Origin of the sequence: Salinicola sp. 4072, from assembly GCF_036663415.1 — a bacterium.
Lineage (GTDB): Bacteria > Pseudomonadota > Gammaproteobacteria > Pseudomonadales > Halomonadaceae > Salinicola > Salinicola salarius_A.
Genome location: NZ_JAXOVV010000013.1, coordinates 57,672 through 107,524, shown reverse-complemented (window position 1 = coordinate 107,524; position 49,853 = coordinate 57,672). Strand labels below are relative to the sequence as shown.

General features: G+C 59.7%; 42 protein-coding genes, 1 tRNA gene and 2 pseudogenes (1 of these 45 only partly in view). 21 read left to right on the top strand and 24 right to left on the bottom strand.

Annotated elements, in window-relative coordinates; translation table 11 throughout:
• Positions 1 to 351 precede the first annotated feature (351 nt).
• The 7 genes from R3F72_RS10755 to R3F72_RS10725 form a co-directional block, all read right to left on the bottom strand.
• Positions 352 to 2,052 carry an electron transfer flavoprotein-ubiquinone oxidoreductase gene (locus R3F72_RS10755; protein ID WP_332779617.1) on the bottom strand — a complete coding sequence of 567 codons (1,701 nt, stop codon included), beginning with the start codon at positions 2,050 to 2,052 and terminating at the stop codon, positions 352 to 354.
• A gap of 55 nt (positions 2,053 to 2,107) precedes the next feature.
• The gene (locus R3F72_RS10750) at positions 2,108 to 3,232 is read right to left on the bottom strand and encodes an acyl-CoA dehydrogenase family protein (RefSeq protein ID WP_332779616.1); all 1,125 of its coding nucleotides are present in this window, start codon (positions 3,230 to 3,232) and stop codon (positions 2,108 to 2,110) included.
• 9 nt (positions 3,233 to 3,241) lie between these two features.
• Positions 3,242 to 4,438 (bottom strand): acyl-CoA dehydrogenase family protein, encoded by a 1,197-nt coding sequence (locus R3F72_RS10745; RefSeq protein WP_087720890.1) that lies wholly within the window; start codon positions 4,436 to 4,438, stop codon positions 3,242 to 3,244.
• A gap of 26 nt (positions 4,439 to 4,464) precedes the next feature.
• A complete protein-coding gene (locus R3F72_RS10740; protein ID WP_332779615.1) occupies positions 4,465 to 6,069 on the bottom strand; it encodes an enoyl-CoA hydratase/isomerase family protein in 1,605 nt (534 codons plus the stop codon).
• Positions 6,070 to 6,244: 175 nt separating this feature from the next.
• A complete protein-coding gene (locus R3F72_RS10735; protein ID WP_087720894.1) occupies positions 6,245 to 7,390 on the bottom strand; it encodes a TAXI family TRAP transporter solute-binding subunit in 1,146 nt (381 codons plus the stop codon).
• Between the two features lie 66 nt (positions 7,391 to 7,456).
• Positions 7,457 to 9,472: a TRAP transporter permease gene (locus tag R3F72_RS10730; protein WP_332779614.1), complete on the bottom strand. Its 2,016-nt coding sequence runs from the start codon at positions 9,470 to 9,472 to the stop codon at positions 7,457 to 7,459.
• 91 nt (positions 9,473 to 9,563) lie between these two features.
• Complete coding sequence (locus R3F72_RS10725) at positions 9,564 to 10,727, bottom strand: TAXI family TRAP transporter solute-binding subunit (protein WP_087721069.1); 1,164 nt, start codon at positions 10,725 to 10,727, stop codon at positions 9,564 to 9,566.
• Between the two features lie 352 nt (positions 10,728 to 11,079).
• On the opposite strand from R3F72_RS10725, the gene R3F72_RS10720 reads away from it, so the two are divergent.
• Positions 11,080 to 12,158 (top strand): IS3 family transposase gene (locus tag R3F72_RS10720; RefSeq protein WP_332779613.1). Its coding sequence is split into 2 segments (ribosomal slippage): positions 11,080 to 11,335 and positions 11,335 to 12,158, totalling 1,080 coding nucleotides; the frame shifts between segments, so codons are not numbered across the junction.
• A gap of 46 nt (positions 12,159 to 12,204) precedes the next feature.
• Here the strand turns inward: R3F72_RS10720 and R3F72_RS10715 are convergent.
• Positions 12,205 to 13,068, bottom strand: a complete 864-nt coding sequence (locus tag R3F72_RS10715) for a hypothetical protein (protein ID WP_332779612.1) — start codon at positions 13,066 to 13,068, stop codon at positions 12,205 to 12,207.
• Between R3F72_RS10715 and R3F72_RS10710 the strand changes: the two are divergent.
• The 3 genes and pseudogenes from R3F72_RS10710 to R3F72_RS10700 form a co-directional block, all read left to right on the top strand.
• Positions 13,047 to 13,307 (top strand): annotated as a pseudogene (locus R3F72_RS10710) (transposase); the annotation flags it as partial. The gene R3F72_RS10715 and the pseudogene R3F72_RS10710 overlap by 22 nt on opposite strands.
• 241 nt (positions 13,308 to 13,548) lie before the next feature.
• Positions 13,549 to 14,928: an IS110 family transposase gene (locus R3F72_RS10705; RefSeq protein WP_332779611.1), complete on the top strand. Its 1,380-nt coding sequence runs from the start codon at positions 13,549 to 13,551 to the stop codon at positions 14,926 to 14,928.
• Positions 14,929 to 15,831, top strand: a pseudogene (locus R3F72_RS10700) (IS3 family transposase); the annotation flags it as partial. It abuts the gene before it with no gap.
• 186 nt (positions 15,832 to 16,017) lie between these two features.
• Here the strand turns inward: R3F72_RS10700 and R3F72_RS10695 are convergent.
• Positions 16,018 to 16,094 (bottom strand) — tRNA-Pro (locus R3F72_RS10695).
• Positions 16,095 to 16,308: 214 nt separating this feature from the next.
• Positions 16,309 to 17,763: an SLC13 family permease gene (locus R3F72_RS10690; RefSeq protein ID WP_087719675.1), complete on the bottom strand. Its 1,455-nt coding sequence runs from the start codon at positions 17,761 to 17,763 to the stop codon at positions 16,309 to 16,311.
• 190 nt (positions 17,764 to 17,953) lie between these two features.
• Between R3F72_RS10690 and cysQ the strand changes: the two genes are divergently transcribed.
• From cysQ to R3F72_RS10630, 12 genes are all read left to right on the top strand, one after another.
• Positions 17,954 to 18,760, top strand: a complete 807-nt coding sequence (cysQ, locus tag R3F72_RS10685) for a 3'(2'),5'-bisphosphate nucleotidase CysQ (RefSeq protein ID WP_087719676.1) — start codon at positions 17,954 to 17,956, stop codon at positions 18,758 to 18,760.
• 61 nt (positions 18,761 to 18,821) lie between these two features.
• Positions 18,822 to 19,415 (top strand): DUF2489 domain-containing protein, encoded by a 594-nt coding sequence (locus tag R3F72_RS10680; protein WP_256961285.1) that lies wholly within the window; start codon positions 18,822 to 18,824, stop codon positions 19,413 to 19,415.
• Positions 19,416 to 19,819: 404 nt separating this feature from the next.
• Positions 19,820 to 20,701: an OmpA family protein gene (locus tag R3F72_RS10675; RefSeq protein ID WP_087719678.1), complete on the top strand. Its 882-nt coding sequence runs from the start codon at positions 19,820 to 19,822 to the stop codon at positions 20,699 to 20,701.
• A 308-nt stretch (positions 20,702 to 21,009) separates the two neighbouring features.
• Entirely contained in the window at positions 21,010 to 22,920 is a 1,911-nt protein-coding gene (gene thrS, locus R3F72_RS10670) for a threonine--tRNA ligase (protein WP_332779610.1), read from the top strand.
• Positions 22,921 to 22,954: 34 nt separating this feature from the next.
• Positions 22,955 to 23,494 (top strand): translation initiation factor IF-3, encoded by a 540-nt coding sequence (gene infC, locus R3F72_RS10665; RefSeq protein WP_083387150.1) that lies wholly within the window; start codon positions 22,955 to 22,957, stop codon positions 23,492 to 23,494.
• A 92-nt stretch (positions 23,495 to 23,586) separates the two neighbouring features.
• Positions 23,587 to 23,781, top strand: a complete 195-nt coding sequence (gene rpmI / locus R3F72_RS10660) for a 50S ribosomal protein L35 (protein ID WP_071230088.1) — start codon at positions 23,587 to 23,589, stop codon at positions 23,779 to 23,781.
• A 36-nt stretch (positions 23,782 to 23,817) separates the two neighbouring features.
• Positions 23,818 to 24,168, top strand: a complete 351-nt coding sequence (rplT, locus tag R3F72_RS10655) for a 50S ribosomal protein L20 (RefSeq protein WP_071230087.1) — start codon at positions 23,818 to 23,820, stop codon at positions 24,166 to 24,168.
• Positions 24,169 to 24,314: 146 nt separating this feature from the next.
• The gene (gene pheS / locus R3F72_RS10650; protein WP_087719680.1) at positions 24,315 to 25,334 is read left to right on the top strand and encodes a phenylalanine--tRNA ligase subunit alpha; all 1,020 of its coding nucleotides are present in this window, start codon (positions 24,315 to 24,317) and stop codon (positions 25,332 to 25,334) included.
• Positions 25,335 to 25,362: 28 nt separating this feature from the next.
• Positions 25,363 to 27,744, top strand: coding sequence for a phenylalanine--tRNA ligase subunit beta (pheT, locus tag R3F72_RS10645; protein WP_332779609.1), 2,382 nt, complete (start codon positions 25,363 to 25,365; stop codon positions 27,742 to 27,744).
• Positions 27,745 to 27,772: 28 nt separating this feature from the next.
• Positions 27,773 to 28,081, top strand: a complete 309-nt coding sequence (gene ihfA / locus R3F72_RS10640; RefSeq protein WP_071230084.1) for an integration host factor subunit alpha — start codon at positions 27,773 to 27,775, stop codon at positions 28,079 to 28,081.
• A gap of 130 nt (positions 28,082 to 28,211) precedes the next feature.
• A complete protein-coding gene (locus tag R3F72_RS10635; RefSeq protein WP_332779608.1) occupies positions 28,212 to 28,673 on the top strand; it encodes a flavodoxin in 462 nt (153 codons plus the stop codon).
• 32 nt (positions 28,674 to 28,705) lie between these two features.
• Positions 28,706 to 29,059 carry a hypothetical protein gene (locus R3F72_RS10630; RefSeq protein WP_332779607.1) on the top strand — a complete coding sequence of 118 codons (354 nt, stop codon included), beginning with the start codon at positions 28,706 to 28,708 and terminating at the stop codon, positions 29,057 to 29,059.
• A 204-nt stretch (positions 29,060 to 29,263) separates the two neighbouring features.
• Here R3F72_RS10630 and ppnN read toward each other — a convergent pair whose 3' ends face one another.
• Both ppnN and R3F72_RS10620 read right to left on the bottom strand, forming a co-directional pair.
• The gene (gene ppnN, locus R3F72_RS10625; protein WP_332779606.1) at positions 29,264 to 30,628 is read right to left on the bottom strand and encodes a nucleotide 5'-monophosphate nucleosidase PpnN; all 1,365 of its coding nucleotides are present in this window, start codon (positions 30,626 to 30,628) and stop codon (positions 29,264 to 29,266) included.
• Between the two features lie 34 nt (positions 30,629 to 30,662).
• Entirely contained in the window at positions 30,663 to 30,992 is a 330-nt protein-coding gene (locus R3F72_RS10620) for a YfcL family protein (protein ID WP_332779605.1), read from the bottom strand.
• 238 nt (positions 30,993 to 31,230) lie between these two features.
• On the opposite strand from R3F72_RS10620, the gene R3F72_RS10615 reads away from it, so the two are divergent.
• Positions 31,231 to 32,169 (top strand): LysR family transcriptional regulator, encoded by a 939-nt coding sequence (locus tag R3F72_RS10615; RefSeq protein WP_332779604.1) that lies wholly within the window; start codon positions 31,231 to 31,233, stop codon positions 32,167 to 32,169.
• Between the two features lie 104 nt (positions 32,170 to 32,273).
• On the opposite strand, the gene gcvP is transcribed toward R3F72_RS10615, so the two are convergent.
• Together gcvP and gcvH are read right to left on the bottom strand one after the other, a co-directional pair.
• The gene (gene gcvP / locus R3F72_RS10610) at positions 32,274 to 35,174 is read right to left on the bottom strand and encodes an aminomethyl-transferring glycine dehydrogenase (protein ID WP_332779603.1); all 2,901 of its coding nucleotides are present in this window, start codon (positions 35,172 to 35,174) and stop codon (positions 32,274 to 32,276) included.
• Positions 35,175 to 35,266: 92 nt separating this feature from the next.
• Positions 35,267 to 35,671 (bottom strand): glycine cleavage system protein GcvH, encoded by a 405-nt coding sequence (gcvH, locus tag R3F72_RS10605; RefSeq protein ID WP_087719689.1) that lies wholly within the window; start codon positions 35,669 to 35,671, stop codon positions 35,267 to 35,269.
• 515 nt (positions 35,672 to 36,186) lie between these two features.
• Here gcvH and R3F72_RS10600 point away from each other — a divergent pair.
• Both R3F72_RS10600 and gcvT read left to right on the top strand, forming a co-directional pair.
• The gene (locus R3F72_RS10600; protein ID WP_087719750.1) at positions 36,187 to 37,575 is read left to right on the top strand and encodes an alanine/glycine:cation symporter family protein; all 1,389 of its coding nucleotides are present in this window, start codon (positions 36,187 to 36,189) and stop codon (positions 37,573 to 37,575) included.
• A 37-nt stretch (positions 37,576 to 37,612) separates the two neighbouring features.
• Positions 37,613 to 38,725 (top strand): glycine cleavage system aminomethyltransferase GcvT, encoded by a 1,113-nt coding sequence (gene gcvT / locus R3F72_RS10595; protein ID WP_332779602.1) that lies wholly within the window; start codon positions 37,613 to 37,615, stop codon positions 38,723 to 38,725.
• A gap of 261 nt (positions 38,726 to 38,986) precedes the next feature.
• On the opposite strand, the gene R3F72_RS10590 is transcribed toward gcvT, so the two are convergent.
• The 5 genes from R3F72_RS10590 to R3F72_RS10570 form a co-directional block, all read right to left on the bottom strand.
• Positions 38,987 to 39,604, bottom strand: coding sequence for an alpha-ketoglutarate-dependent dioxygenase AlkB family protein (locus R3F72_RS10590; protein WP_332779601.1), 618 nt, complete (start codon positions 39,602 to 39,604; stop codon positions 38,987 to 38,989).
• A 7-nt stretch (positions 39,605 to 39,611) separates the two neighbouring features.
• Positions 39,612 to 40,169, bottom strand: coding sequence for a phosphatase PAP2 family protein (locus R3F72_RS10585; RefSeq protein WP_332779600.1), 558 nt, complete (start codon positions 40,167 to 40,169; stop codon positions 39,612 to 39,614).
• Positions 40,138 to 41,295, bottom strand: coding sequence for a glycosyltransferase family 4 protein (locus tag R3F72_RS10580; protein ID WP_303854370.1), 1,158 nt, complete (start codon positions 41,293 to 41,295; stop codon positions 40,138 to 40,140). Before R3F72_RS10580 ends, R3F72_RS10585 begins: the two co-directional genes overlap by 32 nt.
• Before the next feature lie 147 nt (positions 41,296 to 41,442).
• Positions 41,443 to 42,336 (bottom strand): murein hydrolase activator EnvC family protein, encoded by an 894-nt coding sequence (locus R3F72_RS10575; RefSeq protein ID WP_332779599.1) that lies wholly within the window; start codon positions 42,334 to 42,336, stop codon positions 41,443 to 41,445.
• Positions 42,276 to 43,151 carry an acyltransferase gene (locus tag R3F72_RS10570; RefSeq protein WP_332779598.1) on the bottom strand — a complete coding sequence of 292 codons (876 nt, stop codon included), beginning with the start codon at positions 43,149 to 43,151 and terminating at the stop codon, positions 42,276 to 42,278. Before R3F72_RS10570 ends, R3F72_RS10575 begins: the two co-directional genes overlap by 61 nt.
• A gap of 412 nt (positions 43,152 to 43,563) precedes the next feature.
• Here R3F72_RS10570 and R3F72_RS10565 point away from each other — a divergent pair, with 412 nt between their 5' ends.
• Positions 43,564 to 44,880, top strand: a complete 1,317-nt coding sequence (locus tag R3F72_RS10565) for an MFS transporter (RefSeq protein ID WP_303854367.1) — start codon at positions 43,564 to 43,566, stop codon at positions 44,878 to 44,880.
• Between the two features lie 146 nt (positions 44,881 to 45,026).
• On the opposite strand, the gene R3F72_RS10560 is transcribed toward R3F72_RS10565, so the two are convergent.
• From R3F72_RS10560 to R3F72_RS10540, 5 genes are all read right to left on the bottom strand, one after another.
• Complete coding sequence (locus R3F72_RS10560) at positions 45,027 to 45,296, bottom strand: GrxA family glutaredoxin (RefSeq protein ID WP_303854366.1); 270 nt, start codon at positions 45,294 to 45,296, stop codon at positions 45,027 to 45,029.
• A 208-nt stretch (positions 45,297 to 45,504) separates the two neighbouring features.
• The gene (locus tag R3F72_RS10555; protein WP_256961286.1) at positions 45,505 to 46,326 is read right to left on the bottom strand and encodes an inositol monophosphatase family protein; all 822 of its coding nucleotides are present in this window, start codon (positions 46,324 to 46,326) and stop codon (positions 45,505 to 45,507) included.
• A 33-nt stretch (positions 46,327 to 46,359) separates the two neighbouring features.
• Positions 46,360 to 46,914 (bottom strand): response regulator transcription factor, encoded by a 555-nt coding sequence (locus tag R3F72_RS10550; protein WP_087719697.1) that lies wholly within the window; start codon positions 46,912 to 46,914, stop codon positions 46,360 to 46,362.
• 39 nt (positions 46,915 to 46,953) lie between these two features.
• On the bottom strand, positions 46,954 to 48,225 hold the full coding sequence (locus R3F72_RS10545) for an ATP-binding protein (RefSeq protein ID WP_087719698.1): 1,272 nt from the start codon (positions 48,223 to 48,225) through the stop codon (positions 46,954 to 46,956).
• A 234-nt stretch (positions 48,226 to 48,459) separates the two neighbouring features.
• Complete coding sequence (locus R3F72_RS10540; RefSeq protein ID WP_332779597.1) at positions 48,460 to 48,690, bottom strand: hypothetical protein; 231 nt, start codon at positions 48,688 to 48,690, stop codon at positions 48,460 to 48,462.
• Positions 48,691 to 48,984: 294 nt separating this feature from the next.
• On the opposite strand from R3F72_RS10540, the gene R3F72_RS10535 reads away from it, so the two are divergent.
• Positions 48,985 to 49,853, top strand: partial view of a peptide chain release factor 3 gene (locus tag R3F72_RS10535; RefSeq protein WP_332779596.1) — the 5' portion only. The gene runs 721 nt beyond the window's last position; 869 of the gene's 1,590 nt are visible here — the first part of the coding sequence; it begins with the start codon at positions 48,985 to 48,987; its stop codon lies off the right edge, out of view.

Genomic DNA, 49,853 nt, shown 5'->3' with positions numbered 1-49,853 from the left:
AAGAGCCTGGAGGGTAGAATCGGTCATGGCGTATCCACTCGTGTTGGTTGAGATCTTGGTCGTGATCAATCAACAGGATACGCCACCCTTCCTACCTCCTCCCATCCACCAGACTTGAGCTTAACTCCGACGCAGTTGCAGCCGGCCTGAACTGTTTACGCCTGCCTGACGCGGTAAAATTGAATTGAGGTTACGTTCAGCTCGAGGCAACGACGCCTTCAATGTCACGTAAACCTCCTTTTCAATCGAACGAATGATTTCTGATAGCCTTGGGGTTAGATAAGACCCCGTCCCGCCAGGGCGGGTCTGTTTTAGCCAACACTTAATGAATTTGAACAAGAACAACGGCTTTTACATGTTGGGATAGTTAGGCCCACCACCTCCCTCTGGCGCCACCCAAGTAATATTCTGCGCTGGGTCCTTGATGTCGCAGGTCTTACAGTGGATGCAGTTCTGAAAGTTGATCTGGAAGTAAGGCTTTCCGGCATCGTCCTCAACCACCTCGTAAACGCCTACGGGGCAGTAGCGTTGCGCTGGCTCTGAGTATTTCGGCAGATTGTCACGAGTCGGCAGATCGGGGTCAGAGAGTTTTAGATGGCATGGCTGATCCTCCTCATGGTTGGTGTTAGACAGGAACACCGATGAGGGCTTGTCGAAGGAGAGCTTACCGTCAGGCTTGGGGTAGTTGATCACTTGGCTGGAGTCAGCACGCTGGAGTCGAGCATGATCCGGCGTGGTATCGTGGACCGTCGGCAGCTTACCTCCGAGCAATTGGTCGAGAAAATTGAAGGCGCCACCGCCCACAGTGCCGTACTTGTGGATTGCTGGGCCGAAGCTGGCAGTGGCCTTGAGCTCTTGATAGGCCCAGCTGTGCTGCCACTTTGCAGTAAAGTCGGTGAGTTCCTCGCCGCCTTCGTCACCACGGGCAAGGGCCTCGAACACTACTTCGGCGGCCAGCATGCCGGACTTCATTGCCGTATGCAGGCCTTTAATCTTGGCAAAATTCAATGTCCCGGCATCGCAGCCAATCAGCAGCCCACCGGGAAAAGTCATCTTCGGTAAACAGTTGAGTCCGCCCTTGGTGATGGCTCGTGCGCCGTAGGCCACCCGCGAACCGCCCTCAAGGTAAGGTTTAAGTAGCGGGTGATGCTTCATTCGCTGGAACTCATCGAATGGAGACAGGTAGGGATTGGCATAGCCTAAATCGACAATCAGGCCCACTACTACTTGCTGATTTTCAGCGTGGTAGAGGAAGAAGCCGCCGTGCATGTCCTTCTCAAGTGGCCAGCCCGAGCCGTGCAGCACCAGCCCTGGTTCATGCGCCTCGGCTGGGACATCCCATAATTCTTTAAGGCCAATGGCGTAGTGCTGTGGATCGCTGTCCGCGTCGAGGTCGAAATGCTCGATGAGTCGCTTACCTATATGTCCACGGGCCCCTTCGGCAAAGAGCGTATACTTAGCGCGTAGCTCCATACCTGGCATGTAACCGCTTTTCTCGCTGCCGTCAGCGGCCACCCCCATGTCACCGGTAACTATGCCGCGCACGATGCCGTCGTCGTCGACCAACGCCTCTTGGGCGGCGAAACCTGGAAATATCTCCACGCCCAGTGCCTCGGCCTGTTCGCCCAGCCACCGACATAAGTTGCCAGCGCTGATTACGTAATTCGTGGTCGGTCCCCCTGCGTTGTGCATAGTCTTGGGGACCAGAGCGTTGGGCAGCTTTTGGGCCGTCTCGGCGTCCTTGAGTAGGTAGACCTCGTCGCGGGTCGCTGGTGTGGTCAAGGGCGCGCCACGCTCTTGCCAGTCGGGAAACAATTCATCTAGCGCGCGTGGCTCGAACACCGCACCGGAGATAATATGTGCACCGACTTCAGAGCCCTTCTCGACTACGCAGACACTGAATTCACGTTCGGCTTCGTTGGCCTGCTGCATCAGCCGACAGGCGGCGGCCAACCCGCTGGGTCCGGCACCGACGATGACCACGTCGAAGTCCATTGATTCGCGTTCCACTTTTAACTCCCAAGCTATTCTCGTAGACGGTAAACGGGCCATGTAGGACAGAGCGCCTAGGCCCGATAGCGTGTCGATATACTGCGACAGCGCATCCTTATGCCGCTGTGTCGAGTCGAGCTATAACGGTGTCGAGGTGATAGTCGCGATCGCCCAGCGCGTGATCGATCAAAATCAACCGCTTGGCATAGTGGGCAACGGAGCACTCTTCGGTCATGCCCATGCCGCCGTGTAATTGAATTGCTTGCTCTGCGACGAACTGGGCGGCCTCGCCGATATAAGCCTTGGCGGCAGCGACTCGGTAGTCACGCTGCTCGTCTGGCAGCGTCAGGCTGGTGGCAGCGAGAATTGCCATCGAACGGGCCTGTTCCAGGTGCAGGTACATGTCGACCATGCGATGTTGCAGAGCCTGTTGGCGACTCAATGGGGTGCCGAACTGTTGGCGTTCCTTGAGATAGTCTAGGGTCTGCTCACAAGCCCTCTCCATGGCACCTACCGCCTCGGCGCACAGCGCCGCTCGGCCCATCGCGAGTGCTTCGTCTAGGGCTGTGCGCAGGTTCTCGCCGCTTGCAAGTAGGGCCGAGGCGGGGAGTGTAAGGTCGATATCGATATCGCTGGCATACTGGTCATCAAGGGTGGCGTAGTCACGGCGACGCAGCCCTTCGGACTCAGAAGGGACTAGAAACAGGCTGAGCACATCATCATCGAGACGCGCGGTGACTAGTAGAGCCGCTGCGTTGGGCGCGTTGAGTACCACCTGCTTACGGCCCTGCAATTTCCATCTATTGTCGCTACGTGTGGCGCAGGTCGTAGGGGTGTTAATCTCGTAGCGGCTGCTGGCCTCATGCCAGGCCAACGCCAACTGGTGTTGGCCTTCCAAGAGGGGGATCAGCCAACGATCGCGCTGGGCGTCATCGCCGAGCCGAGCCAATAGCATGCCTGGGATTACCAAGCCGTCTAGGTAGGCCTCGGGAACTAGCCCACGGCCTAGCGACTGCATGATCAGCATCATATCGATGCCATCGCCGCCCAGCCCGCCGACCGCTTCACTGAAAGGCATCGCCAGTAGCCCCAACTCGGCGAAGGTACGCCACAATGGAGATGGAGAGGTGCTGCGTTCATTGATCAGCGCGCGGCGCTGCTCGGGATTACAGCGATCAGCGACCAAGCGTGACACTGTCTCATCGAGCATGCGCTGCTCGTCGCTCAGGGAGAAGTCCATACGCGCTCCTTACATGCCGAGGATCGTCTTGGCGACGATATTCTTCTGGATTTCGTTGGCGCCGCCGTAGATCGATAGCTTGCGGCGATTAAAGTACTGTGTGCTTGCCGCGGCGGCGAAGGCCTGCTCCTCATCAAGACTGTCGTCGTTACCGGCGAGGAAGTCAGCAAAGAACGGCAACGCCTGCGGGCCCAGCGCGCGGCGTGTCAAATCACTTAAGCGCTGGCGCAGCTCCGAGCCGCGTATCTTGAGCAAGGAGCTTTCGGCCCCCGGGGCTCCACCATCGCGAGCAGCGGCAAGTACTCGTAGGTTGGTGACTTCGAGGGCCATCAGCTCGAGCTCGGCGCGAGCGATCTGTTCGCGAAAGCTCCATGATTCGATTAGCGCTCGGCCGCGATGGGGCTGGCGCCGGGCTACATCCTTAAGGTGACGTAGCGCCTGTTTGGCATGACCCAGACCGGCGATGCCAGTACGCTCATGGGTAAGCAGAAACTTGGCACAGGTCCAGCCCTCGCCTTCATCGCCGACGCGATTTTTGACCGGCACGCGGACATCATCGAGAAACACCTCGTTGACCTCGTGAGCACCATCAAGAGTAATAATTGGACGCACCGTGATCCCTGGCGTGTTCATATCGATCAGCAGGAAGCTGATGCCGGCCTGTTTTTTGGCCTGGGAGTCGGTGCGCACCAGGCAGAACATCTGGTTGGCATGCTGGCCAAGCGTGGTCCATGTCTTCTGACCGTTGACGATATAGTAGTCACCGTCGCGCTCGGCGCGGGTCTTGAGGCTGGCGAGATCAGATCCGGCGCCGGGCTCGGAGTAGCCTTGGCACCACCAGTCGGTGTTATTGAGGATACGGGGGAGGTAGAAGCGCTTCTGGTCCTCGCTGCCAAAGCGGATGATCACTGGGGCAACCATGTTGACACCAAACGGCACTATAGTGGGCGCATGAGCAGCAGCACACTCTTCCTCGAAAATGTATTTTTCGACCGGACTCCAGCCAGTGCCTCCATGCTCAACAGGCCAGCCCGGTGCGAGCCAGCCGCGCTCATTAAGACGATTCTGCCAGCGTACATGCTCCTCGGCGCTCAAGCGCTGGCCCAGGCGCACCTTATTTTGAATATCGCTCGGCAATGCCTCTGCGAGAAAGGTGCGCACTTCATCGCGAAAGGCATTTTCTGCTGTGGTGAACTGTAGGTTCATAACGGTCTCATCAGTAAGAATGCGGCTCAGCGGGAGGTCTTGCTGCGAAAGGAGGGGCCACCTAGATGCGGGGGGTAGCCGAAGGCGTGGATTGCTAGCACATCGATATCGCCGTCGCGATGTACCTGGTCGGCCTGTACGGTCTTCGCCGCAGCTTGCTGCCAGGCGAGATCCAGCAGCTGCTGTGAATCTCGAGAGGCTTCGGCGTTGTGTGTCGTGGACACCTCGCTCGATAGCCAGGGCGACAGGTCCCATCCCTGGCTTTGCCAGGCGGCGGCCTGAAGCTCTGGAACCTCAGTCAAAGCATCTCTCAATGCTTCATTGAGCGTAGCGATAACGCTTTTATTGCGGGTCACCACCACTTGATGTTTTAGCTGTTTAAGCGTGTTGGCTAGCGCTTGAACCAATACAGCGTTGCCTGCGTGATCGACCAATTCACAGATTGGTTGGCTAACATCGCGTGGCGGGAGTACCAAGGTTGCGTCAGCATGGTCGGGCTGGGTAGGCGGGGCGTGTGGTGTGCCCATTTCCACCATCAGCGTGCCTAAGGGGAGCGAGTCACGGATCTGTTGACGTTGGCTATTATTAACATCGGGTCCGACCAGACAGGCCTGAATATTATCCCGTGAGTTAGGGGTATCATTAAGATTGATTAATGACACTTGGGCCTTGGACGCGTGTGAAGCAAGTGTCTCGAATAATGGGTGACAGCCCAGTAAGCCCAGCGTAGTCAATGTGGTGTCAGAATCGATACCCGGCACCTTATGTGTACCGCGTGCGGCGAAGAAAGCGTGAATCATGCCAGCACGCTGGGGAGAGTCCATGCATTGCATGAACAACTCACGCTCGCGTTTGAGGCCTTCGGCGAACGGTAATCGGGTTGATGCCTCGACGGCTTCCACACAGCGAAATGGTGAATATAAGTAGGGTACATCACGTTCCAACTGCACGCGGTAGCGCTGAATTGCGTCGATGTCGGCTTCTGGAGCAGGAAGTGCGCCCGTGTTTCGCGGCGTGTAGCGGCCTGCGAGCCACTGTTCGGCGGCGGTTAAGCCCGCCGCCATCGGATCGTTGGAATCCACCACCTCATCCAATATGCCATGGTGCAAGGCCTCAGCAGTAGAGACGAAACGCCCGCTCGTAATTATGTCGAGGGCGACAGCGACCCCGGCCAGACGAGGTAAACGTTGGGTGCCACCAGCGCCAGGCAGTAGACCCAACTTGACTTCAGGTAGGCCAATGCGGGTGCCCTCGAGGGCGATGCGTAGATGACAACCTAGCGCAACTTCCAAACCACCACCGAGGGCGGTGCCATGCAGCACTGCGATCAGTGGCTTGGGACTAGCTTCCAGTGAAGCAACAACGTCAGATAGCAGCGGAGCCTGAGGTGGCTTGCCGAACTCTCGGATATCTGCGCCAGCAATGAAGGTACGCCCTGCTGCCAACAACACGATTACCTCCGCATCGTCATCGGCGAGCGCTTGTTGTAGGGCGTCGACAATCCCTTGGCGTACTGCCTGACCGAGGGCGTTGACTGGTGGGCTAGCAATACGGATCACACCTACGTATGAGTGCCGAGCATAGCTCACCGGCGTGTTATCGCCGGTAGAGGCGGTATTGTTGTTGAGCATCGTGAAATGGCTCCCTGTCTGGCATGGACACTAAACATAATGCGTCGGGAGGTAGAGGTGGTCAAGTATTTCGGAATTAAGTTTCGCAAAGCAAAACGAGTTGGCGTTAACGTCATATAAATAAAGACCACCCGAGGGTGGTCGAGAAGAGAGAAACCAATCAGTAGCAGGGGGATTAAAATACCGGAGGCATACCGGCTCTTCGCAGCGCTTGGGAGCGCGCTGCCATCCAGTTCTCGCGAAACGCATCATTGTCCTCGGGAGCCGAGGCGAGGTAGTCATTCCAGGCGGTGGCCAACACTTGTTGACGTTTTACTAAGCGCTGCTGATGCGCCTGCATCGCGTCGGTCCAAAGGCCCGCCTCACGGTAGTAATCTACGACCGCTTCGTGAAATGGAATAACCCAAGTCATGTTCTGGTTTTCTACGGCATAGCCAGCCGCTCCCGGTGCGGCGTCCTTGTAACGATCGTAGTCCTCTACCAGAGTCTTGATTAAACCGTAGGCAGTGTCGTATTCGAGATCAGCATTGCCGACCATAATCGGGTAGGGATAGCTGGCGCTCGAGTAGCCAATCTCAGGGATGCCAGCGCCGGTAGTCACCTTGTGTGGCTGGAAGTAAGGTGCCACCGCCTCCATACGATGCCAGCCAGCCGTATCGTCGAGCGATAGTTCTGGCCACTGTATGCCACGCGGGCTGGCCGCCAGGCGCTGAGCAGCTGGGGTAACGGTGGTAGTCACGGCAGCATCGGCGCGCCCGCTGATAATGCCATCGAAGGCACTATTGTAGCCGGGAAAGACGACTTGCTCGACGTCGTCCCAGGTTAATCCACCAAAAGCCAGATAAGCTTCGACAGCCTTGTTGAGCGCATCGTCACCGCGAATGTAGGCAACCCGTTTACCCTTGAGGTCAGTAGGCGTTTGCACATTCATGTCACCAGCCACGGCCATACCCAGCCCAAACGAAGCCATTGACGTGCTAATTACGCGGATTGGCTGGGGCCCCCAGTCGCGATTGGCGAACATCATTACGCCCTCAGAGCCATAGTAGCTGGCGATACCGCAGGCGCACAGGTCGACTCGGCCGGATTTCAGTGGTGACATGCGCAGAATATCGTTAGCGCCAGGAATGACCCGGAACTGGGTGCCGCTGCGTTGCTGAATAATCTGCCCAATAGCCATGATCTGGGCATGGCCGCTGGTGCCGGTACCGTAAGCGGTCCAATTAAGCGTCTGGGGCATATCGGCACTGGCGAGAGGGCTGATTAAGAGACCGGTGAGCAAAACACCGGTAATAAGAGAACGACAGGGCTGACTTAGCATAAAGGCACCTGCGAGTTGTTATAGGGGGCGCGGAGCGAAAAGCCCCACGCCGGTCTGGAACCATTATTAGTGTGGCGTCAACGTGCCGAGGTCAGCATCACGTTGGCGTCGCTGGCTCCAACGAGCGAGAAGTACTGCCGGTAGGCCCGCGGCTACACCGACAGTCAGGAGTTGTAGGTTGCTTAGCGGGATCGGGCCTCCCCCCGGCAGCGCAACGCAGAGGCCGGCGATGAGCACTAGAGTGCGGATTATGGATTCAATCACTGGTTTATGACCGAGGCGGCCGACACCGATCAAGTAGCCTTGCATGGCCGAGGCGAACAACACGATGCCGAGCACCGCCTGGCAAAACACCATCGCAATCTGCATCATGCTGCCCTGCATGATCAGTGCCGGATTGAGGACGAACATGAACGGGATGAAATAGATTACGCTCCCTAGGCGCATCGCCTGTAAGCCGGTTTCCATTGGCCTCGCGCCAGCCACGGTGGCAGCGGCGAAGGCGCCTAACGCTACCGGTGGTGTAATAAAGCTCAGCATGCCCCAGTAAAGGATAAACATGTGCACAGCCATAGGATCGAGGCCGCCGCCTTGGATCAGCGCTGGTGCTAGAGCCACAGCGAGGAAGATATAGGCGGCGGTCACGGTCATACCGATGCCGAGCACGAAACTGGTCAGCGCGCCCATGATCAGCAGCAGTGGCACGCTACCTCCGGCGAGGTGGATAAAATCGTTGGCGATAGTTCCTGACAGGCCAGTCATTGACAGCGCGCCGACCAACATGCCAACACCGGCTAGGATTGCTATCAGTTCAGCGAATAGCTTGGCCGCCGAGCTAAGGGTATCGGTGACCTGTTTCCAGCCCCAGCGATGCGATTTGGAAAACTGATTCATTACTAGCAGTAGCGCGGTGGCATAGAACGGTGCTACCGCCTCGCGCTGCATTACCAACAGCATCCATACCAACAGCACAAAGACGAAGATGAAGTACCAGCCCTGCTTAAGGGTTTTACTGACCGAGGGTAGCTCGATCTTGGGAAGACCCTTGATGTTATAGCGGGCGGCATAGGCATCGATCTGGATGAAGAGGCCGAGAAAATACAGTACCGAAGGGATTACAGCAGCCAGGGCGACTGCAGCGTAGGGGACATCGAGAAACATTGCCATGACGAAGGCAGTTGCGCCCATTACAGGCGGCATCAGCACACCGCCGGTCGAAGCACAGGCCTCGACTCCTCCGGCGAACGAACGGCCCATGCCAATGCGCCGCATGGCGGGAATCGACAACACGCCTGTGGTCAGGACGTTGGTAATCACGCTGCCACTCATCGAACCCATTAGGCCGCTGGCGAAGATTGACACCTTGGCTGGCCCCCCGCGTACATGGCCAAGCAGGGCGAAGGCGAGGTTGATAAAGAAGGCTCCACCCCCGGTCTTTTGTAACACCACACCGAAAATCAGGAAGCCAATTACCAGCCCCGCGAAAGCTTGCAGCGGCACGCCCATAATGCTTTCGGTGCTCATGGTGTGGTAGATAGCGGTCTGCTCAGGAGTCGAGGGAAATGCCTGGATTGGTCCCGGCATGACATCAGCAACCATGGGGTAACAGGAGAATACTGCGACGATGAGGGCAATGGGCCACCCCCCGGCGCGCCTGGCGGCCTCGAGAATCAGCAGCCAATAAGCGTAGCTGAACCACACAGCCAGCTCGGGCGCGGCGAAAGCCCAGCCGCGTTCAAGGATCGGCTCGGCCTGGACGACGAAGTAACCGCCGACAATGGCGGTCAGCAGGAACAACACATAATCGTACCAAGGTACTGGCTTGTCTTGGCCGGATGGCCGCATCGGCCACAATAGATAAACCAGCGGCAGCAGCAGGGCCACCACCGCATAATAAAATTGAGTCTCCAGCCCCGTGACTACGGTGAGCAGTCCGAGGTTGAAGAGGTAGTCTAGCGTCATCAGCGTGAGTATTACGGTGATAGTACCGGGTAGCCAGCGCAGTGCATGAGGTAGGGAGCGTACCTGGGATACCTGCTCTTTAGCGGCGTCGGCGTGCTCATTGGCGGCGGAGTGAGTCATGGGGTGATCCGTAGCGTTAAAGGCGGCGAAACGACCGACGCCCACCGGGGCGGCCCCAATGGGCATCTCCCGACGGGCCGCCGGTAAGCGGTCACTCAAAAATGGGGGCAAATCCGGCATCGCTCAGCGCCGTAGCGCGTGCCTTCATCCATGCCTCGCGAAAGGCGTCTTCTTCTTGGGGAACATCACCGGCTGTGAAGCTATCCCACGTCTCGAGCAGTAAATTCTGTCGCTTGACTAGTTCGTCCTGATGCGCCTGCATCTCGTCGGTCCATACGCCGATCTCTTTGTAGTAATCGACCACCGCATCATGGAAAGGGATGACCCAAGTGAGGTCTTGGTTTTCCAACGCATAACCGGCAGCGCCAGGTGCATTGTCTTTGTAGGCGTCGTAGTTTTCCTGAAGCGCCTTGACCAAGCCATAGGCGCTATTGTCCTCTAGGTCGGCGTTGGCGACGATAATCGGGTAGGGGTAGCTTGCGCTATCGATCGGATTATCGGCAGAGACATCACCGGCACCCGATGTAACCTGATGCGGACGGAAATACGGGGCGACGGCTTGCATGCGTTGCCAAGCCGCTTCGTCGTTGGGGTCGAGCGTCGGCCAACTGATCCCGCGTGGGCTGCTGGCAAGCTGTTGGGCTGGAGGTGTAACGGTGGTGGTGAAGGAGGCATCCGCCTCTCCGGAGATAATGCCGTCAAACGACCGCGCGTAGCCGGGATAGTCCACGCGTTCAACGTCGTCCCAGGTCAGCCCGCCGAAGGCTAAATACGCCTCTGTACCCTTGTTGAGCGCGTCGTCGCCCCGGATATAGGCGATGCGTTTGCCCTTGAGGTCGGCAGGTGTCTCGACATCGAGATCACCGGCTACCGCCAGTGCCAGGCCGAACGAAGCAGTAGATGTACTCAGCACGCGAAGTGGTTGGGGGCCCCAGTCAGGGTGGGCGAACATCAATACACCTTCGGCGCCATAGTAGCTGGCAATGCCACATGCACACAGATCGACACGGCCGGTCTTCAAGGGAGTCATGCGTGAGACGTCGTTGTCGCCGGGTAATACACGTACCGCAGTACCGTACTGGTTCTGCAGCATGCCACCGATGGCTACGGCCTGGGCGTAGCCGCTTGAATTAGTGCCATAGGCGGTCCAGGCCATGGTTTTAGGTAGCTCGACTTCCTTAGCCATAGTCATTGCTGGCAAAGCGAGGCCGATTGGTAGGGAGACAAGAAGTAGTCGGCGAGCTAGTTGACGCATTGGGGGAGGCTCCTTGGCTTGTAAGCTACTATTGTTTTGCTATGCGATACTGAATTCCGAATATGGATAGGATAGTAGGAAGCCTGATCTTGCGCTGTCAATGCGAAAGCCGCAGAAGCTGATAGTGGAGCAGAGGGGACTTTTTTATAAAAATCGGGCGCGGGCCGCTGATGGCGCGTGGAGTCTTACTTTAAAGGAGAAGCAACGGAGCATTGGCCGTATGACTAATGTCTAGTAAATAGGCTAGGCGTATGCCTACCTCACTAGCGGTGGCTGACCTTTCCCCCGGAAACCGGTCCACCGTCAATGTGAGATTTCCGCTACGTTTACCCTGATAGCAGGAGATCTCGCGATGAAGCGAAACCGACATACCGAAGAGCAGATCATCAGCATCCTCAAGGCCAACGAGCGCGGGGTCTCGATCGCCGAGCTGGCTCGTCAGAATGGCGTGACCGAGCAGACCCTTTATCGCTGGAAGGCCAAGTACAGTGGCATGGAGGTCTCCGAGGCCAAGCGCCTGCGCGAGCTGGAGGCCGAGAATGCCCGACTGAAGAAAGTGTTGGCAGAAAGCGCCCTCGACGATGCCGCGCTCAAGGAGATCGTCTCGGGAAAGTGGTGACGCCCGAAGCGAAGCGGCGTGCGGTGAAGCACTTGGTGGCAGGCGGTTGGCTCAGCCAGCGAGGTGCCTGCCGATTGCTGGGCCTGGCAAGGTCGGTAGCCCGGTACCAGGTGATGCCGCGTGACGATGCGCCGCTTCGGGCCCGTCTACAAGCCTTGGCGACCTGCTATCCCCGCTATGGCTACTTGCTGCTGCATGCCTTGTTGCGTCAGGAGGGCCTGGTGATCAATCGCAAGCGGACCTACCGGCTGTACTGCGAGCAGGGTCTTCAGGCCCGAACTCGGCGGCGTAAGCGGTTGCTCCGGCCGAGAACACCGATGCCACTGCCGGACAGGCCCAACCAGCGCTGGTCGATGGACTTCGTGTCGGACCAGTTGGCCTCGGGACGCCGCTTTCGTGTGCTGAACATCGTGGACGATTTCAGCCGCGAGTGTGTCGGCCAGTTGGTGGATACGTCTATCTCAGGACGTCGGCTGGCCCGGTTCCTGGACGAGATCGCGCAGCAGCGCTCACTGCCAGCCTCGATTGTTTGCGATAACGGGCCGGAACTGACCAGCAAGGCCATGTTCTTCTGGGCGCGTGAGCGGACGGTGACGCTGGCCTTCATCCAGCCGGGCAAGCCGACGCAGAATGCGTTCATCGAGAGCTTCAACGGCAAGTTCCGGGACGGCTGCCTCAATCAGCATTGGTTCTTGAGCCTGGCGGATGCACGACACGAAATCACGCAATGGAGAACCCACTACAACCATGTCAGACCGCACAGCTCGCTGGGCTATTTGCCACCCGTGGTCTATGCCCAGCAATGTGCCTGAAGGAGCGGTTTCTCACATTGATGACGGACCTAAACCAGGGGGAAGGTCAATTCATCTGCTTCATTCCCATAAGTTCGTAGACCCTTTTCAGGTTGTCTGTGGTGGGCTTGTCTTCACGAAGCCAACGAACCGATACACCGAGATAGCAGGCCCACAGAACGCCTTTCTTGAATTGCCGCCATTGGCGGGTCTTTGCCATCACCTCGATATACTGGTTCACGAGCAGGTACTGGTACTCACCGGCCGTGTACTTGGCAGCGTCGAACGCTCGCTGGTAGTGAGTGGCAGCAGAGGCATAGTCTTCGGCACGATAACAGGCGACACCCCGCAGCCAGTGCAGCAGCCAGGTGAGTCGATCGGCCACCTCCGCCTGGCTCATGTCCGCCTCAAGCGCATCAATGGCCGCCGGGCTGAGCTCAGGGTCCTTGCGCATCAATAGGCCACGCTCGATCAGCGGCACAATCCCTACGGGGGGAGGCTGACGCCAGCGAGACACGGTATCCAGAGGCACTTGTGCCACGTAGATTCCATACCTGCCCTCGTTCCACTTCACAATTAATGGATCGGGTTCGCCTGCAGGGCTTGTATGGTGTCGTAAAATTTCCGTGGCGCTTTGGCGTTTATGCTCAAAGAAAGCCCAAAAATGTGGTGCCATTTTCAGTCCCAATAGCACTTGAGCATCTTTATCCTGGTCGGGGCCGATCTGGCCTAGCTGATCCTCATACTCCCGATAGAAGTCGTCGAGCTCCTCGTTCATCCAGGTAGCGTACCCACGTATCTGCTCGCAAAGTTCGTCCAGGAAGGCTTGCCCATACGCTTCCTGTAGTGGTTCACTAAAACCGGACACCCATTTAGGTGGTATCGTCGCCACCAAAGTAGAGGTGATCCATGGCCAGAAAACGTCGTTCATTCTCCACCGAGTTCAAGCGGGAAGCCGCCGGGCTCATACTTGACCAGGGTTACTCCGTGGCTCAAGCCGCTCGCGCCGTCGATGTCGGCGAAACGCCTCTGAGACGCTGGATAGATCAGCTCCGGGCAGAGCGCGGTGGTGTCACGCCAAAGTCAAAAGCGCTGACGCCCGAGCAGCAGCGAATCCAGGAACTCGAGAGCCGCATCAACCGGCTGGAGCGGGAGAAAGCGATACTAAAAAACCATTAAGGGCCGTTACCCGCTTGTAGTACCAGAAACCCTGGCGCTTCCTATACTCAATCCGTGTCAGAGGCGCAGCCGTTGGCTTTTTGGTGGCCCTGTCCCCGTTAAAAAACGTGGCTCGGGAATCGTTCTGTACTTGAAAGTGGTGATGCCCCACGGGGTGATCCCGTTTAGGAAGGTTTGCGCTGATTACGATTCCTCCTCTGACCTTCTGCCCGGGCTCATGAGGAGACCTACCATGACACGCAAGGCATCCCGACCTTCCCGCAGCAAGAAGGACGCGTTACAGGTCGTCCACCCTCACGCGGCCGCCATCGACATTGGCTCGCGTTTCCATGTGGTTGCCATCCCTCCTGATCATGATGAGCTGCCAGTACGTACATTCAACACCTTTACCGGCGACCTCTGCCTCCTGGCCGATTGGCTCGGCGAAAAGCAGATAACCACCGTCGCCATGGAGTCCACCGGTGTTTACTGGATACCGGTGTATGAGCTTCTCGAAGAGCGCGGGTTCGATGTCATCCTGGTCAACGCTCGCGATACCAAAAACGTCCCTGGTCGAAAGACCGACATCAACGATGCCCAGTGGCTACAACGCCTGCATGCCTACGGATTGCTACGCGGCAGTTTCCGTCCCGCTCAGGAACTGGCGAGCCTGCGTGCCACCCTTCGCCAGCGTGAGCGCCTGCTAGCCTACGCGGCTGCCCATATCCAGCATATGCAAAAAGCGCTGATGGAAATGAATCTTCAGCTCCATCATGTCGTGACGGATATTACCGGTGTGACGGGCATGCGCATTCTGCGGGCCATTGTCGCGGGTCAGCACGATCCGCTGATACTGGCTGAGTATCGCGATCCACGATGCAAGGCCAGCGAGGAAACGATTCGCCAGGCCCTGAGCGGGCATTACCGTGAGGAACACCTACTGGCCTTGTGCCAGTCACTCGCCCTGTACGACAGCTATCACGAGCATGTTGCCGTATGCGATCAGCTCATCGAAGCCACGCTGAAGCGACTCTCCCTGACGGCACCCGTCCCTGACAAGCCACTCCCTGCTGCGCGCCACCGGGATGCCAACCCCAATGCCCCCGCCTTCGATGTTCGTGCATCGCTGTTTACTATCATCGGCGCTGACCTGACCCAAATCCATGGCCTCGGCCCCTATCTGGTTCTCAAACTGGTGGGCGAGTGCGGCACGGATATGCAGCGCTGGCCTACCGCCAAGCATTTCACCTCCTGGCTGGCCCTGTCACCGGGTAGCAAGATCTCAGGCGGTAAGGTGCTATCGTCCCGCACGAGACGCACAAAGAACCGAGCAGCGGCACTATTGAGGCTAGCCGCCACCACGGTCGGCCGCACCCAGACTGCCCTGGGAGCCTTTTATCGACGGCTGGCCAGTCGTATCGGCAAGGCCAAGGCCGTCACCGCGACGGCTCGAAAGATCGCCGTGCTGTTCTACAACGCCTTGCGTCATGGCATGACCTACCAGGACCCCGGCGCCACCTACTATGAAGAGCGGTATCGGCAACGAATTCTGACGAATGTGAGGCGTCGGGCACAGTCGCTGGGTTATCAACTGACGCCATTGCTGACGGAGGGAGGGGCTCGGGTTTCTTAGGAAGGCTACCGCTCTCTTGATGTCGGACGATCTCGATCGTACGCGCTGATAGACCAGTTGAGTGAGCAGGAGCCTGTGAATATGGTCTGTAGCGCCTTTGGCATTGCACGTTCGAGCTATTACGAACATCGCCTTCGCCGATCTCGCGTCGATATCGAGCGGTTGACGTTGCGCGCAACCGTTAGAGAGCTGTTCAACCAGAGCCGGCGTTCCGCGGGTAGCCGAACGATCATGATGCAGATGCGGGAATCCGGGGCCGACGTGGGACGATTCAAGGTCCGACGTCTGATGCAGGAGATGGATCTGATATGCCAACAGCCGCGACCACCGGCCTACCGACGGGCGACGGTCGAGCGACCCGATATTCCCAACCGCCTGAACCGTCAGTTTACTGTCACCGCGCCCAATCAGGTGTGGTGTGGCGATATCACCTACGTGTGGGTACAGAACCGTTGGCACTATCTGGCCGTCGTGCTGGATCTGTATGCACGACGCGTCGTCGGATGGGCATTATCTAATCGCCCCGACGCGGCCCTGGTCATCAATGCGCTGGACAGGGCCTTCGAGCAGCGAGGCAGGCCGCCGGGGCTGCTGTTCCATTCAGATCAGGGCGGTCAATATGCGAGCCGAGTCTTCCGTCAGCGACTGTGGCGCTACCGGATACAACAGAGCATGAGCCGTCGTGGAAACTGCTGGGATAACGCACCGATGGAGCGGCTGTTCCGCAGCTACAAGAGCGAGTGGATGCCCGCGATCGGCTATCTGTCAGCACAAGAGGCTTTACGAGATATCAGCTTCTATCTGATGGAGCGCTACAACCGACAGCGACCCCATCAGTACAACGGCGGCATGTCGCCCGCACGAGCGGAAGCAACACTCAATTCACTGTCCGGAATTAGTTGACCACTACAGGAAGCGTCTACAGCTTGGGGGCATGGGGTGGGCAGTAGAGTAAGAAAAGTTGGATGACGATGGATGGAAATGACTGCTTGTTGCTGACGCTTGCTACCTATTTGCTACCTAAAGCAAGGCACAACGAAAAACCGCCACCCGGCATGATCCGTAAGTGGCGGTTTTTCTTAATCTTTCTGGTCGGAGCGACAGGATTCGAACCTGCGACCTCTGCAACCCCATTGCAGCGCGCTACCAAGCTGCGCCACGCTCCGGTTTCTGCCGGCCTGTCCGTGACAGTCCCTGCGAAACGCTGCGTATACTACCTTGCAGTTCGATAAATGAAAAGCGCTTCTTAAGGCTTTTTTTTCAATCGCTTGCGAAAGCCTACCGATGCCGCTGCCAAGCGGAACCCCAGACCGTCATCGAAGCGCGCTGGCGTGAGAGTGTTGTCCCGATGCCAGCGGGGCTGTCGATCCGACTGGGCTGTTATAGCCACAGCAGCTTGATCAATCCAAGGCAGATCAGCGTGACCAGGATCGTGCCGGTGAGGTTGAGGAAGAAGCCGGCGCGAATCATCGACTGGATATTCATGTGGCCCGTCGCGAAGACAATGGCGTTGGGCGGCGTGGCCACCGGCATCATGAAGGCGCAGCTGGCGGCAATCGCGGCCGGCACGGTAATCAGTAACGGGTCGACGCCGAGTGACATGGCCAGTGCACCGAGTAGCGGCAGGAATGCTGCTGCGGTCGCTGTGTTCGAGGTCAGCTCGGTGAGGAAGATGATGACCAGCACGATGGCGCCGATCAGCAGGATGAGCGGCAACGTGCCGAAGACATTGAGCTGATTGGCGATCCAGTCCGCCAGGCCGGAGCCGCTGATGGTGCTGGCCAGGGCCAGACCGCCGCCGAACAGCAGCAGGATGCCCCAGGGCAGGTCTTTAGCATCTTCCCACAGCAGCAGCGGACGATACCGCTCGTTGCCGCTGGGAATCAGAAAGAGCGCGACACCCGCGAGCAGCGCGATCGAAGTGTCGGACAGCCATTCGACTCCCCAGTCGTTCAGAAGAGGCCGCGTTACCCAGGCCAGGGCGGCGAGCAGGAAGACGATTCCGACTCGTGCTTCCGCCGGGCTCAGCTTGCCAAGCTTGGCAAGCTCATCGCCGATGACGTTGCCGCTACCGTCGTCGAGCCGGAGCTTGAAGCCGCCGCGCGTCAGCCACCACCAGGCCACGATCATCATGGCAATGCTCACCGGCAGGCCGACGACCATCCACTGCGCAAAGCCCAGCTCGATGTTCTGTTCGCTGGAGAGATAGCCCGCGAGAATGGCATTGGGAGGCGTACCGATGAGCGTGGCGATACCGCCGATACTGGCCGAGTAGGCGATGGCCAGCAGCAGTGCAGTGGCATAGCGCTTTACCTCGCCGGAATCGGCATTGGCGAAGAGGGAAACCACCGACATGCCGATGGGCAGCATCATGATGGCAGTGGCGGTGTTGGAGACCCACATGCTGATGAAGCCGGTTGCCAGCATGAAGCCGGCGATCTGTTGCTTGGGTTTCTGGCCGACGACGTTCAGAATGCGCAGCGCAATTCGCCGATGCAGGTTCCAGCGCTGCATGGCGATGCCCAGTAAAAAGCCGCCCAGGAACAGGAAGATCGTCGGGTTGGCATAACTGGCAGCGGTGCCCTTGAGGTCGGCAATGCCGAGGGCGGGCGCCAGCGGGATGGGGAGTAGCGAGGTAGCCGGGATCGGAATGGCCTCGGTGGCCCACCAAGTCGCCAGCAGCAGGGCGAGCCCGACACAGTGCCAGGCGGCGGGCTCCATGCCGGCGGGCGCTGGCATGACTTGCGTCACGATGACCCAGAGGGGGCCGAGAACGAGGCCGATTCGAGCGGCTAGCGAGGGCGCGTTTGGCGCTTGATTCGAGGTTTCCGTCACGTGACGTCCTTTTTCGAGAGGCTTGAACCCTTTCTATTCTACTTAAGACGTAGAGCGTCCTGAGAGGACCGCGACTTAGCCTTTGGTCTAATATGGGGCCATGGGCGGGATACTTGCCCTCTGAACGCGCTCATGCGCGACGGCTTGTTTATCGAATTCGCCATTGAATTTCCCAGTAAAGAGCAGGTCCATGACGACATCTCTGCATTCACTCATCGCGCCTCTCGTGTCGCTGTCCCGTGAAGCCGGGGCAGCGATCGAGGCGATCGGACGAGACGCCTTCGATACCCAGCGCAAGGCGGATGACAGCCCGGTAACGGCTGCTGACCTGGCGGCTCATCAGGTCATCGTTCAGGGTTTGCCATCGATCGGCTGTCGCGATTGGCCAATTCTGTCCGAGGAGTCGGCCTCGATTCCCTGGTCGGAGCGCCGGAACTGGTCCACTTACTGGTTGGTCGATCCGCTGGACGGCACCAAAGAATTCATTCGGGGTTCCGATCAATACACCGTCAATGTGGCATTGATCGACCGGAACCAACCCGTGCTGGGCGTCGTCGAGAAGCCCCGTACTGGCGAGGTCTGGATCGGTGAGCCGGCTCGGGGAGCCTGGTATCAGGCTGGTGTCGATGAGCCCTGGCAAACCTTGCAGGTTCGCGATTCCCTGCCGTTGCGTCTGGTGGTCAGCCGTTTTCATCGCGGCGCGAGCACCCGTCGCCTGATCGAGTCACTGCCCGATGTCGAAGTCGAGGAGTTGGGAAGTTCGCTCAAGTGTTGTCGCGTGGCCGAAGGGCTTGCGGATCTCTACCCCCGGTTCGGCCCTACCAGCGAGTGGGATACCGCCGCGGCCCAAGCCGTCGTCGAAGGGGCCGGCGGTCATCTCGTGGACTGCGAAGCGTGGGAACCGCTGCGCTACAACACTCAGGACAGCTTGCTGAACCCGGCCTTCGTGGCATGCGCTTCCCTGGACGGAGCCTGGCGACCTTTCTGGGCATGCTGAGCCCGCGCCAGCCCGAGGTCGAGAAACACGCCAGTCGAGATCGAGAAAGTAGGTGTGCCCCGTGGATGCTGTTACCCTGCGGGTTGCGCCGAAATGGCAACAGCTCCTGGCTATCTATACATCCTCTACATCACCAGAAGGCGGCTTCTCTTTCATGTCGTTGTCTCTTGCGGCGGGGCTTTCCGTCCTCGCCATCCTGATTATTGTTTCTCTCGCTGCTTATGCCTGGCGCCTGTGGCGTGAGGTCGAGCGGCGAAAGGCGTTTCGGGCCGCTGAAATTGCTCGCGCCAATCAAAATTGTATCGATAGCTTGAGTGCTCTGTCGCAGGCCATGGTCGAGCGCCAGGTGGATATGGTGGAAGGGGCGTTACGTTGCAAGGTGCTGCTCGATATCATCGATAACCGCCTGGTGGAGCGGGATGCGTGGCGAGTGCTTGGCGAGGTGCAGTCCGAGGCGGAATCGCTGCATACGCACCAGGCGCGTCGTGAGCTGTCGCCGCGCGAACGCCACCGCGAGGATCTCGTTCGTGAGGAGATCGCTCAGCGACACGACGGCAGGCTCCACCTCGCAGCGATCGAGCTTCAGGCCTTTTGCCTGGATTGGGCCCAGACCACCAGTGCCAGCTCCAGCGCCCATGTCAGCTCCAGGAAGTAACACGAGCATCCTTTCATTGAAGAAGAGAGAAGGGGCTGAGAGGTTCTGGTGTCGTTCGCCGGGTGGAAGAAAGGGCAAGGCTTGTCTGGCTAAAGGATAGGGTCAGGAACGCGAAGTTTTTGCTAATCCCCTTTGCCAATCTTGGAAATGGTGCTAAAAAAGAACAGTGTGTCCCGACACGGGTTTGCATCTCGGGCTGGAATCGATAATGCTGTTATGGAGCTGCAAAGAAAAGGGACAATGGGAACATTGACCACTGCTCAAGTCGACGCGCATGACGGTCGCCGAGAGATTTCTTTGTCGTTGGAGAAGGAACGTCTTTCTCTTGACGAATTCGGCTTCTATACTCGAAGCCGCTGGGTAACGCCCGTTACGACTAGCGCTGTGTTAAGAAGGAGTCTTACATGAAAAAATCAACGACTGGCTTGCTACTGGGTTCCGCTCTGGTAGTCGGTCTTTCTGGCTGTGCCAGTTCCGGTATGGAATCCACTGGCAGCTCGTCCGATCAGGCTTGGTATCAGTCTCCGTTCGTCTGCGGCATTGCCGGCGGTCTGATCGGTGGTGGTGTCGGTTACGCTACTAGCGGCGATTCCGATGAAGACACTGGTGCCGCGATTGGTGGTGTTGCTGGCGCGACTGCCGGCGCGCTGCTGTGTGCCGACTACTCTTCGGACGTCATGGACAGCGATGGCGACGGCGTGCCCGACGATCGCGACCAGTGCCCGAACACGCCGGCTGGCGTAGCGGTTGATGCCGTTGGCTGCCCGCTCGACACCGACGGTGACGGCGTGCCGGACTACATGGACCAGTGCCCGGGAACGCCGGCCGGTGTTGAAGTCAACGCCCAGGGCTGCCCGCTGGATTCCGACGGTGACGGCGTGCCGGACTATCAGGACCAGTGCCCGGATACCCCGGCTGGTGCCGAAGTCAACTCCTTGGGCTGCGTGGAAGATCTCGTCCTGCGTGACGTCAACTTTGAGTTCGACTCCGCTCAGCTGACGGCCAACGCCGAAGCTATCCTAGATGGCGTATCCGAGAAGCTGATGACCAACGACCAGCTGCGCATCCGTCTTGAAGGCCACACCGACTCCGTCGGTCCTGCTGCCTACAATAAGGAACTGTCCCAGCGTCGTGCCGATTCCGTGAAATCCTACCTGGTCAACAAGGGTTTCTCCGCGGATAACATCACCACTATCGGTTACGGTGAAGAGCAGCCGGTTGCCAGCAACGATACCGCTGAAGGCCGTGCTCAGAACCGTCGCGTCGAACTGGGTGAGTGGGAATAAGCTTTATCCCGACACGCTGTTCACGTGATCATGAGGGCGCCTTCGGGCGCCCTCATTGTTTGTGGCCTTGGAACGTCTTTTAGACTTGCTTGCCATCGGCCACGAGTCGCTGCCCATGGATGGCAAAGTGCCTTTCTCGCTGCTAGTCTACTTCCCCCACGATCACCGATAGAGATCGTAAGGTCGTATCTCATGCGCATCCGCTGGCCTGCCCGTATGCAGACCTGCCGCGAAGGAGATGTTCCTGCCTATTAATCGAGTTCATGTGATCCTTGGTGTGGACCACCACTGAACGTAAGGATGTTTTCATGCCCATTGTGACGCTGCCTGATGGCAGTCAGAGAAGCTTTGAAGAGCCTATTACCGTCATGCAACTGGCCGAGTCCATCGGACCCGGGCTCGCCAAGGCGTGTGTTGCCGGCAAGATAGACGGCATTGAAGTCGACGCAGCCGACATCATCGATCATGACGCCGAAGTGGCTATCTTGACCGCCCGCGATGAGGAAGGGGTGGCCATCATTCGCCATTCCTGTGCTCATTTGCTGGGACACGCGATCAAGCAGTTGTACCCGAACGCCAAGATGGCGATCGGCCCGGTCATCGATGATGGCTTCTACTACGACGTCGACTTCGGAGAATCCATTTCTTCGGAAGATCTGGAAGCCATCGAAGCGCGAATGAAATCGTTGATCGACCAGGAGTACGACGTCGTTCGCGAGTACGTCGATCAGGCAAAGGCGCTCTCGACATTTGCGTCGAGGGAAGAGCCATACAAGCGCGAGATCGTCGAAGGTATTCCTGAAGGAGAGGCGATTCGTCTCTACCATCACCAGGAATACATCGATATGTGCCGCGGGCCTCACGTACCCAATACACGGCACCTCAAGGCATTCAAGCTGACCAAGCTGGCTGGAGCCTACTGGCGTGGTGATGCGTCGAAGCCCATGTTGACGCGAATCTACGGCACGGCGTGGGCTGACAAGAAGTCCCTCAAGGCATATCTGCTGCGCCTCGAGGAAGCCGAGAAGCGTGATCACCGTAAATTAGCACGGCGATTCGACTTCTTCCACATGCAGGAAGAAGCGCCCGGCATGGTGTTCTGGCATCCCCGTGGCTGGACGCTATGGCAGATTGTCGAGCAGTACATGCGTGACGTGTACAAGCGCAGCGGGTATCAGGAAATCAAGTGCCCGCAGATCATGGATGTGTCGCTCTGGAAAAAATCCGGGCATTGGGACAATTACGCGGAGAACATGTTCTTCACCGAGTCGGAAAAGCGTGAATATGCGCTGAAACCGATGAATTGCCCGGGCCACGTCCAGGTCTTCAATTCCGGGTTGCGCAGCTACCGTGAGTTGCCGATTCGCTATGGGGAGTTCGGTGGCTGTCATCGCAACGAGCCTTCGGGCGCGTTACACGGTATCATGCGCGTCCGGGCGTTCACGCAGGATGACGGTCACGTCTTCTGTACCGAAGGGCAGATAGAGCCCGAGGTGACGGCGTTCCACCGGCAGGCGCTACAGGTTTACGGTGATTTCGGTTTCGAGGACATCGCCGTGAAGATCGCGCTGCGGCCTGAAAAGCGTCTCGGCAGCGACGAAACGTGGGATCGCGCTGAAGGTGCTCTAAGAGCTGCACTGGGTAACTGCGATGTTCAGTGGCAGGAGCTGCCGGGTGAAGGGGCGTTCTACGGTCCCAAGATCGAGTACCACATGAAGGACTGCCTGGGCCGGGAGTGGCAGGTCGGTACCATGCAGGTCGATTTCATGATGCCCAGTCGTCTGGGAGCGCAGTACGTGGCCGAGGACGGATCCCGCCAGACGCCCGTGATGTTGCATCGGGCGATCGTGGGGTCGATGGAGCGTTTCATCGGCATCCTGATCGAACATTATGCCGGGGCCTTGCCTTTATGGCTCTCTCCGGTCCAAGCTGTGGTACTCAATATCACGGATGCTCAGCGTGATTATGCCGAAAATCTCACAAAAAGCTTGTGTGAAGCGGGTTTCCGGGTCGAGTCGGACTTGAGGAATGAGAAAATCGGCTTTAAAATTCGCGAGCATACGCTGCAGAAGATTCCTTATCTGCTGGTTGTCGGCGATAAGGAAGTCGAATCGGGTGCCGTTGCAGTGCGTACTCGATCCGGCGAGGATCTGGGTTCCCTGTCCGTCGATGATCTGAAAGGGCATCTTCAACAGGCCGACCAACCGGGTCAGCACTGAGCAGCAACGTTAATCGCCAGATGGAGATCTAACGATCAAGCGTAATAATCAGCGCGGGCGCCCTCAGGAAAAGCGCGCGCCCATAAACGACCGTATTCGTGCAGACGAAGTTCGCCTTATCGATGCCGAGGGTGAACAGGTGGGAGTCGTTCCCATGCAGGAGGCGCTCGAACGCGCCGAGGAAGCCGGTATGGATCTCGTCCAGATTTCCAACGCCGATCCTATCGTCTGTAAAATCATGGACTACGGCAAGTTCCTCTTCGAGCAGAAAAAGCAGAAGTCTGCTCAGAAGAAGAAAACCAAACAGATCCAGGTCAAGGAAGTGAAATTCCGTCCTGGCACGGACGAGGGCGACTATCAGGTGAAGTTGAAAAACCTGATTCGTTTCCTCGAAGGTGGCGACAAGGGTAAGGTCACCCTGCGCTTCCGTGGTCGTGAAATGGCACACCAGGACATCGGTCGCCGACTGATGGAACGGATTGCCGCCGATCTGGAAGAGCTGGCTGCTGTCGAGTCCTTTCCCAAGATGGAAGGCCGTCAGATGATCATGATTCTTGCGCCCAAGAAGAAGTGATCCGCGGGCAAGTCGAACGGGAAACGACGAGCGTCATCGCTCGTCGTTTTCGGCCTCGGGTTTTCTAAAAAAGAGCGGAGTGGAGTTTTCCCATGCCGAAAATCAAGAGTAACAGTGGCGCTGCCAAGCGCTTCAAGAAGACTGGTAACGGCTTCAAGCACAAGCAGTCTTTTCGTAGTCACATCCTGACCAAAAAGTCTACCAAGCGTAAGCGTCAGTTGCGCGGGATGAAGCAGGTACACGCTGCCGACAAGCAGCTCGTTACCCGCATGCTGCCCAACCTGTAACACTTGGTCGTCAGTTTTTAACGTCAGGAGAGTACTATGTCTCGCGTCAAGCGTGGTGTCGTCGCACGTCGTCGTCACAAGAAGATCATGAAGCAGGCCAAGGGTTACTATGGTGCGCGTTCGCGTGTTTTCCGCGTAGCCAAGCAGGCCGTCATCAAAGCCGGTCAGTATGCCTATCGTGACCGCCGCCAGCGTAAGCGCCAGTTCCGCGCTCTGTGGATCACGCGTATCAACGCGGCAGCTCGTGTCAATGGCATGTCCTACAGCCGTTTCGTGGCAGGTCTGAAAAAGGCCGGTATTGAAATCGACCGTAAGGTGCTGGCTGATCTGGCCGTTCACGAGAAAGCGACGTTCGCGGCAATCGTCGAGAAAGCCAAAGCTGCATAACAGGTCATTTTGCCCTGCGAGGGCGATGAGTCATGTGACCTATCCAGGGGAAGAGCAGCTGCTCTTCCCCTGTTTTTTTATACTGCATCGCCGCGTCGTTCGTGACCGACGGCGCTGCGTAACGAACGATAAGCGGAGCTCGACGGATGGATCATCTTCCTGCCCTGGTCAACGAGGCGAAAGCGGCCATTGCCGCGGCCGAAGACGCCCAGGCTCTCGACCAGGTGCGTGTGCGTTTTCTGGGCAAGAAAGGCGAGATTACAGCGTTGCTCAAGGGGCTGGGGCAATTATCACCCGAAGAGCGACCGGCTGCCGGTGAACGCATCAACGAAGCCAAGCAGGCATTGCAGCAGGAGCTCGAGCATCGCAAGCAGGTGATCGAACAAGCCGCCATGCAGGCTCGGCTCGAGGCGGAGCGCATCGATGTCACCCTGCCGGGACGGGGCGAAGCCAATGGTGGCCTGCACCCCGTGACCAAGACGCTGGAGCGTATCGAATCCCTGTTTCAACACATTGGCTTCGAGGTCGCCGTCGGTCCGGAAATCGAGGACGATTTTCATAATTTCGAAGCGCTGAACATTCCCGCGCATCATCCTGCGCGCGGCATGGCAGATACTTTCTATTTCGACGCCACCCGTCTTTTGCGGACGCACACCTCGCCGGTGCAGGTGCGTACCATGCAGTCGCAGGAGCCCCCTATTCGCATCGTCTGCCCGGGGCGGGTCTATCGCAGTGATTCCGACCTGACCCACACGCCGATGTTCCATCAGGTCGAGGGTCTGCTGGTCGACGAAGGCGTCAGTTTTGCCGACCTGAAGGGGACGATCGCCGACTTCCTGCAGGCGTTCTTCGAGCGAGACGATCTGGAGGTGCGCTTCCGGCCATCCTATTTTCCGTTCACCGAGCCCTCGGCCGAGGTCGATATTCAGTGCGTGATGTGCCAAGGCGATGGCTGTCGTGTCTGCTCACATAGCGGATGGCTCGAGGTGATGGGATGCGGGATGGTTCATCCGGCGGTATTTCGCCATTCGGGCGTCGATGCCGAGCGTTATACCGGTTTTGCCTTCGGCATGGGGGCGGAGCGGCTGGCCATGCTGCGCTACGGGGTGAATGACCTGCGGCTGTTTTTTGACAACGATCTGCGTTTCCTGAGTCAGTTCAACTGAATCCGTCGCCCAGTCAAGGAGTATCAAGATGAAGTTTTCCGAAGCGTGGCTGCGCGAATGGGTTTCACCGGCGCTCGATACGCAGGCCCTGGCAGACGCCATTACCATGGCGGGCCTGGAAGTCGATGCCGTCGAGCCGGTTGGTGCGGTTTTTCAGGGCGTGGTCGTAGCCGAGGTCGTCGCCAAATCCCAGCATCCCGATGCGGACAAGCTCAATGTCTGCCAGGTCGAAGATGGTTCCGGGGAACCGGTTCAGGTCGTCTGCGGTGCGCCTAACGTCGATATTGGCCAGAAGGTGCCTTTCGCGCGCGTCGGTGCAGTGCTCCCCGAGAATTTCAAGATCAAGAAAGCCAAGCTGCGTGGCGTCGAATCTCGCGGGATGATCTGTTCTGCTTCCGAACTCGGCCTGGAAGAAGGGCGCTCGGAGGGAATTTATGTCTTGCCGCAAGACGCACCTGTCGGTGAGGATTTCCGGGCCTGGTTGCAGCTGGATGACTACACCATCGAGGTGGATCTGACCCCCAATCGCGGCGACTGCCTCAGCCTGCGGGGCATGGCGCGGGAAGTCGGTTGCGCGACCGGAACAGAGGTCGTCGAACCGAGCATCGCCCCGGTCGAGGCGGGCCATGATGCGCAGTTCCCGGTCGCCGTGAGTGACGAAGAGCGGTGCCCGCGCTACCTGGGCCGCATCATCCGTGATGTCGACGTCACGGTAAGTACGCCACTGTGGATGCAGGAGCGCCTGCGTCGTAGCGGGATTCGCAGCATCGATCCGGCGGTCGATGTGACCAACTACGTCATGCTCGAGCTGGGGCAGCCCATGCATGCCTTCGATCTCGATGCCCTGAAGGGCGGAATTGAGGTACGCCGGGCAAATGCCGACGAGCGTCTCACGCTGCTGGATGGTCAGGAAGTGGTGCTGAACGAGGATACGCTCGTCATCGCCGACCAGGATCGTGCGTTGGCCATCGCGGGTGTGATGGGAGGCGAGGCGACCGGGGTGACCGGCGAGACGCGTAATCTGTTTTTGGAAGCCGCTTACTTTTCACCGCTCGCGGTGGCGGGCAAGGCGCGCAATTTCGGGTTGCATACGGATGCCTCGCACCGTTTCGAGCGCGGCGTGGATCCCGAGATCACTCGTTCGGCCATGGAGCGGGCCACCGAGCTGCTGATCGCCATCGTTGGAGGTTCCCCGGGACCCATTACCGAGGTAACACAGCCGGCGCATCTGCCTCGGCGTCCGGATGTCGAGCTTCGCCGTGAGCGGCTGTCCGCTTGCCTGGGCGTTCGTCTGTCCGACGAGGAGATCCATCGCATCTTTCAGTCGCTGGGAATGGCCAGCACGGCGGCGGATCAGAGCTTGCATGTGCAGATCCCGAGCTGGCGTTTCGATGTCTCCATCGAAGAGGACTTGATCGAAGAAGTCGCTCGCATTCACGGTTACAACCGGCTGCCGGTACGTCGCCCGCAGGCGCGTCTCGGCCTGACGACAGACGACGAAGCGTCTCTGCCGTTGCGACATCTGCGCCGCCACATGGTGTCTCGCGGCTATCAGGAGGCCGTCACCTACAGCTTCGTATCGCCGGATCTCCAGGCGTTGATTACGCCGGACGCAGTCTCGCCGGCGCTGGCCAACCCGATCTCCAGCGACATGTCGGTGATGCGGTATAGTCTGTTTCCGGGGTTACTCAAGGCGCTAATGCATAACCTCAACCGTCAGCAGCACCGCGTGCGGCTGTTCGAGGCTGGACTGGTATTCCAGGGCGAGCTGGACGAACTGGTCCAGACGCCGATGTTCGGTGGCCTGATTTGCGGTTCCCGAGACGTGGAAGGCTGGTCTGCCCATCGTGACACGGTCGATTTCTACGATCTGAAGGGCGATCTGGAAAGCTTGATCGCGTTGGGTGGACAAGCCGATGAGTGGACTTTCGTCGCCGCAACGCATCCTGCATTACATCCGGGGCGTTCCGCACAGCTCTGTCGTGATGGCAAGGTCGTCGGCTGGTTGGGGGCCTTGCACCCCGGCATCCGTGGCCAGCTCGATATCAAGCCCGAGGTTTACGTCTTCGAAGTGGAGCAGGCAGCGCTGGTCCAGGGATCGATACCGAAATTCAAGCCGCTGTCCCGGTATCCGGAGGTGCGTCGGGATCTGGCATTCGTGGTCAGGGAAGAGGTCGAGATTGCGCCGCTGGTCGATGCCATTCGGAGTCGGGCCGGTGACTGGTTGACGCAATGGCAGCTATTCGATGTGTACCGCGGCAAAGGGGTGGACGATGGTGACAAGAGCGTCGCCCTGGGCTTGACCTGGCAGCATCCTTCGCGCACTCTCAATGATGAAGAAATCAATCAGTTAATCGCAGACGTGGTGGAAGTCGCGCAAGTGCGCTTCGGTGCCAAGCTGCGGAGTTGATCTGTCATCCTGCGCGAAGGGAGCGATCATGGGAGCGCTGACGAAAGCTGAGCTTGCGGAGCATCTTCACGCCGAACTGGGTTTCTCCAAGCGGGAGGCCAAGTACATGGTGGAAACGTTCTTCGAGGAAATTCGCGGTTGTCTGCGCGAGAATGAGCAGGTGAAGCTGTCCGGATTCGGCAACTTCGATTTGCGGGACAAGCGGGAGCGGCCCGGACGTAATCCCAAGACGGGAGAGGAGATTCCGATCTCCGCTCGGCGAGTCGTTACTTTCCGCCCTGGCCAGAAGCTCAAGGCCAAAGTGGAAAGCTTTGACGGCGAGCTGCAAGAGGACTGAGCCGCGCCCGTGCCCCATCGACCGCCTGCCAGTGAAAACTGGCGGGCGGTTGTGTTTGGGGCCTTGCCGCGTGAGACCCAAGGGCGAGCTGTGCTAAGCTCCCGCGCAAATCTATCGCTGACCGAGTGTTATGCCCAAGCTGAAAATTTTCGTCGGCACCGTTTATGGTGGTGCACTGGATGTCGCGGAACAGGTTTCGCCGTTATTCGAGCAGGCGGGTTACGACGTGTCCGTCATCGAACAGCCGAGTTTGAATGACCTGACCGAAGACATGCCGGATCTGGTGTTGTTCTGTGTCTCTACCACGGGGAGCGGCGACTTTCCTGGCGACTTCGTCCCTTTCGTGCGTGAATTGAAGTCGCAGCCGCCGAGTCTCGCTGCTCTGCGTTACGGTCTGATCGCCTTGGGGGACAGCTCCTATGGCGACACTTTCTGCGGTTCCGGTAGGGCGCTGGACGAGCTGCTTGCCGACCTGGGTGGGCGACGTCTGGGCGAACGTCTCGAAATCGATGCAATGGAAACTTTCATGGCAGATGATGCTGCCGTTCCCTGGGTGGAAGCATGGATAGAATCCGAAGGCCTCGCGACGTGACGGAGCCGCAGTCATCGGCTGCGGCGAGAACGTTGACAGCCACGCGCTGGAGTACGCTGTTGGGCCTGTGGCTGGTCATGCTGGTATCGCTGCCCCGTTACTGGTTGCAGCACGATACGACGCGTCTGGCCCTGCTCGCGATTCTGATGGTCGCGATCGTCGTGGCATTGGTTGCGTTCTGGCGATTGATGGCTTCAGCACAGCGGGAGCGTTGTCCCGCCGCGATCAAGCATCTGGGTGGATGTCTGTTGATCGGTTGCCTGTTGATTGGCGCCTGGCACTGGGCGGACGTGGCGGCCGATCATTGGGCGGTCATCCTGTCGCAAGGCGCGGCACTGGGTCTGCTGCTCCATGTGGTCGTTCGAATCTGGCGGCGTCGTCACTGAGAACCGGATTGATCGAGCCAGGTTTGATTGATGCTAGACCCGTCTGCCTGATACATGCGTGAAGTTCAACAGGCGTTCTTGCTCTAGACTTCTCGATCAACGAAGACGGCGGGCCAATTGGCCCGCCGTCTTCGTCTCCAAGATCCACCGTTTCCGACTTCCAAACGCCGCGCTTTGCGTCAGCGGCCCAGCGAATCGTTGCGCTTAGCCAAGGGTGTAGCAGGGCACGTATTCTTTGCCGGGCAGCTTCATGCGGCCCTGGGCGACGAATGACGTCAACAGTGCATCCAGGCGGGACATCAGTTCAGGCTCTGCATGCAGCCGAAAGGGGCCACGGGCTGCGATGGCGCGGATGCCGGGTTCCTTGACGTTGCCGGCAACGATTCCCGAGAACGCGCGACGCAGATTGGCTGCCAGCAGGTGGTTGGGCTGGTCATGGTGAAGCGCCAGTGCTGCCATGGCCTCGTGAGTCGGCTCGAAGGGCTCCTGGAATCCGCGCTCGATATTCAGCCGCCAGTTGAAGTAGAACGCATCGTTCTGTTGGCGACGGAATTCGGCGACTTCCTGGATGCCGTCACGCATCAGGCGAGACACCGTGACCGGATCGTCTACCACGATACGATAATATCGGCCCACGTCTTCGCCCAAGGTGTAGCGCAGGAATTCGTCGATACGCTGGAAATAGGCCTGTGCGCTTTCCGGGCCGGTAAAGATGACCGGGAAAGGGATGTCGCGGTTCTTCGGGTGCATCAGAATGCCGAGCAGATAGAGGATCTCTTCCGCCGTGCCCACACCGCCCGGGAATACCACGATGCCATGGCCGATGCGCACGAAAGCTTCGAGACGTTTCTCGATGTCCGGCATGATGACCAGTTCATTGACGATCGGGTTGGGCGATTCGGCGGCAATGATGCCGGGTTCGGATATGCCCAGGTAGCGGCTGTCCTTGCGACGCTGCTTGGCGTGGGCGAGGTTGGCGCCTTTCATCGGGCCTTTCATGGCCCCCGGGCCGCAGCCGGTGCAGATATCCAGCCCGCGCAGGCCCATGTGATAACCCACGGCCTTGGTGTAGTCATACTCTTCGCGGGTAATCGAGTGCCCGCCCCAGCACACCACCATGCTCGGTTCCTGCGCCGTGCGCAGGGTGCTGGCGTTGCGGAGGATGTGAAAGACCGCGTTGGTCGACCCTTCGTTGGTTTCCAGGTCGAACTTGGGATTGTTCTGGATCTCGTTGTAGACGTAGACGATGTCTCTCAGCACTGCGGAGAGCTGTTCCCGCACGCCGCGAATCATGCGTCCGTCGACGAACGCGCAGGCTGGGGCATTGGAGAGCTTGAGTCGGATGCCGCGATCCTGCTGCAGAACCTCGATGTCGAAATCCTGATAGGCTTCCATCACCGCCAGGCCATCGTCGGTGGGGGTGTCGCAATTGAGAATCGCCAGTGCACAGCGTCTGACCAGATCGTGAAGGCCGCTCGTCGACGTGTCTCGCAGTCGATTGACCTCGGATTGAGACAGCACCTCGAGACTACCCTCGGGGGAAACGATGGTTGATAGCGTCTCAGGCATGGACGGCATCCTCATGGAAGTAGATATCGGTCATTCAAAGAGCGGCGCGTTCGGCGGCGGTCTGCCAGAGAGAGGCGATCTGCTCTTGGTCGGCATCGCTCATGTTGTCCTGGGCGAACGTGCTCTCCAGCCACTGCCAGTAGGTCGCATCGAAATCTTCGGCCTCGACTTCGGCCGGATCGTATTCGGCCATTTCCTGTACCAGGCCGATTTGCGGAATCATGTAGCCTAGGGCGAAAAGCTCGCTGTCATCGGCATTTTCTTCCATCACAAGTAGCGTTTGCTGCACGGCCTTGGCGCGCTGCGCAAAGGGATCAGACATAGGGTTCTTCAATCCTGAGTGAGAGCTTGCCAATGCTAACATGAGCGGCTGGTCGTCGCAGTGGGGCTGGATATGTTGGAAGCGGCTGCCAAGCCATGCTACGCGCCGATGGCCTTGATCGGGCCATGTCTGAGGGTGCTAACAGGTGCGGTTTTTCCTATAAATTGTTATGATTGTAACGTTCGTATCTGACAACGAGGCGTTATCGAAATGCGGTCTGCGGCGCATTCCGGGTCGAAGCGCTTTCAACTGCCGTACAGCTTGAGTGGTTCGAATTCCCATGTTCAACGCCCAGTATTTCCGTACTTACATGATGCTCGTCGAGACGGGTAGCTTTACCCAGACCGCGCGCAAACTCGATATGACCCAGCCAGGCGTCAGCCAGCACGTGCGCAAGCTCGAGGAGTATCTCGGCCGCTCCCTGCTCAATCGTCACGGCCGTCGTTTCTCGTTGACCGATCCCGGCCGTCGGGCCTATGACTATGCGGTCAAGCTATTTGCCGAGCACGAACATTTCCGTCATTCGCTGGATGACGACTCTCCGGACAGCGGCGAGTGTCGCATCGCCTCACCGGGTAGTGTCGGGTTGATGTTCTATCCGTTCCTGTTGGGTTATCAGCAGATGCATCCTGGGCTGACGGTCAACTACAGTTTTGCGTTCAACCATGAAATTGCGCATGACGTGGTGGCGGGGCGCTACGACGTTGGCATCGTCACCGAAATCAGCAAGCAGCCCGATCTGACCTTCGAGGCATGGCATCAGGAACCCCTGTGTCTGGTGGTGCCGGCGGATTTCACGGGAACCACCCTCAGCGAGCTACTGGCGCTGGGGTTCGTCAATTACAACGACGGCAATACCAATGCCAGTCTCCTGCTGCGGAGCAACTTCGGCAGCGAATTTCGCAGCATGAGCCATTTCCCGCGCCAGGGTTTCACCAACGAGGTGGGCCAGGTGCTGGATGCGGTGGCCCGCGGGCTGGGATTCACTGTGGTTTCCCGGCCTGTACTGGAAACCTCGCCATGGCAGCGTCAGGTCAAGGAGATGACATTGGCGCAGCCGGTCTACGAGACACTGCACCTGGTATCGCGGACGGACGTCGAGCTGCCCAAACGCTATCGCCAGTTGCTGGAGTCGTTTCGCCAGCAGCGTCTCAACGCTCTCTACGGCTACAGCGAGCTTCCCACGCTGGAAACGACGGAAAGCGAGGAAATCCGATAGCCCGCGACGCGCTTACTCGGTGCGTCGTCTACCAGATAATCGTTGGAATCGAGAACGGCCGCTCATCGAGCGGCCATTCTGGTTTTTTCTAATGCAGCACCAACCTATGACGCATCGCGGTAGGCATCGATCGGCGGACAGCTGCAGATCAGGTTGCGGTCGCCGAAGACGTTGTCGACACGATTGACGGCCGGCCAGTACTTGGCATCGCGCACGGCTTCCGAGGGGAAGACCGCCTGCTCGCGGGAGTAGGGGCGCTCCCAGCTTTCCTCGGTGATATCCGCCATGGTATGCGGCGCCATCACCAGCGGGTTCGAATCCTTCGGCCATTCGCCGGATTCGATTCGCGCGATCTCCTCACGGATGGCGATCATCGCATCGCAGAAGCGATCGAGTTCGTAGCGGGATTCGGACTCGGTCGGCTCGACCATCAGCGTCCCGGCGACCGGGAAGGACATCGTCGGAGCGTGGAAGCCGTAGTCCATCAGGCGCTTGGCGATATCCTCCTCGCTGACACCCGAAGTCGCCTTGAGCGGACGCATGTCTAGGATGCACTCGTGAGCGACCGTGCCGTTGGCGGCCTGGTAGAGCACCGGATAGTGCGGCGCCAGCCGCTTGGCGATGTAGTTGGCATTGAGGATAGCCAGCTCGGTCGCTTCGCGCAGACCACGAGCGCCCATCATCTTGATGTAGGCCCAGGAGATCGGCAGGATCGAAGCGCTACCGAAGGCGGTAGCCGAGACGGCGCCCGAGTTCTTCTCGATGCCTTCCTGCGGGGTCACGACATGGTTGGGCAAGTAGGGGGCCAGATGCGCCTTGACGCCGATCGGGCCCATGCCCGGGCCGCCGCCGCCATGCGGAATGCAGAACGTCTTGTGCAGGTTGAGGTGCGAGACGTCGCCACCGTAGTCCCCGGGACGACACAGACCGACCTGGGCGTTCATGTTGGCACCGTCGATATAGACCTGGCCGCCATTGTCGTGGATGAGCTGACAGGCCTGGCGGACATTCTCCTCGAAGACGCCATGGGTCGACGGATAGGTCAGCATGATCGCGGAAAGATTGTCGCGGTGCTTGGCAGCCTTGGCCTCGAGATCGGCCATGTCGATATTGCCGTCCCGGTCGCATTCGACGACGACGACTTTCATCTGCGCCATGGCGGCGGAGGCGGGGTTGGTACCATGCGCCGAGCTGGGAATCAGACAGATATCGCGATGACCTTCGCCGACAGCGGCCTGGTAGCGACGAATGGCGACCAGCCCAGCATACTCGCCCTGGGCGCCGGAGTTTGGCTGCATCGAGATGTTGTCGTAGCCGGTGATCTCGGTCAGGAAATCGCTGAGCTCGGTGATCATCTGACGATAGCCGGACGTCTGTTCGCTGGGGGCGAACGGATGAATGTTGGCGAATTCGGGCCAGGTGATCGGAATCATTTCGCTGGTGGCGTTCAGCTTCATGGTGCATGAGCCCAGCGGGATCATCGCGTGCGTGAGCGACAGGTCGCGATTTTCCAGCCGCTTGAGATAACGCAGCATTTCGGTCTCGCTGCGGAAGCGCTGGAAATTGGGATGCTGGAGAAAATCGCTGTCGCGACGGTAGGCGGTCGGAATTCCGCTGGTGCCACGCTCGATGGCTTCCCGATCGAGCTCGCTCACCGACAAGCCATGTTCTTCGCCGATCAGCACGTCGAACAGCGCCGCCAGGTCGGCGGCGGTGGTGGTTTCGTTGAGACTCACGCCGACCTCGCCGTCGGCGGGGTAACGAAGATTGATCTCGTGGGTCAGGGCGCGCCCCTGAATGCGATGGCTGTCCACTCCGGTCAATGTCAGGGTATCGAACCAGCTGTCGTGCTTGAGGGCGATGCCATGGCGTTCGAGGCCCGACGCCAGCAGCGTCGTCAGGCGATGGATGCGGCCGGCGATGGTGCGGAGACCCTCGGCACCGTGGTAGACGGCGTAGAAGCCCGCAATGTTCGCCAGCAGCGCCTGCGCGGTACAGATGTTGGACGTGGCCTTTTCGCGGCGGATATGCTGCTCGCGTGTCTGCATCGCCATGCGCAGCGCCGGGCGTCCACGGCTATCCTTGGAGACACCGATGACGCGGCCCGGCAGCGAACGCTTGAGCGCCTCGCTGGTTGCGAAGAAGGCTGCATGTGGGCCGCCATAGCCCATGGGGACGCCGAAGCGCTGGGAGTTGCCCAGTACGATATCGACGCCCATGGCGCCTGGCTCCTTGAGCATGACCAGGCTCATCAGATCCGCCGCTACGCAAGTCATGATCTGACGCGAGCGCGCCTCGGCAACGATGCCTTCGATGTCACCGATATCGCCGTCGACGCCCGGATATTGCAGCAGGGCGCCGAACACGTCTTCTTCGGCGAGTTGGGCTGCCGGCGCCACGACCAGCTCGAAGCCAAGATAGGCCGCTCGCGTACGCAGGACGTCCAGGGTCTGCGGAAGCACGTTGTCCGCCACGAAAAAGCGCTGGCTCTTGTGCTTCTTGTTCGCGCGCCGACACAGCGCCATCGCCTCGGCAGCTGCCGTCGCTTCATCAAGCAGCGAGGCGTTGGCGATGGCCATGCCGGTCAGGTCCATCACCATCTGCTGGAAATTGAGAAGCCCCTCGAGACGCCCCTGGGCAATTTCCGGCTGGTACGGGGTATAGGCGGTATACCAGCCCGGGTTCTCCAGCACGTTGCGCTGAATCACCGCCGGCAGGTGCGTCGGATAGTAGCCTTGGCCGATATAGCTCTTGAACACCTTGTTCTGCCGTGCCAGCCCCCGCAGGTAGTCCAGCGCCTCCGCCTCTCCGCGCGGGCCATCCAGAGCCAGATCGCCTTCGAGACGAATTCCCTTGGGAATAGCGCGGTCGATCAGCGTCTTCAGCGATGGCATATCGAGCGTCTTGAGCATCTCGCTGATATCGCCGGGCGCAGGGCCATTGTGGCGCTGAAGGAAGTCGGCGTGATTGGTCAGGTCGGTTAACGGTCGAGTCTCGGTGGGCATGATCTATCCGGGGAGGTTGGCAGGGAGAGGGAGTCGACCGTTCGATGGTGCACCACCGAACGGTCATGGCTTGAGGACGCGGGGGGAACCGATCAGCCGTCTTGATCTTCCTCGGCGGCGACCAGTTCAGAGTAGGCCTCGGCCGACATCAGCGATTCCAGATCGCCCTGATCCGCCAATTGCAGCTTGAGTATCCACCCTTCACCGTAAGGGGAGTCGTTGACGGTCTCGGGGCTGTCCTCCAGCGCCTCGTTGACCTCGACGATTTCACCCGCCAGCGGCGAGTAGAGGTCGGAGGCGGCCTTGACCGACTCGATGACGCCGAATTCGTCGCCCGCATCCAGTTCGCGGCCAGCTTCCGGCAATTCGACGAAGACCACGTCACCCAGTGCCTCCTGAGCGTGATCGGTAATGCCGACGGTCACCGTGCCGTCGCCGTTGTCCAGCACCCATTCGTGGCTGTCGGTATAGAGCAGGTTGTTGGGGATTTCGCTCATGAGAGTTTCCTATACGAAACAAATTTCGAGTCGGGTGATTTTGGTGGGCATTATGCATCAATGTGACGTCGATTGGCATAGTCCCACCTGCTTCCCGCTCAATTGAACAGGAATCGCGTTACTAGATTGAGCCCAGATCCGGGAAACGTCCAGTCCTGGAATGGTGTTTCCCGCCTCTTGCGGCGTGGTGGCGACCTCGTGACGAGGGCGCTTGGCCGGGCGCCGGTGACAGCAAGGGCATCGAGGGATGGCATCTGCATTTTTGGCGACTTGGCGCTTCCCGTCGAGATCGGGGTAACGTGTTTCTTATTGGAAACAGAAAGGGCTTTTCGCTAAGGTAGCCAAGGACACGCTGAGGCCCATGGCAAAGAGGAATGAAGGCTTTGGGATCATTGTGGATGCGTAGTGGAATCCTCTATCGTTGCCACGTTTTGGCCATCAATGAGCGTTCATGGCTATCCCGGCACGCTCTGGCCTGTTTGACAGCGACAACAACCCAATAAATGGAGTTCGACGTGGATCAACTCACTACGATATTCAGCGCCATCAACGGCGTGGTCTGGGGCCCGTTGATGCTGATCCTGCTGTTCGGGGTCGGTATCTACTTGCAACTGGGGCTCAAGTTGATGCCCATTCGCAAGCTTGGGCTCGGTTTCAGCTTGCTGTGGGGTGGCCGCCGCAGCGATGCCGACAGTCGTGACGATGGCGAGATATCACCGTTCAACGCGCTGATGACGGCTCTTTCAGCCACGATAGGAACGGGAAACATCGCCGGTGTGGCCACGGCCATTGCGCTCGGTGGCCCCGGGGCGGTGTTCTGGATGTGGCTGACCGCGCTGGTCGGGATGGCAACGAAGTTTGCCGAAGCCGTGCTGGCGGTGCGGTATCGGCAGACCGACTCCCGGGGCGATCATGTCGGTGGGCCGATGTATTACATTCGTAACGGGCTGGGCAAGCGCTGGGCGTGGCTGGGCGGAATGTTCGCCTTCTTCGGCGCCGTGGCGGCTTTCGGTATCGGCAATACCGTGCAGGCCAACTCCGTGGCGGACGCGTTGACGACGTCCTTCGGCGTGCCTGCCTGGTTGACCGGGGTCATCATCATGGCGCTTGCCGGCGCGGTCATTCTGGGCGGCATCAAACGTATATCCAGCGTTGCCGGCAAGCTGGTGCCATTGATGGCCGTGGCTTACTTCGCAGCCGGTGTCGTCGTGCTGATCATCAATGCCGATCAGATCGGTAGCGCCCTGGGCACGATCTTCGCGCACGCATTTCAGCCCATCGCCGCCAGCGGCGGTTTCGCCGGTGCTGCGGTCGCTGCCGCCATTCGCTTCGGTGTGGCGCGAGGGATCTTCTCCAACGAGGCAGGCCTGGGCAGTGCGCCGATCGCGCATGCGGCCGCGCAGACGCGCAATCCGGTCCGTCAGGGGTTGATCGCCATGCTGGGGACGTTCATCGATACGCTGGTCGTGTGCACCATGACCGCGCTGGTCATTCTGACTTCGGCCCACTGGCTGGATGGCGAAAGCGGCGCGGCATTGACCTCGCTGTCGTTCGATAGCGCGCTGCCGGGTATCGGTCAGCATATCGTCGCCATCGCGCTGTCGATATTCGCCTTCACCACGATTCTGGGCTGGTCGTTCTACGGCGAGAAGTGCTTTCAATACCTGTTCGGCGATCGGGCGATTCTGCTCTATCGGATTCTGTTCGTGCTGGCAGTGCCGGTCGGCGCCATGGCAAAGCTGGATTTCATCTGGCTGGTGGCGGACACCTTCAATGCGATGATGGCGATTCCGAACCTGATCGCCCTGGCGCTATTGTCCCCGGTCGTATTCAAGCTGACACGCGATTACTTTGCCGGCAAGACCGTCCTGCCGGGAGAGGCGCTGGAAGACCGTGATCGATAAGCAAGAACTTTCTCTCTGCGCTTAACTGGAGACTTCGATGTCTACTATGAAACAGACCCCGCTGTTCGCCCTGCATCAGGAGCTCGGTGGCAAGATGGTGCCGTTCGCCGGCTACAGCATGCCCGTACAGTACCCACTGGGCGTCAAGAAAGAGCACGAGCACACGCGTCGGGCCTGTGGTCTGTTCGACGTCTCTCACATGGGCCAGGTAAAAGTGACCGGGCCTTCACCCGCCGCGGCGATGGAAACCCTGGTGACTGCCGATGTCGTGGGGCTGGCCGAAGGCGGGCAGCGCTACGCCCTGTTCACCAACAGCGAAGGCGGCATTCTGGACGACCTGATGATCGTCAATCATGGCGATTCGCTGTACGTGGTCGTCAACGCGGCGTGCAAGGATCAGGACATAGCGCTGATGCGTACCGGTCTCGGTACCGGCCATGATGTGGAGGTTCTGGATCGGGGCTTGCTGGCCGTGCAAGGCCCGCAGGCTCGAGACGTCATGCAGCGTCTCTGTCCGGCTGCCTGTGATCTGGTGTTCATGCAGCATGGCCGTTTCGAGGTGATGGGCCATGAGCTATGGATCAGTCGCAGCGGGTACACTGGTGAGGATGGGTTCGAGATTTCGGTGCCTGCGGAGGCCACCGAAGCGCTGGCGCGCTGGTTCCTCGAACAGTCGGAAGTCGAGCCCATCGGGCTGGGGGCGCGGGATTCGTTGCGTCTCGAGGCTGGCCTCTGCCTCTACGGTCACGATATCGACACCACGACCACGCCCGTCGAGGCGAGCCTCTCCTGGGCTGTGGGCAAGCCGCGCCGGGTTGGTGGCGAGCGGGAGGCCGGTTTCCCCGGGGCCGACATGGTGCTGCATCAACTGCAGGCCAAGGATCACCGTCGCCGTCGCGTCGGATTGATCGGCGAGGGCCGGGCCCCAGTACGAGAGGGCGCCAAGCTGTTCGACGCGGATGACCACGAGGTCGGGCAGGTCACGTCGGGAAGCTTCGGGCCCAGCATCGGGGCGCCGGTCGCCATGGCGTACGTGGCGATCGAGGCGGCCGAGAAAGGCATGACACTCTATGCCGATGTCCGTGGCAAGCGGTTGCCGATGACCATCAGCGCGATGCCGTTCGTGCCGGCCAACTACTATCGCGGATGACTAGGGAACCATTGCATAAATGCCTGCACGAGCGAATCGCTACGTTGCGCGGTACTCGAAGACTCGCCTAACCCCATGTTATGTCTCGTCTTCTGCGTGCCGTGCGCCTTGCGCCTCATCTCGTTCGCCTATTTATTCAGCGCTTCCCTAGAGCAGTCGAAGCCGTCGAGTTCTGGTTATACCGTTATCTTTCTTCGCCTCCCGAACAGGGAGGCGTTTTCGTTTTTAGGTGGGGCGCTGAAGCTGGAAAGCGCGGAGACGCTAAAAAATCCGTCGGAAAGTGAGATTGATACGAACGCCCTCGATCGCTCGTGGGGCCAATGCGTGCTGCCATCTGGCCTGTGCGCCGGGGCCCATTAGTAACAGGCTGCCGTGGGGCAACCAGACGTTGAAGGCGCGGCGAGGTGTGGCCGTCTTCTCCCGAAAGCGAATAGGACGCTCGCTACCCAGCGATACCGAAGCCACGATCGGATCCTCGCCGAGTTCCGGCTCATCGTCGCTATGCCAGCCCATGCGCTGCTCGCCGTTGGCGTAGCGATTTAGCAGCACGCTATTGAAACCGGCCGACGGCATCCCGTGGGCCTGCAGTAGCTGCTGAACCCGATCCTTGAGCTTTTCGACCTGCGGATGCCACGGTTGTGGCTGAAAGGCACGCCCGGAATAGCGATAGTGAGCCTCCTGGTCGCCCATCCAGCACTGGGAGCGCGGAATGACGTGCCGACGCCCGTAGAGCTGAAGGGTTGGAGAGGTCCATTCGATTTGATGATCGAGCGCGAGACAGAGCCGGGAAGCTTCTTCGTCGTCGAGAAAGTTCGGTAGCAGAGCCAGCATCGGCGACTCTTCGATGCGTTGCCAATCGTTGCTATCCGGCTCGGACACGGCAGCGCTACCCGCCCCAGACGAACAGGGCGGCCAGTCCGCTGCCCCAGGCCAGAACGAATCCCAGCAGCGCCCCCACGATGACGTCGCTGACATAGTGCAGGCCCAGCACCACGCGCGAGATCGCGATCAAAACGGCAAGCGGGATCACGATCGGCAGCAGTTTCGGACTGCTCGCGGCGGTCAGGCAGCTGAACATTACCGCGTGCAGGGTATGGCCGCTGGGGAAGCTGTAACGGTCGACCGGAGGCATCGTGCAGCGGATGGTGTCGAAGGTGATATAGGGGCGTTCCCGGCATAGCCGGGTCTTGAGCAGGCGATACACGAGAGCGGCTATGCTAGCCGTCAGCCCCCAGTGTGCCGCGATCAGCCATCCCTGCTGACCCTGCAGGAGAGGTTGCAGCAAGGCGACTGCGACCCAGGCCGGCCAGTCGCCGAGACGGCTGACCAGACGGAATAGCCAGAGGGTCGGCGCGTGGCGCGAGAATTCCGCCAGCCAGTGGCTGAGCCGGCTCTCGGCGCGATCCAGCTGTTCAAACCTGAGACGTAGAGTGCGTGGCGGCATGCTGAGTTCCCTGGACCTGAATGAGATGGGCAAGAAAGCGGTCGCCGATATGGGCCCAACTCAGCCCTGAAGCGCGCTGGCGCGCCTGACGGCCCAGGCGGGCGTAGAGAGCCGGTTGCTGGCAAAGCTCGCTCGCCGCATGGATGAAGCCGTCGCCATCTTCCGGCGAGACCAGCCGTCCATCGACGTCATCGGTGATCAGTTCCTTCGCTGCGGCATGATCGAATGCCACCACGGCGAGTCCGCTTGCCATCGCTTCCGGCACCACGTTGCCGAAGGTTTCCGAGAGCGAAGGAAAGATGAACATGTCCGCGCTGGCGTAATGGCGCGCCAGGGCTTCTCCCTTCTGGAAGCCCGTGAACACGGCGTCGGGCAGTCGCTGGGCAATGTTCTTCCGCGCTGGGCCATCGCCCACCAGCACCTGTACCAGCGACGGGTTGGCCCGCTGCATGGCCGCCATGGTGGTGGCCAGCAGCTCGATATTCTTCTCGCTGGCGAGCCGGCCGACATAAAGCGCCACCGGATCGTGAGGGCTGGCGCCCCATTGGCGTCTCAGTTCCGCATCCCGACGTAAGGGGTGATAGCGTTCGGCGTCCACCCCCCGCGCCAGTACCGAGACGCGCCGGTAGCCTCTGTCTTCCAGGGCCTGACGTTGTGCCACCGTGGGCACCAGCGTCGCATCGCAGCGATTGTGGAAATAGCGCAGACCGCGGCGGGCAATCGGAATGCTCCAGCCGAGGTGATAATTACTGGCGTACTGATCGAAGTTGGTGTGGAATCCGCTGACGACCGGTATCTGCAAGTGTCTCGCCGCATTCAAGGCTGACCAGCCGAGGGGACCTTCGGTGGCGATATAGATAGCGTCGGGGCGCTCCTGGCGCCAGAGCCGCACTAGCCGACGCCGGCACGGCCAGCCGACATGGACGTCGGCATAGATCGGTAGCGACACGCCGCGGACGTGGACATCCCGCTCCGCCAGCGTGTCCCGCTCGCCGCCCGCCGGATCGGGTCGGATCAGTTGCAGCGTGACGCCTTTGGAGACCAGATGGCTGGCAAGTTGGCTCAGGGTGTGAGCGACGCCGTTGACCTCCGGCGCCCAGGTTTCACTGACCAGGGCTATGCGCATTTTGATGACTCCTTCCACGCCAGCGAAGCTGTCTGGATTCCCGACTCGCCGTCAACCGTAATCGAACGTAATCGACCTGGTCTCCGATCCTGCGGGGTACCGATGACGCCAATGTGTCAAGGTGATGACGAATGCATGACACGCCGATTAGCGTAGCACGCGCGCGGGATCCACGGGTTTTCCGCCATGACGAAGATCGAACAGCAGGTGATAGCGGCTGCTGCCGCTTTCCTGGCCGATGTCGCATAGCGGTGCCCCGCTGGAGACGGAGTCTCCTTCGGAGACCATCAGCTTGTCGCAGAAGGCGTATACGCTCTGCATGTTGTCGGCATGGTGGAGGATGACCACCTGACCCAGTTGGCGCATGCCGCTGGCAAACCGCACCTTGCCCGGCGCGGTGGCCTTGGCGACCGCCGGGGAGGGTGACGTCAGCATCATGGGCTGCAGGGTGCCGTGGGCGTCACGGCCAAAACGACGCTCGACGGCGTAGTTCGCCAATGGCCATTGCCATTGGCGCGCCGAAGAGGGAAGCGGGCCGGGATCCGGAAGCGAGCGCGAGGCTGCCGGCGCTGACGCGGCACGACTGCCACCGCTGCCGCTCGAATCGCCGCCGAGCGGTACCTGGATCAACTGTCCGACGGCCAGCCGAGAGGGATCGATACCGGTGTTGGCGGCCTGGACGCGCTGCGGGTCGGCACCGAAATAGCGGGCAATCGAATAGAGGGAATCACCGCGCCTCACCTGATAACGGTAAGGGCCACCGCCCGGCGCGCGTTCCTGCCGTGAGGGCAGCATCAGGCGTTGACCGATGGCCAGCCGGCGGGAATCTACGCCAGGATTGAAGCGCTGCAGGCGAAGTAGCGGGATGCCGGCCTGATCGGCGATCTTGCCCAGGGTGTCTCCGCGCTGCACCGTCACCCAGCCGCCTCCGTCGGAGATGCTGACTCCGCCGCCGCTCGCACAGCCGCCGAGCAGAAGAATCAGTCCCAGCAGTAGGAGGAGAGCGCCGTGTCTTTTTCCTGCCACCTTGCGTTCAGCCATGTGTAGAAACGTTCCTTGTAATGGGCATCGTCATAGCTCCCTTCCCGCATCCAGTCCGGTCTGTCGAGAAATTTCGCGACCATCGCGATGTCCTGCTCGCGGCCGCAGAGGAAATCCCAGAAATTGGGCGTGCCACGACGGTAATGCAGCGTCACGTCTATGATGCCGTCCAGGCGCGATCCCAACAGCCCAATGACCTGGGCTACCCCGCCGGCCTTGGGCCGCAGCAGATGCCGATAGGGGCTCTGCTGCTGGCGTTGCTTCTCCGGCGTGAATCGAGTCCCCTCGACGAAGTTGTAGATTGTCATCGGCATTTCCCGGGCATGTTCGCACATTCGTTGCGTCGCTCGACGGTCCCGCTCGGCCAGCCCGGGATGGCGCGCGAGCTTTTCACGGCTGTATCGACGCATGAATGGAAATTCGAGGGCCCACCAGGCCAGGCCGACGATAGGAACCAGGATCAACTCTCGTTTGAGGAAGAACTTCGGCATGGCCAGTCGGCCGGTCAATACGTAGAGCATGACGATGATGTCGGTCCAGCTCTGATGGTTGGCCATGACCAGCCACCACTGATTCGGCGAGAGGGACTCGGGAATGTCGGCTCGAATCCGCGGGTGAATCCAGTAACGGATCCAGACGTTGTTGGTTCTCACCCAGGCGAGAGCGACCCAGTGCAGTCCGCCGAGTACCCGTAGGCGCCAGCGCCGAATCGGTGTTGCCAGTTTTACTGCCGTCAGCACGATCAGGGGCATGCCCCAGAAAAGCGTATTGATAAGCAGCAACAGGACGCTGATGCACCCTTTCAGGGTCGACATGCCATTCTCCATCAATGACTTGGCTCAATGTTACTGGAATGTCCTCAGACTGCACAGCGCGCCGACCTTCGGTTCATGGTCGGGGAAAGATGCGGGTGGGCGATGACGTGTCTCGAGGCAAAGACTGGGTTTTGCCATTGTCGAAAAACTGACCAATTTAAGGTCAGCATGGATAGGGAGGACGACCGTTGCTATCCGTCACCGGAAATGCACAGCGTTATCCACAGAAGATGTGAATAATTCATGTCAGTATCTGATGGTCACGGATATCGCTGAATCTCGGCAAGATCGCCTCTAAATTGATAAACTGCCGCCGTTTTCGCCTCCGTTCACTGTGAGGTGTCGTTCATCGACCCGGATCGGCGCCATTCGTCGAACGGATTCCTCAACCGCTGCTGTCTGGAGAACTCTGTTGCGTTCACTCCCCGCGACTCTACCGATTCTGTTTCTTTGCGAAATCAGCTTCCTTCTCGGGCACGGGTTGATCATGACGCTGCTGGGCGTGCGCATGTCGCTGGAGGCGTTCCCGTCGCAGATGGCGGGTCTGCTCATGTCCTGCTTTTCGCTCGGTTTTGTCGCCGGCAGCTACTGGCTGGAAAAGCGCATACGTAGCGTGGGCCACATTCGTGTGTTCGCCGCCTGTGCAGCGTTGCTGGCGGCCACGGCCATCCTGCACGGGCTATGGGTCGATCCATGGGCTTGGCTGGTCTGGCGATTGTTCGGCGGTGCGGCGACAGCGGGGCTGCTGATGGTGATGGAGTCCTGGGTATCCGGCGAGTCGACCAACGAAAATCGGGGGCGGGTGCTGGGATGGTATCTGGTGATCTCGACACTGTCGCTGGCGGGTGGCCAGTGGATGCTCAACATGGCCGACCCCGGCACGTTCGTGCTGTTTTCGGTGGCCGGTATCCTGTTCGCGTTGTCACTGGTGCCGCTGTCGATTCACCGTATCCAAGGTCCGTTACGCAGTAGTCACGACGTATCGGCGAAGATCTCGATGCGGACGTTAATGGCGCGCGCACCGGTCGGTCTGGTCGGCGCTTTTGTGGCGGGGTTGATGGTGCAGGCCTTCTTCGCCATGACGCCGTACTACGGCCAGGAGATCGGGCTGACCACCGCGCAGACGGCAAAGTTCATGTCGATCACGACCCTGGTGGCTCTCATTGCCCAATGGACGCTTGGGCGTATTTCGGACCGCTTCGATCGTCGTAAGGTCATTTTGTGCATGGCGCTGGTGATGACCATCTCGGGCATTCTGATCGTGTTTGCCGCACGCTCGAGCTATTGGCTGCTGGTTTTCGTGGCCAGCTTCCACACCGCGATGCTGCATACCCTCTACTCGCTGAGCTTGGCGCACACCCACGACTGGCTGGAGCCCGAGGAGACGATCCAGGCCAATGCCAAAATCCTGATGTGCTACGGGGTAGGCTCGATCGTCGGTCCGTTCAGCGCGTCCCTGTTGATGCAAGGGATGGGGCCGGACGGCCTCTGGCTGTTCCTGGGCGCAGCGGCATTGGGCCTGGCTCTGTTCATCGTCTATCGGTTGTGGCGCCGCGAACCGGTCATGGCGCCCGAGGAGCAGGAGCCTTACACCCCGTTGGTGCCAATGGTGGAATCGACGCACTACATCAACGAACTGGACCCCCGGCACGGACCTTATCAGTATGAGCTGGATCTGGAAGGCGAGCCGGACCTGTCGCTCGACGAGTCATCGTCTCAGCCGACGTGACGAGGGCGACGGAAGAGAAGGCGCGGGTTCGGCTGCGGTCATGTCGACCCGACGACAACCGGTAAACGTAACGGAAAAACATCCCACGAACGACAAAAAGCCGGCTCGCGCCGGCTTTTTTGGATCTTCGCTTTCGCCTGTCTCGATCAGGCGTTTTCCGGCATCAATGCCTTGTCCTGCACGTACTGGTCGAATTCGGTGAAGCCGCCAATATGCGTTTGATCGACAAAGATCTGTGGCACGGTTTCCACCGGCTTGCCGATCGTCTTTTCCATGTCGGCCTTGGTGATGCCTTCAGCGTGGATGTCGATATAACGGTAATCGAAGTCTTCGCGAGCTTCCTTCAGCTTTTCGGCCAGATCTTTGGCGCGAACGCAAAACGGGCAACCGGGACGGCCGAAAATGACGGTCAGCATCGGTGATTCTCCTGTATCGGATAATGAAAAGGCCTGAAAACGAGATGGGGCTTATTCTTTCGTATTAAACCCCATCGGCCCAATAGAGTCTCTCTACGTACATCATTGCGCGCCACTATAAGCTTCATGGTGCCCGCCACCATGAAGATCGTCAGGGTAGATGATATCTTCAACAATGCCGGCACGGAGTCATGGCTGAGCAGCGGGATCAGGGTGCGAGAGGGCGCCCCGCATCGGCATCACGCAGCAGGTCCCCTAGCGCGCCGTGAATATCGGGAGCGCTGACCAGCAGGTTCTCGCCGTAGAGCTCGACGGGGAGTCCATCCGGACATTCGTAGAGGTGGCTCGTGCTGGCGCCGGCCTCCCGCGCGATGAGCAGCCCGGCGGCGAAGTCCCACGGAGAGACGCTTTCATAGTAGGCATCCAGCTGGCCGCAGCCGACATGGCAGAGGTCGAGGGCTGCGGAGCCGTTACGCCGCACGTCGCGGCAGGCATGGACGACGTGGTTGAGACGCCTGATCAGCGGGCCACGCTTGTCGCGGGCGTACGGAAAACCCGTCGCGACCAGACTTCGCTCCAGTGTGGTCGGTCGACTGCAGTGCATCGATTCCTCGTTGAGCTGCGCCCCCTGGCCGCGCGTGGCGGTGAAGGTTTCGCCGAGGAACGGTGCGTGAACCACACCGAGCTGAACTTCCCCATCCACTGCCCAGGCGATCGATACGGCAACGTGAGCGTGCCCATAGGCAAAGTTGACGGTGCCATCGATGGGATCGACGACCCAGAGCGGGCCGCGCTGCTCGAGCTGACTGCGATCCGGCGCCAGCTCTTCGGTCAGCCTGGCTTCGCCGGGGAAGAGGGCTTCGAGTTCGTCGGCGATCATCTGATCGACGGCCACATCCACCTCGGTCACCAGTTCGTCTCCCCCTTTGTAATCGTGGGAAAAGTTCTGCTTCTGACGCGCCTGGACGATCATGTCGCCAGCCCGGCGGGCGATGCGGATCATCTGCTCGAGGCGTTGGGGGTGATTCACGTTGGGCTCCTGTCGTGAAGGGAAGGTGAGTCGTCAGTGTCTTACCGGACGTTTCTGCAGTTTACGTTGCAGGGTGCGGCGGTGCATGCCCAGCGCTCGGGCCGTGGCCGAGATATTGCCGTCGTGCTCATGCAGGACCTTCTGGATATGCTCCCAGGTCACGCGGTTGACCGATGGAGGGTTGTCGGCGATTTCCACATCGACATCGCCGCTTTCGCGCTCCAGCGACAGCAGGATCTCGTCCGCGTCGGCGGGCTTGCAAAGATAGTTGACTGCGCCCAGTTTCATCGCTTCCACGGCAGTAGCGATGCTCGAGTAACCGGTCAGCACGACGATGCGACACGCCGGAGCCACCTCCAGTAGCGCGGGCAGCAGTTTCAGGCCGGAGTCGGACTCCAGCTTGAGGTCCAGCGTCGCCAGCGCGGGCGGTGCTTCCCGCGCTGCCGCGAGAGCTTGGTCGTGGGTATGAGCGACGACCACGTCGTAGCCACGGCGGCGCATGGCGCGCTCCATGACGAAACAGAGCTGTTCGTCGTCGTCGACGATCAGCAGACGTTCCTGCTGATTCGTCCGTTCCTGTTCACTCATCGCTGACTCCTCATCGGTGGATGGCGGACCGAAGTGGCATCACAGGCTATCGCCAGCCTTGACGCGGGGAAGCTTGACCTCGGTCAACGTACCGCCTTCTTCATGGTTGTAGAGACTGACGCCGCCGCCGAATCGGTTGACGGTGGCGTGAGTCAGAAACAGGCCGATGCCCATGCCCTTGCTCTTGGTCGAGATGAAGGTGTCGCCCAGCTGATCCGCGATCGACATCGGCACGCCCGGGCCGTGATCGCGGATATCGATGACCACCTCTTCGGCATCCCAGTCGAGACTGGTCACGATGGCATCAGGGCTGGCATCGGCCGCGTTATTGAGCAAGTTGATCAATGCCTGCTCCAGTGTCGCGTCCACGGCAATGCTGGGTTGCCCCCGCTTGCCGAGCACCTCCAGCCGGTGATGGACGTCCGGTCGCAGTACCAGCCAGCGCTGGATCAGATTCTCGAGCCAGGGGGTCGCCCGGCGTATCTCGGGCTTTTCCAGGCGGCGGCGGTCGGCATTGGCGACGAGAGTCTGCAGGCGCTGCTTGCAGGTATCGACCTGCTTGCGCAGCATGTCGATATCCTCGATCAATGCCGGCTGCTCACTGGCTTCGTGGCGCATCTCATTGAGCAGCACCGCCATCGTCGAGAGCGGCGAACCAAGCTCGTGGGCGGTACCTGCGGCCTGGGTGGCCACCGCCAGGATCTGCTCGTTGCGCAATGCCGCTTCACGGGTGCGAGACAGCGTCATGTCGCGGCGGCGCAGCGTATGCGCCATCTTGAAAATGAAGAACGTCAGCAGGCTGCCGGACAGAATGAAGTTCAGCCACATGCCCAGGGTGTGCAGTTGCACACCAAAGACGATGGTGCTGTTGGTCAACTGCGGGACCGGCTGGTAGACCAGCATCATCGTGGTGTAGCTGGCGGTGGCTGCCATGGCAATGATCCAGGCATAGAGCCAGGGAAGCGTGGCGGCGGCGATGCCCAGTGGAACCAGCAGATAGGTGATGAAAGGATTGGTCGAGCCGCCAGTGTAGTAAAACAGCAGACTCAGTCCGGCAATGTCGACCAGCCAGTGCAGCAGATATTCGGTATCGGTAACCGCCCGGGGTCTGCCAAGGCGCCACCATGTCGCGACGTTGAACAATCCCATGGCGACGATGACGCTGATGACCGGCAGCACATGCAGCTGGAATCCCAGTACTTCGATACCGAAAATGATCGCGGCGAGAAAGCCGGTCCAGGTGATACCGCGGACGATCGTCAAGCGAACCAGGTTGCGGTTCGGCGTTGAGAGCGGAAGCGGCTGCAGCATGGTCTCTCCGGAGTCGAGTCGGCGATCGATTGACGGGGCGGGGCGGCTGACTCGATATCGCTGCCCAAGCCTGCCTTATGGTAACGCATGCCGAGGGGCGGCGTGAGTGTGTTCAGGCCGTCGAGAGGGAGAAAGAGGGGCGCCCGTTTGTCGCAGGCAGGTCTAGCCGGCGAGGAGGTGCCGGCTGGTCAGGATTCGTCGACCAGCAACGGCTGAGAGGATGGTTTACCGCTGTCAATGAGAGGAAGTGGTGGCATCCGTCTGGCGGCAATGAACGTCATAGACCAAGCTGCCGTCGGTCATGCGCAAGCTCTGTACCGCATCGTCGGGGTTGTTGTGTGGCGCCAGACCGGCAACGATGCCTATCGACGGCGCGTCCGGAGAAGCCTGAGGGGAATCCATCGTTACGGTATCGCCCTCGCGGAGCGGTTTGTCGTCGGCGTCATGCCCTAGGATTGGCTTCATCTCGGAGTCTCTGCGCAGGAAGTCTTGGGAATGTCTCGGCGTGGATGCCGGGGCTTTTCACAATCAGGCTAACACGCCGCCATGCTTCTAACCTGTCGAGAAAAGGCGGCTTAATAGCGCTTTTTTAGTGCTGTAAGATGAGATTAAGCGCTTTTTGAACTCAGGAAGTCTGGCATCGAGGCGGCTACAACTCTTGCGGCTCAACGCGTACAATCGCCGCCATCTTCGAGTCCCCGCGAACTCTGCACCATCGGTCGATGCCGTGCGAGTCGCCTTCAGTCAGTGAAATCACTCATGTCAGATGCTCAGCTTGCGCAGGAAGCAGCCCTTCGCCGCACTTTTGCCATCATCAGTCACCCGGACGCGGGCAAGACCACGATTACCGAAAAAATGCTGCTGTTCGGGAACGCCATTCAGCTCGCCGGTTCGGTCAAGAGCAAGCGGGCCGAGCGCCACGCGACCTCCGACTGGATGAAAATGGAGCAGGAGCGGGGCATCTCGGTCACTACCTCGGTGATGCAGTTTCCCTACAACGGGCGCATCGTCAACCTGCTCGACACGCCTGGCCACGAGGATTTCTCCGAAGATACCTATCGCACCCTCACCGCCGTGGACTCTGCCTTGATGGTCATCGATGCCGCCAAGGGCGTCGAGGACCGTACCATCAAGCTGATGGAGGTCTGCCGGCTGCGAACCACGCCGATCCTGACCTTCATCAACAAGATGGATCGGGAGACGCGCGATCCGATCGAGGTAATGGACGAGATCGAGACGGTCCTCAACATGCAGTGTGCCCCGATGACCTGGCCGATCGGCATGGGCCGACAGTTCAAGGGCGTCTATCACCTCTATGACGATGTGATCCATCTCTACACCCAGGGGCAGGGCAATCGGATTCCGGAAGACAAGCGCATCGAAGGGCTGGACAGCGAAGAGGTCGACCGGGTACTCGGCGAGAGTGCAGCTGAAGAACTGCGCATGGAGGTCGAGCTGGTCCGTGGCGCATCCCACCCCTTCGACCTGGAAGCCTATCGTCGCGGGGAGCTGTCTCCGGTCTATTTCGGTACCGCGATGGGCAACTTCGGCGTGCGCGAAATGCTCAACGGCTTCGTCGAATTCGCGCCGACGCCCCAGGCGCGGGAGACCGATACCCGTGAAGTGGT

Bases quoted from the DNA above. Each gene is read 5' to 3' on its own strand.
- R3F72_RS10585 (WP_332779600.1), bottom strand. From the start codon at position 40,169: ATGCCGCCACGCACTCTACGTCTCAGGTTTGAACAGCTGGATCGCGCC.
- gcvH (WP_087719689.1), bottom strand. From the start codon at position 35,671: ATGAGCGAAATCCCCAACAACCTGCTCTATACCGACAGCCACGAATGG.
- pheS (WP_087719680.1), top strand. From the start codon at position 24,315: ATGGATCATCTTCCTGCCCTGGTCAACGAGGCGAAAGCGGCCATTGCC.
- R3F72_RS10740 (WP_332779615.1), bottom strand. From the start codon at position 6,069: ATGCTCAACAACAATACCGCCTCTACCGGCGATAACACGCCGGTGAGC.
- R3F72_RS10550 (WP_087719697.1), bottom strand. From the start codon at position 46,914: ATGAGTGAACAGGAACGGACGAATCAGCAGGAACGTCTGCTGATCGTC.
- R3F72_RS10725 (WP_087721069.1), bottom strand. From the start codon at position 10,727: ATGCGTCAACTAGCTCGCCGACTACTTCTTGTCTCCCTACCAATCGGC.
- pheT (WP_332779609.1), top strand. From the start codon at position 25,363: ATGAAGTTTTCCGAAGCGTGGCTGCGCGAATGGGTTTCACCGGCGCTC.
- gcvP (WP_332779603.1), bottom strand. From the start codon at position 35,174: ATGCCCACCGAGACTCGACCGTTAACCGACCTGACCAATCACGCCGAC.
- R3F72_RS10730 (WP_332779614.1), bottom strand. From the start codon at position 9,472: ATGACTCACTCCGCCGCCAATGAGCACGCCGACGCCGCTAAAGAGCAG.
- R3F72_RS10620 (WP_332779605.1), bottom strand. From the start codon at position 30,992: ATGTTAGCATTGGCAAGCTCTCACTCAGGATTGAAGAACCCTATGTCT.
- R3F72_RS10755 (WP_332779617.1), bottom strand. From the start codon at position 2,052: ATGGCCCGTTTACCGTCTACGAGAATAGCTTGGGAGTTAAAAGTGGAA.
- R3F72_RS10575 (WP_332779599.1), bottom strand. From the start codon at position 42,336: ATGGCTGAACGCAAGGTGGCAGGAAAAAGACACGGCGCTCTCCTCCTA.
- cysQ (WP_087719676.1), top strand. From the start codon at position 17,954: ATGACGACATCTCTGCATTCACTCATCGCGCCTCTCGTGTCGCTGTCC.
- ihfA (WP_071230084.1), top strand. From the start codon at position 27,773: ATGGGAGCGCTGACGAAAGCTGAGCTTGCGGAGCATCTTCACGCCGAA.
- R3F72_RS10545 (WP_087719698.1), bottom strand. From the start codon at position 48,225: ATGCTGCAGCCGCTTCCGCTCTCAACGCCGAACCGCAACCTGGTTCGC.
- R3F72_RS10715 (WP_332779612.1), bottom strand. From the start codon at position 13,068: ATGAACGACGTTTTCTGGCCATGGATCACCTCTACTTTGGTGGCGACG.
- R3F72_RS10570 (WP_332779598.1), bottom strand. From the start codon at position 43,151: ATGTCGACCCTGAAAGGGTGCATCAGCGTCCTGTTGCTGCTTATCAAT.
- R3F72_RS10750 (WP_332779616.1), bottom strand. From the start codon at position 3,232: ATGGACTTCTCCCTGAGCGACGAGCAGCGCATGCTCGATGAGACAGTG.
- thrS (WP_332779610.1), top strand. From the start codon at position 21,010: ATGCCCATTGTGACGCTGCCTGATGGCAGTCAGAGAAGCTTTGAAGAG.
- R3F72_RS10580 (WP_303854370.1), bottom strand. From the start codon at position 41,295: ATGCGCATAGCCCTGGTCAGTGAAACCTGGGCGCCGGAGGTCAACGGC.
- R3F72_RS10560 (WP_303854366.1), bottom strand. From the start codon at position 45,296: ATGCTGACCGTCATTTTCGGCCGTCCCGGTTGCCCGTTTTGCGTTCGC.
- gcvT (WP_332779602.1), top strand. From the start codon at position 37,613: ATGTCTACTATGAAACAGACCCCGCTGTTCGCCCTGCATCAGGAGCTC.
- R3F72_RS10705 (WP_332779611.1), top strand. From the start codon at position 13,549: ATGACACGCAAGGCATCCCGACCTTCCCGCAGCAAGAAGGACGCGTTA.
- rplT (WP_071230087.1), top strand. From the start codon at position 23,818: ATGTCTCGCGTCAAGCGTGGTGTCGTCGCACGTCGTCGTCACAAGAAG.
- R3F72_RS10675 (WP_087719678.1), top strand. From the start codon at position 19,820: ATGAAAAAATCAACGACTGGCTTGCTACTGGGTTCCGCTCTGGTAGTC.
- R3F72_RS10635 (WP_332779608.1), top strand. From the start codon at position 28,212: ATGCCCAAGCTGAAAATTTTCGTCGGCACCGTTTATGGTGGTGCACTG.
- R3F72_RS10540 (WP_332779597.1), bottom strand. From the start codon at position 48,690: ATGAAGCCAATCCTAGGGCATGACGCCGACGACAAACCGCTCCGCGAG.
- R3F72_RS10615 (WP_332779604.1), top strand. From the start codon at position 31,231: ATGTTCAACGCCCAGTATTTCCGTACTTACATGATGCTCGTCGAGACG.
- R3F72_RS10735 (WP_087720894.1), bottom strand. From the start codon at position 7,390: ATGCTAAGTCAGCCCTGTCGTTCTCTTATTACCGGTGTTTTGCTCACC.
- ppnN (WP_332779606.1), bottom strand. From the start codon at position 30,628: ATGCCTGAGACGCTATCAACCATCGTTTCCCCCGAGGGTAGTCTCGAG.
- rpmI (WP_071230088.1), top strand. From the start codon at position 23,587: ATGCCGAAAATCAAGAGTAACAGTGGCGCTGCCAAGCGCTTCAAGAAG.
- R3F72_RS10745 (WP_087720890.1), bottom strand. From the start codon at position 4,438: ATGAACCTACAGTTCACCACAGCAGAAAATGCCTTTCGCGATGAAGTG.